General features: G+C 63.3%; 32 protein-coding genes (2 of these 32 cut by a window edge). 15 read left to right on the plus strand and 17 right to left on the minus strand.

Going from position 1 to position 57,671, the window contains the following annotated elements; all coding sequences use genetic code 11:
* From ggt to FJ425_RS06565, 6 genes are all read right to left on the minus strand, one after another.
* Positions 1 to 670, minus strand: partial view of a gamma-glutamyltransferase gene (ggt, locus tag FJ425_RS06540; protein ID WP_140722440.1) — the beginning only. 923 nt of this gene lie to the left of the window's left edge; 670 of the gene's 1,593 nt are visible here — the first part of the coding sequence; the start codon lies at positions 668 to 670; its stop codon lies off the left edge, out of view.
* 37 nt (positions 671 to 707) lie between these two features.
* Positions 708 to 1,400, minus strand: coding sequence for an ABC transporter permease (locus tag FJ425_RS06545; protein WP_140722443.1), 693 nt, complete (start codon positions 1,398 to 1,400; stop codon positions 708 to 710).
* Complete coding sequence (locus tag FJ425_RS06550; protein WP_140722446.1) at positions 1,397 to 2,110, minus strand: ABC transporter permease; 714 nt, start codon at positions 2,108 to 2,110, stop codon at positions 1,397 to 1,399. The genes FJ425_RS06545 and FJ425_RS06550 overlap by 4 nt, the downstream gene beginning before the upstream one ends.
* Before the next feature lie 73 nt (positions 2,111 to 2,183).
* On the minus strand, positions 2,184 to 3,035 hold the full coding sequence (locus tag FJ425_RS06555) for a transporter substrate-binding domain-containing protein (RefSeq protein WP_140630399.1): 852 nt from the start codon (positions 3,033 to 3,035) through the stop codon (positions 2,184 to 2,186).
* Between the two features lie 91 nt (positions 3,036 to 3,126).
* Complete coding sequence (locus tag FJ425_RS06560) at positions 3,127 to 3,798, minus strand: GntR family transcriptional regulator (RefSeq protein ID WP_140630978.1); 672 nt, start codon at positions 3,796 to 3,798, stop codon at positions 3,127 to 3,129.
* A gap of 315 nt (positions 3,799 to 4,113) precedes the next feature.
* Positions 4,114 to 4,914: a SapC family protein gene (locus FJ425_RS06565; RefSeq protein WP_140630401.1), complete on the minus strand. Its 801-nt coding sequence runs from the start codon at positions 4,912 to 4,914 to the stop codon at positions 4,114 to 4,116.
* A 291-nt stretch (positions 4,915 to 5,205) separates the two neighbouring features.
* On the opposite strand from FJ425_RS06565, the gene FJ425_RS06570 reads away from it, so the two are divergent.
* Positions 5,206 to 5,481, plus strand: coding sequence for a hypothetical protein (locus FJ425_RS06570; RefSeq protein WP_140630404.1), 276 nt, complete (start codon positions 5,206 to 5,208; stop codon positions 5,479 to 5,481).
* Here FJ425_RS06570 and FJ425_RS06575 read toward each other — a convergent pair.
* The 6 genes from FJ425_RS06575 to FJ425_RS06600 form a co-directional block, all read right to left on the minus strand.
* Complete coding sequence (locus FJ425_RS06575) at positions 5,460 to 6,002, minus strand: GNAT family N-acetyltransferase (RefSeq protein WP_140630407.1); 543 nt, start codon at positions 6,000 to 6,002, stop codon at positions 5,460 to 5,462. The genes FJ425_RS06570 and FJ425_RS06575 overlap by 22 nt on opposite strands.
* A gap of 15 nt (positions 6,003 to 6,017) precedes the next feature.
* Positions 6,018 to 7,343, minus strand: coding sequence for a hypothetical protein (locus tag FJ425_RS06580; RefSeq protein ID WP_140542698.1), 1,326 nt, complete (start codon positions 7,341 to 7,343; stop codon positions 6,018 to 6,020).
* Between the two features lie 30 nt (positions 7,344 to 7,373).
* Entirely contained in the window at positions 7,374 to 7,907 is a 534-nt protein-coding gene (locus tag FJ425_RS06585; RefSeq protein ID WP_140542699.1) for a tail fiber protein, read from the minus strand.
* Positions 7,908 to 7,917: 10 nt separating this feature from the next.
* Complete coding sequence (locus tag FJ425_RS06590; protein ID WP_140542700.1) at positions 7,918 to 8,427, minus strand: tail fiber protein; 510 nt, start codon at positions 8,425 to 8,427, stop codon at positions 7,918 to 7,920.
* A gap of 11 nt (positions 8,428 to 8,438) precedes the next feature.
* Positions 8,439 to 8,936 carry a tail fiber protein gene (locus FJ425_RS06595; protein ID WP_140542701.1) on the minus strand — a complete coding sequence of 166 codons (498 nt, stop codon included), beginning with the start codon at positions 8,934 to 8,936 and terminating at the stop codon, positions 8,439 to 8,441.
* Positions 8,937 to 9,132: 196 nt separating this feature from the next.
* A complete protein-coding gene (locus FJ425_RS06600; protein WP_140722449.1) occupies positions 9,133 to 20,718 on the minus strand; it encodes a hypothetical protein in 11,586 nt (3,861 codons plus the stop codon).
* Positions 20,719 to 21,111: 393 nt separating this feature from the next.
* Between FJ425_RS06600 and FJ425_RS06605 the strand changes: the two genes are divergently transcribed.
* The 3 genes from FJ425_RS06605 to FJ425_RS06615 all read left to right on the plus strand — a co-directional run bounded on the left by FJ425_RS06605 (position 21,112) and on the right by FJ425_RS06615 (position 23,662).
* Positions 21,112 to 21,570, plus strand: a complete 459-nt coding sequence (locus FJ425_RS06605) for an invasion associated locus B family protein (protein ID WP_140630432.1) — start codon at positions 21,112 to 21,114, stop codon at positions 21,568 to 21,570.
* Between the two features lie 531 nt (positions 21,571 to 22,101).
* Complete coding sequence (locus tag FJ425_RS06610) at positions 22,102 to 23,046, plus strand: alpha/beta hydrolase (RefSeq protein WP_140722452.1); 945 nt, start codon at positions 22,102 to 22,104, stop codon at positions 23,044 to 23,046.
* A gap of 76 nt (positions 23,047 to 23,122) precedes the next feature.
* Positions 23,123 to 23,662: a hypothetical protein gene (locus FJ425_RS06615; protein WP_140630438.1), complete on the plus strand. Its 540-nt coding sequence runs from the start codon at positions 23,123 to 23,125 to the stop codon at positions 23,660 to 23,662.
* A 12-nt stretch (positions 23,663 to 23,674) separates the two neighbouring features.
* On the opposite strand, the gene FJ425_RS06620 is transcribed toward FJ425_RS06615, so the two are convergent.
* Positions 23,675 to 25,756 (minus strand): N,N-dimethylformamidase beta subunit family domain-containing protein, encoded by a 2,082-nt coding sequence (locus tag FJ425_RS06620; protein ID WP_140630441.1) that lies wholly within the window; start codon positions 25,754 to 25,756, stop codon positions 23,675 to 23,677.
* 187 nt (positions 25,757 to 25,943) lie between these two features.
* Between FJ425_RS06620 and FJ425_RS06625 the strand changes: the two genes are divergently transcribed.
* The 11 genes from FJ425_RS06625 to FJ425_RS06675 all read left to right on the plus strand — a co-directional run bounded on the left by FJ425_RS06625 (position 25,944) and on the right by FJ425_RS06675 (position 55,234).
* The gene (locus FJ425_RS06625; protein WP_140722455.1) at positions 25,944 to 26,717 is read left to right on the plus strand and encodes a glucose 1-dehydrogenase; all 774 of its coding nucleotides are present in this window, start codon (positions 25,944 to 25,946) and stop codon (positions 26,715 to 26,717) included.
* A 189-nt stretch (positions 26,718 to 26,906) separates the two neighbouring features.
* Positions 26,907 to 28,229 (plus strand): histidinol dehydrogenase, encoded by a 1,323-nt coding sequence (gene hisD / locus FJ425_RS06630; RefSeq protein ID WP_140722458.1) that lies wholly within the window; start codon positions 26,907 to 26,909, stop codon positions 28,227 to 28,229.
* Positions 28,230 to 28,244: 15 nt separating this feature from the next.
* Positions 28,245 to 29,297, plus strand: coding sequence for an alcohol dehydrogenase catalytic domain-containing protein (locus tag FJ425_RS06635; RefSeq protein ID WP_140722461.1), 1,053 nt, complete (start codon positions 28,245 to 28,247; stop codon positions 29,295 to 29,297).
* The gene (gene hutC, locus FJ425_RS06640) at positions 29,294 to 30,025 is read left to right on the plus strand and encodes a histidine utilization repressor (protein WP_140722464.1); all 732 of its coding nucleotides are present in this window, start codon (positions 29,294 to 29,296) and stop codon (positions 30,023 to 30,025) included. The genes FJ425_RS06635 and hutC overlap by 4 nt, the downstream gene beginning before the upstream one ends.
* Before the next feature lie 314 nt (positions 30,026 to 30,339).
* Positions 30,340 to 31,341 (plus strand): ABC transporter substrate-binding protein, encoded by a 1,002-nt coding sequence (locus FJ425_RS06645; protein ID WP_140542715.1) that lies wholly within the window; start codon positions 30,340 to 30,342, stop codon positions 31,339 to 31,341.
* 151 nt (positions 31,342 to 31,492) lie between these two features.
* A complete protein-coding gene (locus FJ425_RS06650) occupies positions 31,493 to 32,233 on the plus strand; it encodes an ABC transporter permease (RefSeq protein WP_181170680.1) in 741 nt (246 codons plus the stop codon).
* 10 nt (positions 32,234 to 32,243) lie between these two features.
* Complete coding sequence (locus FJ425_RS06655; protein WP_140542710.1) at positions 32,244 to 33,026, plus strand: ABC transporter ATP-binding protein; 783 nt, start codon at positions 32,244 to 32,246, stop codon at positions 33,024 to 33,026.
* Positions 33,027 to 33,783: 757 nt separating this feature from the next.
* Complete coding sequence (locus FJ425_RS06660) at positions 33,784 to 39,498, plus strand: HAMP domain-containing protein (RefSeq protein WP_140722536.1); 5,715 nt, start codon at positions 33,784 to 33,786, stop codon at positions 39,496 to 39,498.
* Between the two features lie 11 nt (positions 39,499 to 39,509).
* Positions 39,510 to 41,597 (plus strand): response regulator, encoded by a 2,088-nt coding sequence (locus tag FJ425_RS06665; RefSeq protein ID WP_140630453.1) that lies wholly within the window; start codon positions 39,510 to 39,512, stop codon positions 41,595 to 41,597.
* Between the two features lie 219 nt (positions 41,598 to 41,816).
* Positions 41,817 to 43,583, plus strand: coding sequence for a hypothetical protein (locus FJ425_RS06670; protein WP_246673291.1), 1,767 nt, complete (start codon positions 41,817 to 41,819; stop codon positions 43,581 to 43,583).
* 200 nt (positions 43,584 to 43,783) lie between these two features.
* Complete coding sequence (locus FJ425_RS06675; protein WP_181175817.1) at positions 43,784 to 55,234, plus strand: autotransporter-associated beta strand repeat-containing protein; 11,451 nt, start codon at positions 43,784 to 43,786, stop codon at positions 55,232 to 55,234.
* A gap of 172 nt (positions 55,235 to 55,406) precedes the next feature.
* Here the strand turns inward: FJ425_RS06675 and FJ425_RS06680 are convergent, their stop codons facing one another.
* The 4 genes from FJ425_RS06680 to FJ425_RS06695 all read right to left on the minus strand — a co-directional run.
* On the minus strand, positions 55,407 to 56,006 hold the full coding sequence (locus FJ425_RS06680; protein ID WP_246677894.1) for an isochorismatase family cysteine hydrolase: 600 nt from the start codon (positions 56,004 to 56,006) through the stop codon (positions 55,407 to 55,409).
* Between the two features lie 17 nt (positions 56,007 to 56,023).
* Complete coding sequence (locus tag FJ425_RS06685) at positions 56,024 to 56,350, minus strand: DUF768 domain-containing protein (protein WP_140722469.1); 327 nt, start codon at positions 56,348 to 56,350, stop codon at positions 56,024 to 56,026.
* Between the two features lie 744 nt (positions 56,351 to 57,094).
* Positions 57,095 to 57,376 (minus strand): hypothetical protein, encoded by a 282-nt coding sequence (locus FJ425_RS06690; protein WP_140722472.1) that lies wholly within the window; start codon positions 57,374 to 57,376, stop codon positions 57,095 to 57,097.
* 90 nt (positions 57,377 to 57,466) lie between these two features.
* A protein-coding gene (locus FJ425_RS06695; protein WP_140722475.1) for an ATP-dependent DNA ligase crosses the window boundary here: on the minus strand, positions 57,467 to 57,671 show its 3' portion. 809 nt of this gene lie beyond the right edge of the window; 205 of the gene's 1,014 nt are visible here — the last part of the coding sequence; its start codon lies beyond the right edge, outside the window; it ends in the stop codon at positions 57,467 to 57,469.

Raw genomic sequence — 57,671 nt, forward strand, 5'->3', positions numbered from 1 at the left:
CCAGCGAATTTAAATAGGACACCATGTCCTCGGCGACCGGCCCGCCATAGAATGCGTCGCGTCCCCCTGCAGCAATGCGTTTCAGCGTATGTGCCAGCTCTGGCTGGCGGTGAACCTCCCCGATTCTTGGCGCCCTTCCGCCGGGAAGGAAGATTCGCGCAGCCGTTACGTCGGCTGCGAGAAGTTTTTGTTCGAGAAACCAATCGCGGTGAACGCGCGGAGTGATGGCATAACCCTCCTCGGCAAACCGTATGGCGGGCGCAAGCACGTCGGCAAAGGAGAGATCGCCGTAATCGGCGTGCAGGCGTGTCCATGCGTCGATGGCCCCTGGGATCGTCACCGATGCGGGCGACTGGCGTGGCACGTTTGTCAGTCCCCGCTCATCGAACCAGTCGGCCGTGAGGGCCGCCGGCGTGCGCCCGGAGCCGTTATAGGCGATGACCTTGTCGGAGCCGTTGGGCGCGTAGAGCGCGAAACAGTCGCCGCCGATGCCGGTCGAGCCCGGTTCCACAACGCATTGGACCGCGCAGACTGCAATGGCGGCATCCATCGCGTTGCCACCTGCGTCAATGACCTGCAGCGCCGTGAGCGTGGCGGATGGGTGCGAGGTCGCCGCCATCGCATGTCGCGACACGGCAACGGATCGCGTCGGCTTCTCGAAATTGCGCATTTCGTTAATTCTCTTCGTCATTGCCGGGTGGCACGTCTCAGGCCCGCGCCCGGTAGGGGGTGAGCCAGGTTTCCAGCGCGTTCAGTACCGAGATGAGCGTGAAATTGATGGTGAGATAGATCGCGCCGGCGGCCACGAAGACCTCGACCGCACGATAGGTTTGCGAAATAAGCCCCTGCGCGATGCCGGTGACCTCCATCAGCGTGATGATCGATGCAAGCGACGTGCCCTTGATCATGAGGATGATCTCGTTGCTGTAGCTCGGGATGGCTTGGCGGAGCGCCAAGGGCAGGATGACGAGACGCAATGTCAGCAGTCGTGACATGCCGAACGCGGAGGCTGCCTCGGCGAGGCCGCGCGGCACACCCTGTATCGCTCCGCGCAGGATCTCACTGCCATAAGCCGCGGTGTTGAGGCTGAGCGCGATGACGGCGCACCAGTAGGGCTCGCGGAACACCCACCAGAGCCCGGCCGCCTGCAGGGACGGACGAAACTGGCCCAGTCCGTAATAGATGAGGAAGATCTGCACGAGCAGCGGTGTGCCGCGAAAGATCGCCACGAAGGAGCGTATGGGCCAGACCAGTATCCTGTGGGTCCCCTGTTGGGCCAGTGCGAGCAACAGAGCCAAGACGAAGCCGATGCTGATCGACCAGCCCGCAAGCTGCAACGTCAGTGGCAAGCCGGAGAGTAGGGTAGGAATGATCTCGACAAAGAACGCGAAGTCGATCATGCGCGGGCCATGCCTCGCCAGGCCCGGGCCTCACTGTAGCGGAAGACCGAAGCGGTCGCGGCAGCGATGACGAAGTAGAGCGTGCCGGCCGCCACGTAGAAGACGAAGGGCTCTCGCATCGAGCCGGCACCGATCTGGGCTTGCCGCATCAATTCGACCAGGCCGATCACGGAGATCAAAGCTGAATCCTTGAGCACCAGCTGCCAGACATTGCCGAGCCCCGGCAGGGCATGGCGCATCAGTTGCGGGCCGATGACGAGACGCAGGGATTGAAGGCGGGACAGGCCAAGCGCCTTGCACGCGTCAAACTGGCCGTGATCGACGGCCAGGTATGCGCCGCGATAGACCTCAGCCTGGTAGGCGCCCGAAATGATGCCGATCGCCAGGACGCCCGTCGCAAATGCCGGCAGTCCGACGAAGCCGGCGCCGCCGAAGAATTTGCCGATCTGCGTCAGGGCAATGCTGCCGCCGTAGTACAGCAGGTAGATCGTCAGCAGATCGGGAACGCCCCGAAACACCGTTCCGTACCCTTTCGCGAGCCAGCACGAGAGACGTTTCGAGGAGAGCCGGCCTCCTGCTGCAACTGCGCCGAAGACAGCACCGAGGAGAAAGCCGAGGACGGACAGCGAGAGCGTCACGCCCGATGCCAGCAGCAGGGCGGCGCCCCAGCCGCCCTTGCCAAAGGAAAGAATATGCAATGCATCCATCATGTGAACCGAGGCTTTCAGCGCGCCGCCCGGCGGAGTCGATCGATGCCGATCCGCCGGACGGGTCAGCCAGCGCCTACTTGACCGGCGTCACATCCGTCTTCACCCATTTCTCCGAGATACGTTTGATGGTGCCGTCAGCGATCGCGGCGCTGATCGCGGCGTTCATCATCTCCTTGAGCTTGGTATCTTCCTTACGCAATCCCGCACCGGTTCCGGCGCCGAACAGGCCGCCGACGAAGCCCGGACCTGCAAGCGTGAAGCCGGAGAATTCAGGTTTTGCGAGCGTCGCGGCAAGCGCTGTCTTCTGAGCGAATATCGCATCGATGCGCCCCGCCGCCAAATCGAGATCGTGCTGCTCGGTGGTCTTGTATTCACGGATTTCCACCGTGTCGCCGAAGTATTTCTTCAGGAATTCGAGCATGGCCGTCGCCGCCTGGACGCCGACCACCTTGCCTTTCAGCAGCGGCTTCAACTTGTCGACGGCGGCCTTGGACGCGGCTTCGTCATCCAGCTTGAATTTTTCAGCCGAAGCACCGAGCTTGCCGAGCTCACTATCCTTGGCGACTGCAAACCCGCCCGGATCGATCGCGTAAGGCTGCGTGAAGTCGATGGTCTCGAGGCGTTTCGGCGTGATGAACATGCTGGCCATGATCACATCGAACTTGCCGACCTTCAATGATGGTATAAGGCCGTCCCAGTCCTGGGCAATGATGGTGCACTTGATTTTCATCCGTGCGCAAAGATCGTTGGCAAGCTCGATCTCCAGACCGTCGAGCTTGCCGTCTGCGTTGGTGAAATTCCAGGGGGCGTAGGCACCCTCGGTCGCGATTGTTATAGCCTTTGGCGCGTCCTGCGCGAATGCGGTCTGGACAAAGCCGAGCATGCCGAATACGGCCGCGACGGCGGCCAGTCGATGAATTTTCATATATGTTCCCCTTTCTTAGGCTGATCTAGCTGTTCCGCTGGCCAGTTCCGGTCTTTTGCCGGTTTGAGGCCATTTCTCCTGCCGGCGTTGATCACCGGCTCGCAGACACGAATTCGGCCAACATCGGCGCTGTGCCGAGAATATGATCCTGCATGACCTCTTCCGCATGGCGAGCGTCGCCCGATCGCAAGGCTGCGATCACCGCAGCGTGCTCCTCGCGTGCGGAGAGCGGCTTGTCGGCGTCATCGAACCAGATGCGCATGTAAGGCTCTATCACGACATGCAGTGCCGAAACCTGGTGGATGAGCTTGGGCCTCCGGCTGAGCGCACAGATGCGGCCATGGAATTCCTGATGGCGGATCACCCAGTCGCTGCTGCCGCTCTGGCCCGCGCGTTCCATGCGGTCGAGCAGGTTCTCGAACTCTTCGAGCGCCTCCTCATCGATCCGTGGCATTGCCAGCCTGACGGCCAGTCCTTCGAGAACCGAACGTATCTCGAAGATCTCGTAAAGCTCATCAACCGTGAGGCCGGCGACGACACATCCTCTATTGGGACGCAGAACCACCAGCCCGTCGGAAGCCAGGCGCCGAAAGGCTTCGCGCACCGGCATGCGGCTCATGCCGATCTCGGCCGCGATCTCTTCGGGAATTAGCCGGTCGCCCGGTTTGTAGCGACCGAGGCGAAGCGCCCGCTGAAGATGCCTGTACGCCTCCTCCTCTGCGGTGGCGGACAGGCGTGGCTCTACGGAGAAGGCTGCTGGCACTTGGCACCAAAAAGTATTTTTGTATCCACGTATCATAAAATCCGCATTTGGGTGCGGGGTCAATACCCCGTAAAGACCGTTTGCGAGCTGTTCGGTGTCAGCTAATCGGTGTCAGCTAACGTCAGCGGCCCGGCGCCGGGCGTTGGCTGACTTATGATCGGCAATCTCGTCCCTCGCTCCGTCCGAGCGGCGTGAGGGTCGTGCCGAGCTACGCGGCGTGTTGATGGGCATCCGCGAATTCGCAAGAGGCCATGGATATTCACTTTGCCGAGGTCTGACGGCGTTGGCTGCGTGCTTATTGTCGCCGCCTATTTTCTAAGCCCGCTTGCGAAGCGACGCCTGGTAGACCAGCGACGACCAGCTGTTGGACGAGGCGAGGTGGCAGTAGATCAACGCGAGCGCGCCGGATTTGCGGAGGTCGAGGAAGGCTTCATCGCCGAGCTTGTTGAGCGCCTGCTCGTCGATCACCTGGAAATCGGTGAGGTTCAGCACCTCGCCGCCTTCCAGCGTCACCTTGCTCTGGCGCGGCGCGAACAGCCCATGGGCGTCGATTTTCTCGACCATGGCGCGGGTGGCGTTGAAGTCGTTCTGGAACTGGCTGCAGAAGGCGAGCGCCTGCTTGGTCGCCTCGGCGGGTTCGGCGCCGTTGAAGAACAAAGCGAGCTTGCCGCCGTCGTCGCGGAATGGCGCCGCCAGCTGATCGACGACGCGATCGCTGGCGCGGTCGACGCAAAGCGTCAGCCGGCCGGAGGTGGCGGACTCGTCCGCCAGGATGAAGGGATAGCGGCGCACATAGGCGGGAATGTAATGGGGTTCGGTCCAGCGGCCGTCGGCGTCGACGAACAGGTTCTCGTTCTGGCGCAGTCCGGTGATGACTACCGGCGCCTTGGTCGGGCCGATGAAGACGATCGGATAGGAGCGCATGGCGCCGGGCATTTCCGACGCCACGACCGGAATGGCATGCGCCGTGCGGGCAAAGCCGAAATCGGCGCGGGCGGTCAGCCCGAGCGAGCCGTGGCGGATCGGGTTGAGCGCCTCGGGCTTGCCGTAGAACAATGGCAGCGCATTGCCGGGGGCACCTGCGGCCGGCGCATTGTCGGTCGTTGTTTCAGCCATGTTGTCGCATTCTCCCCGGAAACTTCGAAAGCTATGAAATAGCGCAGCCATAACGGGTTTAGGCCAGCACAAGGGCTGGCGCAACGGCCGTAGCGGCTCTCTTGCCGGATAGAATCCGCCGAACCGCTCCTGCTCCTTTCCAACGCAATTCCGGACGGAAGGCTACGGCGAAGTCGCCGAACCCAACCACCGCGCAGTTTTCCTGGAATTGCTCCGGTCGGCAGGCTATGGACAACATGGTGCCGGCCGATGACATCGGCGGGCCAGGCAAGCGATCGAGGGCGGACGAGTATGATTTCGGCGACGGATTTCGACCAGGCTGTCGGACAGACTTTCATCGTCGAGACGAGCGGAAAGATGGTCGCGCTTGAGTTGAACGCGGTGAAGCGGATTGGCCACAGCCTGCGCGACGGCGGCGGCTTCTCGCTGCTGTTCAAGGGGCCGCGCGAAATGCTTTTGCCGCAGGCGACCTACCGCTTCGTCGGAAGCGAGCATGCGCATGACATCTTCATCGTGCCGGTATCCCAGGATGCGACGGGCTATACTTACGAGGCCGTCTTCAACTGAGCGCCATCGCCGCCCTTGCCTGACAACGCGGCCGGCCGCGCCATCAGGTCGTAAACGCCCTTGTCTTCGCTCACAGCGAAGCCCAGCCGCAGATAGAGGCGGCGCGCCGGATTGTTCTTCTCGACATGGATCGACACCGCCTTGCCGACGGCGGCAGCCTCGTCGATCAGGTCGTTGAGCAGCGCCGTGCCGAAGCCCTTGCCGCAATGCTGCGGCAGGAAAGCAATGTCGATGATGCGGTGTTGGCTCGGCCAGCGCTCGAGATAAAGGCGGCCGATCCGCTCGCTGCCGTACTCGATCACGAACCAATCGGCGTCGGGATAATAGCGCCGGTAATGCGCGCGCTGTGCCTGGAATTGCATGTCGAGGAATGCATGCTTCTGCGGCTCGCTCCAGGAGGTCACCGCCAGTTCTTCCATTCGCGTCGAGGCATAGAGCGCGCCGAGGAACGGGACGTCCGCGTCCGTCTCTGGCCGCGTCGTCAGCCCGAGCGCGCCCCCGTAATTCTTGCCGGCTATCATTCTTGACCGGCTGCCTCAGACCGGCGGTGTCAGGTCACGCACCACGGCGATCTGCTTGAGATTGCCGGTGGCAAGCGCTGTCCAGTCCCACTCCCATTCGGAGCTGTCCATGGCCATCTGGTTGAGGGTCCACAGACCATTCGAGCCATCGCCAGTGATCATCATCGAGAACAAGGCGAGGCGGCCGTCGGCATTGTAGTCGAGCGACAGGCGCGTGTTGGCGTTGGACAGGCTGAAATCACGCCATCCCGACCAGTTCTGGGTGGCGGCGTCATACTGGGCGTTGAAGGAATGGACATGCTGCTGGTCGGACGCGGCCAGCATGATGTCGCCATCGCCCTGGATGCCGGCGCATAGCGTGGATTTGGGAACCCTGCTGTAGCCGGGGGACGCCCAAACCGTCCAGGTGTCGGAGCCCGCCGGCTGTTGCTTGGTGTGCAGAACCTGGCCTGGCTGCGTCATGGCAAAGAGATTGGTTGCGCCAAGCGGACCGACGATCGGCGCCATTTCCGTGAACCTGTATCCGTTGTCGATCTCCACCCATTGCGTCCAGTCGGCCGGCGTCAACGCCTGGGCCTTGGCTTGCTGGCAGCGGTAGAGTTGCAGGCCGGAATTGATGCCGAACAGCGCTATACGGCCGTCGGCCTGGCGCAGCGCGGTGATCGCCACCAGCTCGCCCGGAATCTGCTGCCAGGCGCTCCATGGCCGGGCGGGCGGCCTGAGCTCGTCGGCGGTGATGACGATCGGCGTTGAGGTGCCGGGCGGCGTGATGGTCTTCTGCACCTGAACGATGACGTCCGGGTTCTGGTAGATCCACCAGATGCGGCCGAGATTGTCGGTCGCGAATATCTCGACGCGGCCGTCGGCGTCGCGCGCCATCGACAGCTTTTGGTAGAGAACCGCGCCGGGCGGCGCGCCGATGTTGACCGGCGGGTTCCATTTCTCGATCGGGCCGACCTGATTTGGATCTTCGGCGATGAAGAAGAGATTGGGGCTTCCCGCCTGCTGTGCGGCGATCGCGACGCGGCCATCCTTGGTCAGGCCCGCCGTCATGATCACGAAGACGCCTGGCGCAATGGGAGACCAGTCCTGCGCCCACGGGCCGTTTGGCGAAGTCTGCGCCTTATGGATGAGCCGTCCGGCCGCGGAATCGATGCCGACGACCATGAGCCGCGACAGTTCGAAGAAGGACGCGCCGGCGGGCATGTGCTGATAGGCCGGCGGAACGCCGGGTTGCCGCGCGCGCGCCGGCTGCCGGACCTTGGAAGCCGCCCTTGGCGTTGGCGGCTTCTCTGCCTTCGGGGCCGCAGCTTTCGTTTTCGATTCTGCTTTCTTGGCCATCGTATCGGTCCTGACCTGTTGGCTCGGAATTCAGGTTCTCGGCGGGAAAACGCCTTGCAGCGCGATGCAGAAATAGCAGGTTAGATAGGGCTGCAGATTGTTGTGAGGCTGGTCGCCGCCGGCTGGCGCGAGCATGCTATCGCTCATCGGCGTCAGCGCAGGTATTGGCGTGCCTGGAACATAGGCGAAGACGTCCTTGGATTTGCCGAGGATTCGCGATGGGGAGGGAACCTGAACGTCGGCCACATCCTGGGTTCCGACCATCACACCGTGCGCGTGGAGCGGCATCTCGCTTTCAAGCAGCGATACTGTCCCTGAGCCCCCGGTCTCACCGAGATCATGCAGGGAGAGCCCCGGGCCCTGGCCTGGATGCATCGGCGAGCGACCCTGCAGATCGGGCAGGGCGAAATTGGACTTGCCGTTGCCGCCATAGGTGGTGCCGAGCAGCGAGAACAGCGCGGTGTTCTGCGACAGCGGCAACAATTGCCCGTCGCACCATGCCCACCCCTTGGGCGCGAAATTGAAGGGGAAGATGCGAATTTCGGCGACGAATGGATCGGCCATGACGGTCCTCTCAGGTCTGCGACGGGAAGATGCCGAACAGCGAGATGATGAAGTTGACGCACAGATACGGCTGGAAATTATCGTGCGGCTGGTTGCCGCCGACTGCCGACATCATGGTCGCGGCCATGGGGCCATCGGGCGCTTGCCCGTCGATATACATAGCGATCGTCCCGGTAACCTGATCCAGAACGTTGCCTCCCGGATTGTTACCTGTTCCGGTCTGCGTCGATGCCAGCATGGCATGCGAGTGCGCCGGAATCTGCTGGATCGTCAGCGTGATCTGCTCGGCGCCTCCGGTCTCGGCAAGGATGAAGCCGTTGCCCTGATGGAGCGGCAGGCGGCCGCGCAGGTCGGGCAGTGCGAATGTGCTCTGACCATCGCCGCCATAGGTCGTGCCGATCAGGTTGAACAACGTTTCGTTCTCGGAGATCGGCAGAAGCTGTCCTTCGCAGAACATCCAGCCGGCCGGCGCGAAATTGCCGGCAAACATGCGGATTTCGCCAACATAGGGTTGTGCCATGATCGCGTTCCTCAGGTCGGCGACGGGAAGATGCCCTGCAGGGCAATGCAGAAGGTCAGCGTCAGGAAAGGCTGCATGTTCAGATGCGCCTGTGATCCGCCGATATTGGCAATGCTGGCCGGGTGCAACGACGTGAGGTTGTCCGGCTGCCTGTAACCGTTGTTGAACGCGCCGAGAAAACTGCCGGAACTGGTCGGCACGCTGCCGTTGCTGTTCGTCGCTTGCGCCTGGTGGGCATGGGTCGGCAACTCTCCAATGGACAGCGTGTGGGACTGCTCGCCGCCGCGCTCGCCGAGTGTGTGTCCGTCTCCAACGTGGTTCGGTATCCGTCCCCGGTAATCAGGCAGCGCGAAATTCACCCTGCCGTCGCCACCGAAAGTGGTGCCGAGCAGCGAGAAAAGCGCCTGATTCTGATTGATGGGCAAAAGCTGCCCGTTGCAGAGTGCCCACCCTTTGGGCGCGAAGCCGAACGACATGATGCGGATTTCGGACAGAAACGGTTCTGACATTCAAACACCCCTTCGCTGCCGTCCCGATTATGCGCACACTAAACTTTGAAGTACAACAGAAATAATAAACAAAAAAATAATTTTGAATACTATTTTACTGTCGATTAATACATCTTATCCGAAAGATGCATAACATCGCTATTGCGTTCATCGGGTTGCAAATCGGCCGTAGTCCAGTCCGCCCTACGTTTGCGGATTAAGGTGCAGAGAAATACCCACCGGAAGTCCCGGTGCCGACGCTCACAGTTCCTGTATTGAACGACTGGATAAAACTTATGACCGCCGCCGTGTCCGTCGGCCCACCACTATAGTTGTTGCCTGCCCCTGCATGCAGCCCGATCGTCGTGTCGAAGCGCTGACGAACACGGATGTCCGTCGCTCCGCCGCCGCCATTGGAGCCGGCAACATTGTTGGCTAATGCTCCAGGCCCGCCTAGCGTAAGAGCAAGTGTCTGAGCATCGCCGCTAATCGTGCCGGCAACGACCAAGATGCCATTCTGTCCAAAAGCAGTGGCTGGATTACTGACGGTGTTGCCCTGAATCACTGCTGTGAGTTGCGCGTTGCCTCCGTCGACGTGGTCTCCCGTCTGCACCATAATTCCGGCTGAGGCACCACCATACTGGAAGACGGCGTTGTTGGTGATTGTCACGCTAGAATTGGCGCCGCCATCGGTAACGAAGCCGATACCGCTGCCTTGTGCCGAACCGCTGTTCGCCACGCCGGCGACGCCGATCGTGTTCGAATCGATCGTGCCGTTGAACGAGCCGGCGCCTGAGCCGGTGCTTATGCCCAGAGCGGCACCCAGCGCATCGCGCATCGTGTTGTGGGCGATGTTGAAGGTCAGGTTCGCCGCGTCGCCGGTGCCGCCGGAGCTGATCGTGACGCCGCCGCCGCCGGAAACGATGTTCTGGTTGTTGTTCGACAGCGTGTTGCCGAGCCCGGCCGTCGCGCCGCCAAACACCAGATCCGACTGGACGTTGCCGTGCAGATCGAGCTGGAACAGGTCGCCGCGCGCGGAGGTGAAGGTCGAGCTCTGGACCGTCGCGTTGAAGACGCCGTTCGTCGCCTGGAAGACCAGCGCGTCGCCTGATTGATTTCCCGCGGCGGCGTCGGTCGCGAAGGTCGAGCCGGTGATGGTGATGCGGTTGAGGGTTTCGCCATTGTTGTTGAAGACGTGGAAAGCGTCCAGCGCCGCGCCGGTGAAGGTCGAGTTCGAAACCGTGGCGGAGCCCTTGAGGCCTGTGAAATAGACATCGCCCTCGCCGACGCCGCTGACGTTCGTGCCGTTGCTGCCGTTGATGACGACGTGATCGAGCGAGAAGCCGGTCACGTTGTTGCCCAGGATGCCGTAGTTCTGGAAGTCGTTCATCTGCATCCAGGCGAACTGGGCGCCGGATGTGTTGTTCAGATAGATGCCGGTGCCCTGCGTCGTGCTGCCGTCGGCGCCGGTCTTGTTGGCGATCGTGCCGCCCGATCCGGCCGAGCCGGTGCCCGTAACGTGCAGGCCGCCGCTGGAGCCGGTTGTGTCGAGAATGATGCCGTTGGCCGAGCCGCCATTCGAGCTGATGCTCTGGAAGATCAGATTGCCGGATCCGATGTTGGTATTGGCAACGTTGAGCGCCGTTGCCTGGCCCGAATTGATCGTGCTGCCCAAGCCGGTCGCGCTGATCGTGCCGCCACCCGTCGCGGTGAAGCCGGTGCCGTTGCTGCTCGAGGTGTTGATGGTCAGCGTGTTGGTGAAATTGATGGTTGCGCCGGTGTTGTTGCTGAGCGCTATGCCGCCGCTCGAAACTGTCGCCGAAATGGTTCCGCCGAAGGTCGCCGTGCCACCGGTGTGAGACGATATGCTGACGACGTTGCCGGCGCTCGTCTTGGCTATGGTGCCGCTGTAGCTGATGGTGTTCGAGCCGCCCGAGACCAGGAACGCCGTGCCCGAGGCGCCGCTCAGCGTGCCCGCGCCAAGATTGACCGCGCCGGCGCCGGTGACGTTGGTGAGCGAAACATTGTTGGAGCCGCCGGTCGATGTCGTCGAGGTGAAGTTGATGCCCGTCGTGGTGGCGACGCCATTGAGGTTGATTGCCTGCGCGCCGGTGGAGCTGACCGTGCCGGTGGCGACATTGACTGTGCCGCCATTGGCGGCGCTGAAGCCGGTCGTGCCGCTGCTGGCGATGTCGATGTTGGCGAAATTGATCGTCGAGGACTGGCCGTTGTTGTTGATCGACACCGCGGTGCCGGTCATCGGCGTGCCGGTGCCGAGATCGACCGTGCCGTTGAAGCTGACATTGCTTGCCGCCGTCGCGCCGGAGATGACGATGCCGCTCGCCGCTCCGTTTGCCGTGACCGCGCCCGCAAAGGTGAAGCTGCCGCCGGCACGGTTGGTGATGCTTGCCGCTGTGCCCGAGCCCCCGGCAGCAATGGAGCTGGCGTTGTCGAAGACGATCGCCGCGTTGCCGCCCGTGACCGTGATCCCACTGCCGCCCGATATGTCGACGTTGGTGCCGTTGATCGTGCCACCCGGACCGGAGGCGCCGCCGAAGGCTATGCCGGTGCCGGTCGCTGCCGTGGTGATGTTGAGGTTGGTCAGCGTCGTCGTGCCGGTGGTGTTGCGCAGGTCGAAGGCAATGCCGGTAGCGCCCGTGCTGGTGACGTTGGTGATGGTGGAGTTCAGTGCGTTGAGGACGACGTCCGTCGCATTGCCGGAGAACGCCACATTGTCGATCGTGGTGCTGGTGGACGGCGTGATCTCAATGCCGGCTATGGTGAAGTTTCGGATCGTCATATGGCTGATCGTGGTGCCGGAGGCGCCCGCGCCATTGTCCTTGATGCCGCGTCCGCCGCCATCGAGGATGAAGCCGTCGATGATGTTGCCGCTGGCCCCAAGCGTGATCGTATTGTTGCCGGCGCTGGTGGTCAGCGTCGCTGCGCCATTGGGCGTCTGGTCGATGATCGAGATGTTGTTGCTGGCGAGTTGGATGGTCGACGGCACCGTCAGCGCCAGGTCGATGTTGCCGTTGGCGAAGCCGCGCAGCTGTTCGCCCGCGGCAAGGTTCAGCGTGTTGTCGGCATTGGTGCTGGCGGCGGTGATGGTGCCGCCGTCGTTGACAAGGACGATGACGTCATTGGCAACCGCCGCCGCCTCGGCTGTCGAAAGCGTCGCCAGATTGCTCTGGTCCTTGCCGCTGCCGTCGCCGGTGGCGCTGGCGCCGACAAAGTAGATCCTGCCGATGCCAAAGCCGAGGCCGGGGCTGGCCTGGAAGTTCACGTCCTGGAAATTGTAATTGCCGGCAACCGGCGCGCTGGACGAGTCGATGCCGACATTGGCGCTGATGGTCGACGACTGGTCGGTCGCCGACTCGCCGTCGCCATAGGTGAAATTGAGGTTGGTCGTCGAGTTGAGGAAGACGCCGGTGTTGACGCCGGTAATGCTGGAGCTGTTTCCGGCCGCATTGGCGTCGCCGAGACGCACCGTCTGGCCGCCGGTGGCGCCACGCAGATCCACGCCGATGGAAGTGCCGGCGCCGGTGGCGTTGGTGACGTCGAAATCGTTGGCCGTGATGGCGGCATTGATCGTCGCGCCGTTGAGGCTGAAGCCAACGGCGTTGTTGTTGCTCAGGCTGATGTCGAGATCGTTGAAGGAAAGCGCCGCGCCGAGCGTGCCGGTGACATCGACGCCGCGCGTGGTGACGTTCTGCAAATTGGCCGTGCCGATGGCGATGGCACCGCCGCCGGACGAGCCGACGCTAGCCAGGGAGATGCCGGCCACGGGCCCATTCGCCGACACGGTCGAGAAATTCAAGCCGAGACTGCCGACGGTGACGTTGCTGAGATCGATGCCTCTGCCGGCCGACGTCGTCGTGATGGTATTGCCGCTTCCGGCCACATTGACCGTTCCGCCCGTGAAGGCCCTGAAGCCGTTACCGGAGGTCGTCGTGATGGCCAAGCCGCCATTGGTGAAATTGACGGTGCCGTTGCTAAGGCCGGCCAGGGAGACAGCTGTGTTGGTGCCGGACCTGATCTGCTTGCTGGCGCCCGAGAAGGTGACGGTCGCCGCGGTGCCGTTGTTGATGCCGAAAATGGCAATATGGCCGCCGCCCGCGGCGAAACCATCGGTCAGATTGCCCGAAAGCGTCACCGAACCGCCGGTCAGCTCCTGGATCGAGACCGCCGCGCCGCTGCCGTTGCTGGCGATGGCGCCGGCATAGGAGACCGTGGCGCTGCCGCCGCTCTGGTCGGTGACCGAGCCGATGTTGAAGGCAGCGCCCGAGCCGGTGTTGGTCAGCGTGCCGGTGCCCAAGTCGAGCGAGCCGGCCACCTGCTGCAGGTTGATGCCGTTGGCCGTACCCGAGAAGCTGGCGCTGACCGAGGTGAAGCCGCCATTGAGGGTGGCCGAAGCGATGTCGACGGCGGTTCCGTTCGAGGTGCTGACGCTGCGCGTGCCGGCGCCTGTCACGTTGACAATGGTGGCGGCTGGCGCAGCGCTGCTGGAGACGCGCAAGCCAGTGCCCGTGGACGTGGTGATGCCCAGCGCGCCGTCGAAGGTGACGGTGGTGGTGCTGGCGGCGTTCTCGATGTTCACGCCGCGGCCGGCCGAGGCCGAATTGTCGATCGTGGTGTTGCCGAAGGTGTAAGTGCCGTTCGAATTGAGAACTTCGATGCCGGCGCCGCCGGACGCGGTGACGTTGACCGCGTCGAGATCGACACTGCCGCCGCTGGCGCCGCTGATCAACACGCCCTGGCCGGCCGCGTTGGTGGAGGTGATGCTGTCGAAATGGACGCCGCCGGCGCCGATTGCGCCCTGTAGCGACAGCGCCGTCTGGCCCGTCGCGTTGATCGTGGTCGAGCCGGCAGCGGCAACCGTGAGCAAGTTCAGGCCAGAGAAATCGAGACCGGTATCGGCCGAGGTGGCGATGTCGAGGCCGCCGTTGAAGTTGACCGCGCCGCCGGCGGTGCCGCCCGAGATCGACACGCCATTGCCGCCGGCGATCGTCACCTGGTCGGTGAAGGTCACCGCCCCGCCGGTGCGGTTGGCGATGTTGATGCCGCCACCGACCAGCGTGCCGGACGTCGCGCTGTTCGGCAGGATGCCGCGCGAAACCTGGATGGCGCCGGAGCCGCCGTTCACGTCGAGCAGTGTGCCGGCAACGCCGATGTCGTTGTTGATGACCGAGAGATTTCCGGTCAATCCCGCGACCTTAATGGCGGTCTGGCCGGCCGCCACATTGCTGATCGTGACGCCTTCGATGATGATGCCGCTGGCGTTGCTGAAGCCCGACGCGCTCTGGTCGATGAGGAAAGCGGAGCCGCTGGCGCCGCTGAAATCGAAGGTCGTGTGGCGGACCGCGTTGTCGCCAAGCAAATGCATGAAGTCGCCGGTGCCGGTGACCACGGTCTCGTCGCCGGTGATGTTGCCGCCGGTGGCGCCTAGGCTGCCATGCACGTTCACCGGCTGGATGGTGCCGATCGAGACGACGTTGCCGTTGCCGAAACCAGTGATCGTCTGGCCCGAATCGAGCGTGAAGGCGCTGGCGCCGAGATCGATCGGACCGACGAAGGCGAAGTTCTGGGTGCCGGTCAGCGCATCGGCGGCGGCAAGCGAAATGGTGCTGACGCCCATGCTGAGGTTGCCGGTCGTGCCGGCGTTGATAAAGCCGCCTGACTGCGAAACCAGCGTGACCGCGCCCGCCGCCGACCCCAGGTTGGCGTTGCCGGTGAAGAACACGTCGTCGAAATCATAGTCGCCGAGCGTCGGATCGAGGCCGACCGTGTTGACGGTGTAGCCGTTGGTGGCCACGGAGATCGAGGATTCCAGCCCGTCGGTCGAGTCGCCGTCACCGAAGGTGAAGGTGGCGTCGGCCGAGGTCGCCGTGGTCTGGCCGGACGACAGATCGACGCCGATGCCGACATCGGCGATCGAGGATCCTTGCAAGAAGGTGATGACCTTGTTGCCGGTCGTCGAGGACAGATCGATGCCGCGCGAGGTGAGGTCGCCGGTGCCCGTGATGGAGGTAACGCCGAAACCGGCGGCAGTGGACGAGCCGCTGAAGTCGATGCCGGTCTGGTTGGCGCCGACATTGCTGATAGTCGTGGTGCCGAGCAGGACGTTGGCATTGGTGCCGCTGAAATCGATGCCGGCCGTGTTGGTGGCCGAGCCCATCGCCACCGTGGTGGTGCCGGAGAACGTCACCAGGCCGGCATTTGAGCCGATCTCGATGCCGTTGCCGCCGGCACCCGAGACCGTGACATTGCCGAAGCCTGCAATGGCGCCGCTTGCGACGTTCGAGACCGAAAGACCGCTACCGGCCGCGTTGGTGATCGACAACGCCGTCATGGCGTGGAACGTCGCGGTTCCGCCAAGACCGCCGATCACCGCTCCGCCGCCGCCCGTCGCGCTCAGCGTCGAACCGCTGAAGCTGATCGCGCCGCCGGTTGGCGCCGTCGTCGAGCCGATGTCGAAGAGATTGCCGGTTCCGGTCGAGGTGACGCTGCCTGTGAACGCGACCGAGCCGCCGGTGGTGCCGTCGATCTTGACCGCCGTGCCCGGCGCGCCTGCCGAGCTGGAGACGTTGGCCGAAACGGTGATCGCCGCGCTGCCGCCGGACACCACGACACCGTTGCCGGTGCCGGAATTGGTGATGGTGCCGCCGATCGAGATGGTGCCGGTGTTGCCAGTCAGGTTGACGTCGTCGCCGTTGACGCCGGTCGTGACCAGGTTGTCGACGCTGACGGTGGCGCCGCTGTTCTGCACCGCGAATCCGGGGACCGTGCCGCCAGCGGTCGCCACCGTCGTAGTGCCGTTGAAGGTGTAGGTGCCGCTGGCCACATTGGTGAGGCGGATGGCATCGGTGCTGGCGCGGCTGATATCGACGGCGCCGAAGCTGACATTGCCGCCGCTGGTGTTCGAAATGACGATGCCGCTGACATCGGTAGCCCCTGAGCCGTCCACCTTGACGCTGTCGAAGGTGACGCCGCTGCTGCCGATGACGAGTCCGCTCGCGCCGCCGAGCTGGATGCCCTTCTCGGTCACGCCGCCGCCCGTCGCGATTGTGTTGGTGCCGGTGACGTTGAGCGTGCCGCCGTTGACGGCGCTGAAGGCAAAGCTGCCATCGGTGGTGAGGTCGAGACCGCCGGTAAAGTTGATCGTGCCGCCGGCATTGCCGCCCAGATCGATGGCATTGCCCGAACCGGTGACGTTGGCGGTGATCTTGCCGGCGAAAGTGACCGAGCCGCTTGTCAAGCCGCTGATCGTGACGGCCCTTCCGGAGCCTGTCTTGTTGATGGTGCCGTTGTAGGTGACGTTCGGCGTCGACGCGGAGACGACGAAGGCGTCGCCCGCCGTGCCGGCGATTGAGCTCAGATTGTCGAAGATCAGCGTGCCGGCGGTGCCGCCGCCGATGTTGATGCCGGTGGCCGCCCCGGTGATGTCGAAATTGTTGAAGGTGGCGGTGCCGCTGTAGGCGCTGATCGCGAGCGCCGTGCCGGCAACGCCGCCGATCGTGGTGTTGGTGAAGGAGGTCGTGGCGCCTGAGCTGTTCAGCTTGATGCCGGTCTGCGCGGACTGGACGATCAGATTGGTGACGCCGATGGCGCCCGAGGCGCCGGTCAGGTCGAAAGCGGTGACGGCGCTGGTGACGGTGACGCCGTTGACCGTCAGGCTGCTGATGCCCGCGCCGTCGATCGTCGAGCCGGAGCCGGCGTTGCTGACGCTGAGGTTCTGGACGAGGTTGCCGTTGGCAAGGTCGATGGCGCTGCCGCCCGAATTGATGAGCGTGGCGCCGCCATTGCCGAACGGATCGGCCTGTGTTGCACCGCTGACGACATTGGTGCCGGTGACGTTGGCCGGGGGCGCGCCGAGATCCACCGTCGCGCCATTGGCGAAGGAGACGAGCGACTGGCCGGCGGCGAGCGTGAAGCCGTCGGCATCGGTGTTGATGACGGAGCCGTTGTTGACCAGGACGAAGATCGTGTTGGACGGCGCCCCGAGATCGTCCGCCAAGGCGGCGCTGATCAGGTCGTTGACGCTCGAACCGTTGCCGGCGCCGGTGTTGCTGTCGCCGACGAAGACGATGTTGGCGGTGTCGAACAGCTGCGGCCCGATGAGCGCCGTATCGTCGAAGGCGTAGCTGCCGCTGCCTGCCATCAGGCCGCGCATGTCGAGCGAGGCGTCCGTGCCGGTGATCGAGGCGCCACCAGCGGTGCCGAAGGAGAAGGCGGTTTTGGCGGAGACGCCGGCCGCGCCATTCGTGCCCATCTGCACGCCGGTGCCGGCCGAGATGACGCCGCTGCCGATGATGACAGACCCGCCGGTGGTGCCGGAGAGGTCGATGCCCGTCGAGGTACCGCCACCGGAAATGTCGAGCGTCGCAGCGGTGAAGGTGGATGTGCCGGACATGCTGAGGCCGGTCTTGCCGGTCTGCAGGTTGGTGATGTCGATATTGCCGAAGGCGATGGTGCCGTTCGCGCCGATGACGTTGATGCCGTTTTGGCTTGGATTGTCTATCGCGACATCGCCGAAGGTGACGGCGCCAGAGTTGCCAATGAGCCCGATCGCCTGGGTGGTCGCATTGTTGACGGTGACCTTGCCGCCGAAGCCGACCGTGGCAGAGCTGCCGCCCACCACAATGCCGCTCGCAACATTGGAGATGGTCGTCGTGCCGGTGACGTTGAAGCTGCCTGTTACCGCCCCAAGGCTGAGACCGGTCGAGCCCGGGTCGGTGCCGGTGTGGCTGAGGCTGGACAGCGTGACATCAAGCCCGATATTGGCCGCCCGCAGGCCGTTGATCATGTTGCCGGACACTGTCCCGTCGGCGATGGAAAGCGTGCTCGTTCCAGGGCTCGAGACAACATCGACCCCGATGCGATTGTTCTGCGCATTGACCGTATCGAACGCGTAGGCGCCGGTGCCGACAATTGACAGGCCGGTGCCGCCATTGTTCGCAACCGTTGTCGTGCCGGTGAAGGTGAAATTGCCATTGGCCAGCGCCAGGCCGGCGCCGGTGTTGCCTGTCGAGCCGATATTGGAGGCGCTGATGCCGCTCGTGCCGTCAAATCGCACGCCTGCCAAACTCGCGCCGCTGACCGACATGCCCGCCAGCGTGACGCCGGTGACATTGGTGCCGTGGATGCCGTTGCCATTGGCGACGCCGGCGATGTTGAAATCGAGCAGCGAAGTGTTGCTGGCGACCGTAACGGCATCGCCGGCGCCCGTATTGGTCAGCGTCGCCGCGCCGTTCGCGTCAGAGACGACCTGGTCGTGCTGGACATTGTCGCCGGTGACGTTGACCGGGACGCCGCCGAGCGAGAAGGTGCGGCCGTTGCCGAAGGAGGCCATCGTCTGGCCGGCATCGAGCGTGAAGCCGCCAGCGGCGTCGATCGGCGTGTTGGCGGCGTCGTTGACCAGCACGAAGATGGCCTGGCCGTCATGGTTGTTGTCGGCGTCGGTGATGGATGCCAGGTTCGAAATCGAAGAGCCGTCGCCGGAGCCGTTCGCGCCGACGAAGAACAGATGCTGTTGGTCGAAGAGCTGACCGCCGCTGAAGGTTGTCGTGCCGAAGGCATAGGTGCCGAGCGTCTGGTTCAGGCCGCGCGCGTCGAGCGAGGCGGCTTGTCCCGCGATCGAGCCGCCGCCGAAAGTGAAGTTGGCGTTGGCCGAATTGGCCAGCGAGCCGGAAATGCCGAGGCGAACGCCGGTATCGACGCCCGAGATGCTGCCGCCATTGGTGAAGGTGATCGTTCCACCGGTCGTGCCGGCGAGATCGATGCCGATGGTGTTGGCGGCGTTGGTGCCGGTGAGCTTGAGCGACTGCGCGGTGAAATTGGTCTGGCTGTAGGAGAAGTCGATGCCGGTGCCGATGCCGAGTCCGGAAATTACGATGTTGCCGGCGACCACCGCGGCATTGACACCATTGAACCTTATGGCGTCGTCGTGGACATTGGTGATGTCGATGTCGCCGAAGCGGATCGTCGCCGGCGAATCGGCGATCACGATGCCCGCCGAGGCCGTGTTCGAGATGGTCGTGGCGCCATTGACCGTGAAGCTGCCCGACAGGTTGTAGAGCACGACGCCGGACGTGCCGCCGTCCTGGGTGATGGAATCCAGCACGACATGGGCAGTGATCGGGTCGATGAAGACGGCGGTGCCGCCATTGCCCGAAATGGTGCCGCCGGTGGTGGTGAAGCTGCCGCCGCTCGACGTGCCTTGCACGGTTATGCCGCGATCGGTGTTGTCCAACGCATTGACGGTGGCGAAGGTGTAGGTGCCATGCCCCGTGACATCGAGGCCGTCGTCGCCATTGTTCTGAAGCAGCGTCGTGCCGGTGAAATTATAGGTGCCGTCGCCTTCTATATGCAGGCCGTCGAGGCCGTTGTTCCGCGACGTGAAGTTCGAGGCGCTGACATTGGTCGAGTCACCGGTGAAGTCGGCACCGCTGCCGCCGGCGCCGTCTACCGTGACGTCAGTCAGCTTCGTGCCGGTGACGTTGTTGCCGAAGATGCCGTCGTCGCCGCCGGTGATGGTGATGCCGCTCAATGTGTTGTTGTTGGCAAGCGAGATGACCGGGTTGGCGGCGTTGGTGCCCTGGATCGTGCCGTTGCTGCCGCCGAAATTGTAAGTGCCGACGCTGCCGTTGGCGAGTTTGGCCTGGACGCTGCCGCCACCGCTGATGACGATCTGGCCATCGGTAAGCGTTACGCCGGCGGTGGTGATGTTGCCTTTGCCGCCTAGGGCTACGACGATGCCATTCGCCCCGGCGCCCGCAACCGCGTTGTCGAGCGTCGTCGGGTCGCCGATCGTGCCAAGGCCGAGGGAATCGTTATCGCCGTTGGCGAAGAAGAATTTGCCGAAGGCGGCGTTGGTGGCGGCGTTGATCGCCACGCGCGTCGTCGTGCCGGCGACCTTGTCCTGGTTCTCCAGCCTAACGCCGATGTCGCCGCGCACGCGCTCGTTGAGCCGCTTGCGCAAGCCGGGGCTCACCATCGAGACGAGGTCCGCCGCATCGTCGGCGGAAGCGCTCTTGCCGGGCACGTTGAAAGGCACCGTCAGCCGGATGCTGCCGGCGAACTGGGTATTGTCGCGATTGTCGTTGCGCACCTCACCGGCGAAGGTCAGCGACGTGGCGGTGCCGATGACATCGCCGATCGTGTATTCGATGCCCGCCTTGGCGCCGGTGATCGAGTGGTCGTCGCCGTCCGGATCGGCGAAATGATAGGCGCCGATATCGAAGCGCAGCGACTGGTTTTCCGGCAGGTCGATCGGCGCCTGGACGCCGACCTCGCCCTCGATGCCCCAGGCGGCATAGGTGCGACGGTCGATCGCCGAGATTTCTTCCAGCAGCTGGTTGCCGACCAGCGACAGCGTCGAATCGATGCCGTTCGAGCCGCGATCCTTGCTGGTCGGCAGATAGACATTGACATGCGCGTCGTATTTCGAGGTGATCGCCTCGAGCCCGAGCGTGGTGGCGACGAACTGGTGGCTGTTGTCGTTCTGGATGTTGAGATAGGCGTAGCCGCCGATCATCAGATCGGGATTGACGATGCGGCGAATGCCAAGGCCCACGTCCTGGCCGAAACCATCGTCGAAATCATATTTCGAGCGGACATCCAGGAACAGGACGGATTCGAGGTTCTGCTTGACCGGAAGGAAGCCTTCGAGCGCGGAGTAGCCACTGTTACTGTCGGCGCCGATGATGGCGCGGATCTGCGGTTGCCACAGGCCGGCATCCTGGGCATGCGCGGCAAGGCCCGACAGGGCGAGGGCGACGGTCGTCAGCGCGGAGCTGCGCAGCAAAATACCCGACCGACGGGATGCAGCCAACGCTCCGCCGTGCTGCTTGTGGCGCCCTGCAGTCTCCCCCCGACGTTCAGTCAGCCCTTTGCGCGAACGCATATACCCGTCCCGGCCGCCGCCATGCTCTTCCGCTGGAATACCAGATACTATTGTATTGCATGGTATTGCACCGCAATTAACGGTTGAGGTACCGTATTAACATAGAATTTGGAGTCCTGTGGTAGTAGAGCAACACCGATTTTTTCTCCAACGACTCGGACTCACTAAGCCGGCTACAGGCGCCGAAGTTGTAATGCGAGAATTGGAGCTATATTAGTGAATTTTAATGTACAGAGGCGATCAGGATATTTGGCCGCCGGCCTCAGCGCGGTTTTGTTGCTGACAGGTCCTGCCATGGCTGAAGATGCCAAGCCCGCCGAGCCGACGCCGGCCGACGCCAATCCCTGGGTGGTCAACTGCTCCTCAGGGTCGACCGGAACGGAGCTGCAATGCCAGGTCTCGCAGAATCTTACCGAAGCCAAGACCGGCCAGCGGGTGCTGACCGTGACCGTGCGCGGTCAGCAGAACGCCGCCGGGTTTGCCATGCTGCTTGCCCTGCCGCACGGGCTGTTCCTGCCTTCGGGCGCCTCGTACCAGATCGACAGCGGCAAGAAGGCAACCGTGGCCATCCAGACCAGTGACCAGAACGGCGCCTATGCCGCGGTGCCGCTGGCGCCCGAGCTGGTCAAGGCGATGCGTTCTGGGACGACCCTGAACATCGGCATGGAATCGGTGACGCGCAAACCGGTGACCATTCCGGTTTCGCTGAAAGGCTTCGGCGCAGCGATCGACAAGCTCGAAGCGACCAAATAGGGCACTGTAAATTGCTCAGTCGCAAGATCGAACCCGGCTGGAAGCTATACGAAAACAGCCCCGCACCTCGCTGTCATCAATATGCTGGCAGATAGCTTTGCGAACAGGCCAGCAGCTTAGTCGGTCCAGACACCAAATCGCGGTCGCAGAGCCGAATTCGACCGGCAGATCGTCAGGGCCGGATGCAAAGCCGGCTCCTCATCACGCCGCCTGACTGTGAAGTTCCGCTTCATAGCCCATTGACGTTATCGCCAATAGTCGATCGCGGGCAGCGGCCTTAGATCTGGCGGGCAAGTCTGGACGCACGCCGCAATTCGGCAGTGCGGCGCCATCGAGGCCCAGATACGCGATGTTCAGGAGAGCGACACCATGCGAGATGCGACATTTTCCCGACGCGACGTCCTTTGGACCGGTGCGCTCACCATCGGGGCCGCTTTCGCCGGGCCCCTTGGACTCGCCGCCGCGGAACGCGGCCGAGGCCCGGAGCCGGCGTCCTGGGTGGATTCGGCGACACCCGAGGTGACGCATCGCATGATCGAGACGAACGGCATCCGCTTGCATGTAGCAGAACAGGGTGAAGGTCCGCTCGTCATCCTCTGTCATGGCTTTCCCGAATGCTGGTATTCCTGGCGCCATCAGCTTGGCGCGCTGGCGAAGGCCGGGTTTCGCGCCGTGGCGCCCGACTTGCGCGGCTATGGGCGGAGCGATCGTCCGGAGGAGCTCGAGAAATATACGATCCTCCATGACATCGGCGACATGGTGGGCCTCGTCGACGCTCTGGATGCCAAACAAGCCGTGATCGCCGGCCATGACATCGGCGCCGCGATCGCCTGGCAAACGGCGCTTCTGCGTCCCGACCGCTTCCGCGCCGTGATCGCGTTCAGCCCGCCGTTCCGCTCGCGGGGATTCGGCGACGCCGGGCCGCCGACGACGCTGATGCCGCGAACCGAGGATGCCCTGTTTTACCAGCTCTACTTCCAGAGCCCGGAGGCCGAGGCGGCACTCGGTCGCGATCTTCGTCGCACCTTCTGCTCCATGTTCTACTCGCTTTCGGGCGACAGCCCGCCATCGGCCAACGCCGGGGGATTCGCCGCGGGGATGGTTCCTCGGAACGGGGACTTCCTCACCAATCCGGCGTCCCTGCCTTCCTGGATCGGCGAATCCGACATCGACGTTTATGTCGAGACGTTCGCGCGGAGCGGATTCCGCGGCGCCCTGAACTGGTGGCGCAACATCGACCGCAGCTGGGAACTCATGGCCGCCTTCGGCAAGGCCGAGGTCGCCGTTCCAGCGCTCTACATCGCGGGCGACCGCGATATCATCCTTGACGTGTTTCGACCAATCATCGCCAAGCAATCGGCGCTGGTTCCCAAGATACGGCCGGCGATCATCCTGCCGGGTTGCGGCCATTGGACCCAGCAGGAACGTGCACCGGAGGTGAACTCGGCGATGATCGACTTTCTTCGCAGCCTATAGCCGAGGAAAGGTCGGCTCGGCATGCCGCGGTGTTCGGGCCGCGGTCTCGTGAACGAAACCCAACGAGGGAGCTCGCATGTCGCCGCAAATCGTGTTCCTGACCCATCTCATCTTGGGTTATATCCCGTGGCTGCTTTGCTTCGGCGCATATATATGGCCGAGGCTCAGGGCGATGGATCATTTCGATGCGCAACGGGCCATCGCGGCCCTGCACAGCTTGCGCCTCTTCGGGCTCGCCTTCCTCCTTCCTGGCGTGGTTGGCCCCAATCTGCCTGACGGCTTCGCCACCTTCGCAGCCTATGGCAACTTCGCAACCGGGGCGCTGGCCTTGCTGGCGCTGCTCACGATCAGGGTGCGACCGTTGTTTTGGCTGCTCGTCATCGCCTTCAATCTCGTCGGGGTGGCGGACATCGCCGTCGATTTTTATGACGCGGTCCGGGTCGATCTTCCTGCAGTCGCTGGCGAACTCGGCGCCATGTACGCATTCCCGGTCATCTACATGCCGTTGCAGATGATCACGCACTTGGCCGCTTTCTACCTGCTTGTGCGTTCTCGGTCGAACGCCGTTTCCTCTTTCGTCGGCGATGCGCCCGCATCACCGGCCCGGAGGAACTAAAAGGCCATGGCGTCACGACGGAGGGCGATCGCTCGGCGTCGGAGTTGGCCTCCTGCTTTGCAATGCCGAGAGACGGTTGAGAAGGTTCAGGGTGATCCTCCCCACGTCGTTCATTGCTTTGCCGGCAGGCAGCGCGCCGCACCAGGCGACCGAACTTGCCGAAAAGATCAGGCCACCCGCAGCAAGATTTCGTAAGGTCATTTCGGCGCAGCGACGCCCGGCGCGCTCTTCGTCCCCGCCCGCGTACCAGCGCGAGGGATCCTGGAAGAAGCCGGCCGGAAAGTCCGTCGCGCGGGCGATCACGACGGTGTCTGCCGACGTGCCCAGGGCCGGGTTCGTCGCATCCACCTCGTAACCCGCGGCGGCACCCAATACGATGCCTTCCGAACCGAAGGTTTCGTCCTCGATGCCTTCAAACAGCCATGCGCATTCCGGCGCGTGGCTTTCGGACGTTCGCGTGAACGGACGCGCGCCCTCGAAACCCATCAGCGAAATCGCGCCGCCGACCAGTGAAAACTCGCCCCGGCCCCGGGAGCGAAGGTGGCCGCCAGGCTCGTTGGTTATCGACAGATATTGTTCGCTGACCGGGCCGTCCCATGTGCGGCCAGGTTCCAGGGGCGAGCGGCGCAGTTCCATCAGGTCGTCCTTGAAGGCGACCGTTCCGGCAAAGCCGTTTCCGCCGAGATAGGCGATGCTGCCGCCCTCGGCCGCGAATTGCCGCAGTGCCCCTTCCATCTCGGTCGACATGTATTCCGGATGGCTTCCGGTCACGACGGCACGATGCCCGCGGAGAGCTTCGATCCCCTGCCGATGCAGCTCGTGATCGGTGACGATGTCGAGCGCGATGCCGTTCTCGTTGCAGAATCTGAGGAAGTGCAGATCGACCGGCAGGTTGTGAGGGCAGCCGCATAGCGGGTAGTTGTAGTCGTCCCGCAATGTCACCTTGGGTTTGCGATAGGAGCAGATCGACACGCCGCTGAGATCGGAGTGATAGTCGTAGAGCGACTTGAGGCTGTTTGCGATGGCAAAGCGGTGTCCGCGGTCGTCGCACTTCCATTCATAGAGGTGGTCTGGAAGTTGCTCGTCCGCGTAAGCGAGATAGGTCGCGGTCGGCAGCAGATAAAGCAGCGGTGAGGAGGCACGCGCGGAGATGACGAAGAACACGACGCGCTCGTAGCCGCCGTCCCATTCCACCTGGAAAGCGTATACGCCCGGCTTCGCATTCTCGGGCACCGCGGCGCGGTGGGAAGCGGGCCAGTCGAGCGGTCCCATGTCATCGTCATGGCAATGGACGGCATCGTAGTGCGAAGGCACGAGCCGGGGGTCGAAGCTCGATCCGTCCCAGCGCGCCGATGTCACGCAGAATGTAGGCTGATTGATCGCATCGAGCGCCAGCGCAACCGGTCCGCCTGACGACAGGATCGGTCCCGTCGGCAGCAGGGTCGGGAAATCCCAGGCGATTGGCCCTTGGGAAGTCTCCAGCCGAATAGCCGCAAATCTCGCATTGAGAGTGAGCTCGCTTCGAGAGCTGCTCACGCCGAAGAGGATGTCGCGCCCTTGTGGATGCCATTCGGCGTCGCGCAGGCGCCGCTTGAATTCGTAAGGGGCGAGGAGGTCGTGAGATTTCAGCGTGAAGAACGGCTCCTCCTCATGCATGCCGAGCTCGACTGTCAGCCAAACCCCTTGCGGAACCGGCGCAGACAACAGACGATCGTTCCGCGTTTCCAAGGCGATCGCCCCATCGCGAAGGCCCAGCAGAAAGGAGCCCGCTTCCAGGATCGTGCGCGGCCCCGTATTGCGGGTGAGAAACAGCTCAAAGCGGATGCCCTTGACGGCAGGCGCTTTTGCAAGCTCCTCGGCGCGCAGGCGAAGGTACGATCCATGATCGAAGCTGCGATGGGCGTCCGGCTCGGATGTCGCCTCGATTGGCCAATCCACAAGGTCCGCGGCTTGTGTGTCCAGCCGGCATATCCGCACTCTTTCCACCGGCCGGCTGCAGGAGAGGGCAAGTTCCACCCGCTGGCCGGGCCTTACGCTCCAGGGCGTGGCATAACCGGCAGCGCTCATCGCTCCATGGTCAACCAAGCGGCGCATCGATCGTGCCTCTCAAATCCATGAATGACGGAGCGACTTCGCGGTCTTGGTTCCAGATCGACCGGTTGTCGCGCATGCCCCTCAACCACTACCGCAACCCAGTTGATTTGTATATGCTTGTATAGGTAAGTTCGATCCATTAGGCTCAAGGCGAGATCGCCAAGCCGGCCGTGCCAAGGAGGATCGCATGCGCAACGCTCTGCTCTTCGACCTGTCGGGCCGGAAAGCGCTTGTCACCGGCGCAAGCCGTGGCATCGGGCGTTCCATTGCCGCGGCGCTGAGCGCGGCCGGCGCCGATGTCGCCGTCACGGCACGCAGCCTTGCCTCGCTTGAGGAGACGACGGCAGCCATCCGCGCCGCCGGCGGGGTGGCGCATGCCATCGCCCTGGATGTCACCGATGTCGGCCGCTGCAGGGCGGCGACGGCCGAGGCCGCCGGCCTGCTCGGCGGTCTCGATATTCTCGTCAACAATGCCGGGATGGAGGAAGTCCGCCCCTCGCTCGATGTCGACGAGGCACTTTGGGACCGTATCGTCGACACGAATCTCAAAGGCGCATTCTTCTGCGCCCAGGCCGCCGCGCAGCACATGAAGGACGCCGGCCGGCCGGGCGTCATCATCAATCTTTGCTCGCTCACCTCCGAAGTCGGGATTCCGACGGCTGTGCCCTATGGCTCGTCGAAGTCGGGCCTGCTCGGCATGACGCGCGCGCTGGCGGCCGAGTGGGCGGATCTGGGGATCAGGGTCAACGCCATCGCCCCCGGCTATTTCAGGACGGCAATGACGGAAGTGTTCTACGGCAGCGAGGCCTGGCGGCAATCGATGCTCGCCAAGATCCCGCAGCATCGTTTCGGCGACCTGTCGGACCTGCACGGGATCGCGGTATTCCTCGCCTCCGATGCCTCGGCCTATATCACCGGTCAATCCATTCCGGTCGATGGCGGCTTTCTCGTGTCGATCTGAGTGGCCTCCGATCAGCTATGCTCGCGTTGGCAGGATCCAGAAAATGCTGGCAGCTATTATACGTACATGTATATACTTTTACAGGCTGGCATTACCTGCGGTCCTTGCCCGTGTTGCCGGTCTCACGGTCTTCCAGGCGTGTGACTGGCCATCGCCAACCGCCACCGCGTTCCAGGAGAAGGAGCAGCCATGTCCGATATCAGCTTCCACGACCTGTCGACCCTCGATGCCGACGGGCGGGCCAGCCTGTTGAGGCGCGCCGAAGCCGATCTTTCGGCCTTCGTCGAAAAAGCCCGTCCGATCATCGAGGCGGTCAGGACCGAAGGTGACGCCGCCCTGCTTCGGTTCGCGCGCGAGTTCGACAAGGCCGATGTGGCCGATGGCGGGCTCAAAGTCTCGGAAGCGGAGGTCGACGCGGCATTCGACAAGGTCGAGAAGGATGTCGTGGAGAGCATCCGGTTCGGTATCGAGAACATCAGGCATTTCCACGAGGAGCAGCGTCCGGAAACGATGTGGCTGAAGGAAATCCGGCCGGGCGCCTATGCGGGCGACAGATACACCCCGATCGCCTCCGTGGCGCTTTACGTTCCGCGCGGCAAGGGTGCGTTCCCGTCGGTGACGATGATGACCTCGGTTCCGGCTGTGATTGCCGGCGTGCCCCAGATCGCGATCGTGACGCCGCCGACTTCCGATGGGTCCGTCGATGCCGCGACCCTGGTCGCCGCACGCCTCGCCGGCGTCGAGACCGTATACAAATGCGGTGGCGCCCAGGCGGTCGCAGCCGTCGCCTACGGCACCGAGACGGTGAAGCCCGCCGTCAAGATCGTCGGGCCGGGCAGTCCCTGGGTGGTGGCGGCAAAGAGCCTGCTGTCCTCGGTCATCAACACCGGCCTTCCGGCCGGCCCGTCCGAAGCCATCATCTTTGCCGATGACAGCGTCGATGGCGGCCTTGCCGCGCTGGACCTTTTGATCGAAGCCGAGCACGGGCCGGATTCCTCGGCCTATCTGGTGACGCACAGCCGCAAGGTCGCCGAGGCCGCGCTTGCCGCGCTGCCGCAGCATTGGTCCCGCATGAGCGAACAGCGCGTCGAATTCTCGCGCGCGGTGCTGACCGGAATGCGCGGCGGCATCGTGCTGACCGCGTCCCTGGAAGACAGCTATCGCTTCATCAACGACTACGCTCCGGAGCATCTCGAGATCCTGTCGAAGGAACCGTTCGCGCATCTGGGGCACATCACCGAAGCGGCCGAGATCCTCATGGGTCCGCATACGCCGGTGACGCTCGCCAACTTTGTCCTCGGGCCCAATGCCGTGTTGCCGACCAGCCGGTGGGCGCGCACCTATGGGCCGCTGTCGGTCACGGATTTCGTCAAGCGCTCGTCGGTTGGCTATGTGACGTCGGCGGCCTATCCGGAACTCGCCCAGCATGCGCGCAGGCTCGCCCGCTACGAAGGCTTCAGCTCGCATGAAAACGCGGTGTCGGAAATCCGCAGCCGCTATCTCTCGGTCTGAGACAAAGCGAAGACGATGAAGGCCGCGCGACTTTACGGACCCGGCGACTTGCGCGTTGAGGATATCGCTGCCCCGGACGTCCCCGATGCGGGCTGGGTGAAGCTCAAGGTGGACGCCGCGGGCATCTGCGGGTCCGACCTGCACAATTTTCGCACGGGCCAATGGATAAGCCGCTCGCCTTCGACGGCCGGCCATGAATTGACGGGCACGGTGGTCGCCGTCGGTGAGGGCGTCGACACCATCGCCGTTGGCGACCGGGTGGTCGCCGATTCCCGCTTCTGGTGTGGAGAGTGCACACAATGCCGTGCCGACAGGCGCCATCTCTGCACGTCGCTCGGCTTCGTCGGCGAAATATGCGACGGCGGATTTGCCGAACAGGTCGTGCTTCCCGCGCGGCTGTTGCATAGCGTCGATGCCGCGCTTGATGCACGGGTGGCGGCGATGGCCGAGCCGCTCGCCGTCGCGCTGCACGCGGTGCGACGCCTGCCGAAAGCGGCGGCCTCGGTGCTTGTCCTCGGCTGCGGGACCATCGGCGGTCTTGCCGCATTGCTGCTCTCGCGGGCGTTCGCGGGCACCGTGCTGATCGCCGACCGCAACCAAGGCCGCTGCGCCCGCGTTGCGCGCGTGACCGGCGCCACGATCGTCGACCTGGACGCGGACGCCATTGCTTCAGCGACCGCGAATGCCCCGTTGCTTGCGGCCGTCGAGGCGACAGGCAGCATCGCCGCGCTCAGTCGGTTGCTGGGTGTCCTCGGCCCGGGCGGCACCATTGCGATGGTCGGCATCTTCCACGGCCGGCTCGACATCGACCCCAACATGCTGGTCGAGCGGGAGATTGCGTTGCTGGGCTGCCACGCCTTCGCCGACGAGCTTCCCGATGCCATCCGGATGCTGGGTGACCTGAGCGAGCCGCTGATCGGCCTGATCGACCGCGAGATCGGACTGGATGAGGTTCCCGCGGCCTATCGGCGGCTGCTGGCAGGCCAGGGGGACGGCTTGAAAACAATCATCCGGATGCGGCAACCGCTCGAGCATTCCGATGCTTGCCGGAAAGGACTTCTGAAATGAACACTTTGCCCGATACGGCCAGCCCTCTCTACGAGAAGGTCAAGGACTACATCCTGACGAACATCGGAACCGGCCGGTGGAGCAAGGACCGCAAGCTGCCGTCCGAAAACGAATTCGTGGCAGCGCTTGGTGTGTCCAGGATGACGATCCACCGCGCCTTGCGGGAACTGACCTCGGCGGGATTTCTGATCCGGCTGCAGGGCGTGGGAACATTCATCGCGCCGCCGCGGCCGCAATCGGCCCTGATCGAGATCAACAATATCGCGGCCGAGATCCTGGCACGCGGCAACAAGCATCGTTCCGAGGTTCTCGTCCTCGAAAAAATCATGCCGGCAAAGGAGCTTGCGCTATCCTTCGAATTCGCCAGGCGTTCGTCGGTCTACCATTCCGTCGTCGTCAATTTCGAGAACGATCTGCCCGTGCAGTTGGAAGAGCGCTTCGTCAATCCGAGCCTGATCCCCGACTATGACAAGCAGGATTTTTCCAAGACCGCGACCTACGACTATCTGATGAAGAAAACACCGGTGACCGAGGTCGAGCATATCATCTCGGCCATTCCGGCCGATGCCGAGACGGCGCGGCATCTGGGCATCGATGCCGGCAGCTGCTGCCTGCTTCTGCACCGCCGGACGTGGACGGGAGCGATCGTCGCCACCATCAGCAAGCTGACCTATGTCGGCAGCCGCTATTCGCTCGGCAGCCGGTACTCTCCTTCCAAAAACGGCTGATCGCGGCAAGGCGAGCCTTGTTCCGGCGCAAATCGCGTGACGGATTTCCTGGATGCGATCGACCCCAATGCCATGCGGCAAACGGATGCGGCCCGATGCCCTGGAAGCCGCGGATTTCGAGCGCTCCAGCTTGTATATGCATGTATGTATTTTCGCCTTGACATTCACCGCCGCTGACGTTGAGTATCCTTGCGCTTCCATTGAAGCGGCAGGTAAGACGCCGAGCCACAGTGCCGCAAGAGCATAAGCCCGCATTCATCCAGGCCGGATATGCAGTTCAAAGAGCGGCGCGATCATAAAGGGGAACAGAGATGATGCGTGACCTAGCAGGACAATTTCGTGCACTCGCCGTGGCCGCCGCCATCGTGTTCGCCCCGGCGGCCTATGCCGCCGACACGGCCATTCCCGCGACGCCTGAAGCGGGAACCTTCAAGATCGGCATCGAGCCATGGCTCGGCTATGGCCAGTGGCACGTTGCCGAGGCCAAGGGCCTGTTCAAGGCAAGCGGGTTGTCGGACGTCCAAATCGTCAACTTCGCGGAAGACAAGGACATCAACGCCGCGCTCGCGAGCGGCCAGCTCGATGCCGCCAACATCGCGACCCATACCGCGATGGGTATGGTTGCGGCGGGCCTGCCGGTGAAAATCGTGCTCCTGCTCGATGTCAGCATGACGGCCGACGCCATGATCGCCGGCAAGGATATTTCCTCCGTCGCCGATCTCAAGGGCAAGCAGGTCGCCTTCGAGGAGGGCACGACCAGCGACATCCTACTCAAATACGCCCTTGCCAAGAACGGCCTGTCTATCGCCGATGTGCAGCCGGTGCCGATGCCGGCGGCCGACGCCGGCAGCGCGCTGATTGCCGGACAGGTCCCGGTCGCGGTCACCTACGAACCTTATCTCACCGCGGCGAGGGCGCAGAACAAGGACGTCAAGCTGCTCTTCACCGCCGGCGAGGATCCCGGCCTGATCAGCGACGTGCTTGTGGTGCGTGACGAGGTGATCAAGTCGCGGCCCGGCCAGGTGCTTGCCATGATTAAGACCTGGGATGCGGCCCTGAAGGACTATAACGGCGATACCGCTGGCGGCCGCGCTATCATTTCCAAGGCCGTCGGTTCCAGTGTCGAGGACCTCAACACCGCCTTCGACGGCGTGCGCTATTATTCTCTCGCCGAGAACAAGAGCGCTCTGACCGGCGAGTTCTCCACCAAGACGTTCGCCGATGTCGAAGCCGCCGCCAAGAATGCCGGGCTGCTCCAGGCCGACGTGACACCGGAGCAGATGATTGACCCGTCATTCGTCAAGGCCGCGGAATGACGAAGGCTGCGTCGCGGTGGTAGCGCGGATGTCCGAGCAGCGTGCCGCCAAAACGAGCCAATCCGGCCCCGCGCAAGGGCCGGCTGCGCGACCGGTGCCGCGCCGCCGATCCTCCGGAATCGGCGCGCCCATCACACGGTCGCGCTTCCTGATGATCGCCGTGGTCGTTTTTGCCGGCCTCGGCCTCGCCTGGTGGGCGGCAACAGGCTTGGAGCTGGTGAAGCCCATCTTCCTGCCCTCGCCGGAAAGCGTGGCGGGGCAGCTCGGCAAGCTCTGGAGCGACGGCACGCTGTGGCTGGACCTCAAGGCCTCGATATACCGCATCTCCATCGGCTTCCTGATCGCCTCGGCGCTGGCGATTCCGATCGGCGTGCTGATCGGCAGCTTCAGGGTCTGGGAAGCTGCCGTCGAGCCGCTGGTGGATTTCATCCGCTATATGCCGGTGGTCGCCTTCGTGCCGCTTTCCATCCTCTGGTCGGGCACCGGCGACGCCCAGAAGTTCCTGATCATCTTCATCGGCACCTTCTTCCAGCAGGTCTTGATGATCATGGACAATGTGAAGCGGGTGCCGACGGATTTCGTCGGCCTCGGCAGGACGCTCGGTCTGCCAGACCGCAAGATCCTGACACGCATCGTGGTACCCAGCGCCCTGCCAGGCATCTGGGATACGCTGCGCATCAGCCTGGGCTGGGCGTGGACCTGGCTCGTGCTGGCTGAGCTCGTCGCGGCGACGTCCGGCCTCGGCTACCGCATCACCGTGTCCCAGCGTTATTTCCAGACGAACACCATCATCGGCTACATCCTGCTCTTGGGCGTGCTCGGTCTCATCACCGACCAGGTGATGAAGGCGCTGGGAAAGGTGCTGTTCCGGCAGGAAGGGCACGCGCAATGAGGTTCGGCCGATGAGCTTGCCCAAACTGCGCATCGAAGGCCTGCACAAGAGCTTTGGCACCGGGGAGCGGCGCACCCAGGTGCTGCGCGACATCAATCTCGATCTTGCCGACAACGAGTTCGTCTCGCTGGTGGGCACGTCGGGTTGCGGCAAGAGCACGCTGCTGTCGATCGTTGCCGGGCTGCAGGATTTCGACGCGGGCGAGCTCGACATCGACGGCTCGCCGATCCTCAAGCCCGGCCTCGACCGCGGCGTCGTCTTCCAATCCTACACGCTGCTGCCTTGGCTGACGGCGCAGCAGAACATAGAATTTGCCCTCAAGGCCGCCGGCTATGATCGCTCGACCTGCCGCAGGATCGCGCGCGAGCATCTCGACCTCGTCAAGCTTCCGCATTGCGCCGATCTCTATCCGTCTGAACTGTCGGGCGGCATGAAGCAGCGCGTCGCCATCGCGCGCGCGCTGTCCTATCGGCCCAAGATGCTGCTCATGGACGAGCCCTTCGGCGCGCTCGACGCCTTGACCAGGCACCAGATGCAGGAGCTGCTGACGCAGATATGGGAGGAGCACCGGCTGACCGTGCTCTTCGTCACCCACGACGTGGAGGAGGCCGTCTACCTGTCCGACCGCATCGTCGTGATGGGGATCGGCCCGGGACGCATCATGCGAACCTTCAACGTCGACATAGAGCGGCCGCGCCGGGAAGAGATCATGGAAAGCGCCGAGTTCATGGACCTGCAGCGCAATGTCCACAAGGCGATCCGCGAAGCTTCAAGACGTCCAGAGATGGCATGAGGCGAGCCAGCCTTGCCGGGCCGCCTGCGGAGTTGCCCCTCTGCGAGTAGTGGCACTGCAAGGGGATTTTGACCGATCGGCTCTGTTTGCGTTGGCAGGTGGCCTGCGTTGGAGATTGGCCGAAACGCCGACCCCGTCGTCATTCCAGGGCGGAGCAGGAGCGAAGCTCCGTCGCGAAGACCCTGGAATCCATGCCGTCACCTTCGCCAAGGCGTGCGGCGGAGCAAAATTCTGCGCCGTGGCGGCGCTCCCAAGTCACGGAATGGATTCTATGGTCTGCGCGCGTCGCTTCGCTCCTTGCTCCGCCATAGAATGACGAGGTTGGGGCGGCTTCAACCAATCTCCGGCGTTTGCGCTGATTTCACGGAAGTGAATGGGGAATCTTGCACCTAGACAAACCGAAACCTTTCAAAATCCCTGTGTCGGGGAACTAACATAATCCTTGTCCGCCAATAGCTTACGAAGCCGTCCGCCAAGGTTGACAAGAGCCCGCGAGCGGCGGTGTCGCAGCTTCCGATTGGGCGGAATACACCAAGCAATTTCCAAGAGCGAAGCAAGCCAAATGACGGGGCGAGCCTTTGCGCGTTCTTAAGCGCTTGCTGGCGTGCGGATAAGATTCGATCTGCACATCGGAACAAATTGGCGCCTACCACGTTTTGGAGCTTGCGGTGAATTGTATACCTAGCCGCGAGGGCGGGACTTCATCTGATCATCAGTTTCTTCACAAACAGGTGGACTGGGGAGTGGCACTGTGAGCGTGCAGGCATCAAGGGCGCAATTAGATCGTCATCAGATTCTCAATTCCTTAAAGGCCTTCAGGCGAGGCGACTTTTCCATCCGGATCGACAACATCTATGAGGGGATAGATTCCGATATTGCCGATGCCTTCAACCAGATCGTCGAACTCAACGATCAGGTGACGAAAGAGTTTGAGCGGCTGAGCAGGGTCGTCGGCAAGGACGGCAGAATTGGCGAGCGGGGTCATGTCCGCAATGCTACCGGCAGCTGGGAATCAAGCGTCAGGTCGGTCAACGACCTGATCGAAGACATGGTTCAACCGACCGCCGAAGTGGCCCGCGTCATCGGGGCAGTGGCGAAAGGCGACCTATCCCAGACAATGATGGTCGAAATCGACGGCCGCCCGCTGCGCGGGGAGTTCCTGCGCATAGGCAAGATCGTCAACACGATGGTGGGGCAACTGGCTTCCTTTGCCTCCGAAGTGACACGTGTCGCTCGTGAGGTTGGAACGGAGGGAAAGCTCGGCGGACAAGCGCGGGTGAAGGGCGTGGCCGGCACGTGGAAGGACCTGACCGACAACGTCAACGCCATGGCCACCAACCTTACCGGCCAGGTGCGCAACATCGCCGAGGTGACCACTGCGGTGGCGTCAGGCGATTTGTCAAAGAAGATCACCGTCGACGTGAAAGGCGAGATCCTCGAGCTCAAGAACACCATCAACACGATGGTCGATCAGTTGAACTCGTTCGCATCGGAGGTGACGCGCGTCGCGCGTGAGGTCGGCACGGAAGGCAAGCTCGGGGGCCAGGCGCGGGTCGAAGGCGTCGGCGGCACGTGGAAGGACCTCACCGACAATGTGAACTCCATGGCCGAAAATCTGACCGGCCAGGTTCGCAACATCGCCGAGGTCACGACGGCGGTCGCGCTGGGCGATCTCTCCAAGAAGATCACCGTCGACGTGAAGGGGGAGATCCTCGAGCTCAAGAACACCATCAACACGATGGTCGATCAGTTGAACTCGTTCGCATCGGAAGTGACGCGCGTCGCGCGCGAGGTCGGCACCGAGGGCAAGCTCGGCGGCCAGGCCCAGGTTCGCGGCGTCGCCGGCACATGGAAAGACCTGACCGACAACGTCAATTCCATGGCCGAGAACCTCACCGGCCAGGTGCGCAACATTGCCGAGGTCACGACGGCGGTTGCTTCGGGCGACCTGTCGAAAAAGATCACGGTGGCCGTGCAGGGGGAGATACTCGAGCTCAAGGATACCATCAACACGATGGTCGATCAGCTGAACTCCTTCGCTTCCGAAGTCACGCGCGTTGCGCGCGAAGTGGGCACGGAAGGCAAGCTCGGCGGGCAGGCAGAGGTGAGGGGCGTCGGGGGCACCTGGAAAGACCTGACTGACAACGTCAACCTGATGGCGGCCAACCTGACGGGTCAGGTCCGAAACATCGCCGAGGTGACGACAGCCGTCGCCCGCGGCGACCTTTCCAAGAAGATCACCGTGGACGTCAAAGGCGAGATCCTCGAGCTCAAGGACACCGTCAATACGATGGTCGACCAGCTGAACTCTTTCGCCTCCGAAGTCACGCGCGTGGCGCGCGAGGTCGGTTCGGAAGGCAAGCTCGGCGGCCAGGCCCATGTGGAAGGCGTCGGCGGCACGTGGAAAGACCTGACCGACAATGTCAACGCCATGGCCGGCAATCTGACCGTGCAGTTGCGCGACGTGTCCAAAGTCGCAACCGCGATCGCGACCGGCGACCTGACGCAGAAGATCACCGTCGATGCCTTGGGAGAGATCCTGCAGATCAAGGACGTGATCAACACGATGGTTGATCAGCTGAATTCCTTTGCCTCGGAGGTGACGCGCGTGGCGCGCGAGGTCGGTTCGGACGGCAAGCTCGGCGGCCAAGCGCAGGTCAGAGGCGTGGGCGGCACCTGGAAGGACCTGACCGACAATGTGAACGCGATGGCGGCCAACCTGACGGGCCAGGTGCGTAACATCGCGGAAGTGACCACGGCCGTGGCACTCGGCGACCTTTCCAAGAAGATCACCGTGGACGTCAAGGGCGAGATCCTTGAGCTCAAGTCGACCATCAACACCATGGTCGATCAGCTGAACTCGTTCGCCGGCGAGGTGACGCGTGTGGCGCGCGAAGTCGGCACCGAAGGAAAGCTTGGCGGCCAAGCCCAGGTGCGAGGCGTGGCCGGCACATGGAAGGATTTGACCGACAACGTGAACTCCATGGCCGAGAATCTGACCGGCCAGGTTCGCAACATCGCCGAAGTGACGACCGCCGTCGCGCGAGGCGATCTCTCGAAGAAGATCACCGTCGACGTGAAGGGCGAAATCCTCGAGCTCAAGTCGACCATCAACACCATGGTCGACCAGCTGAACTCCTTCGCCGGCGAGGTGACACGCGTCGCACGTGAAGTCGGCACGGAAGGAAAGCTTGGCGGTCAGGCCGAAGTGCGCGGCGTGGCCGGCACCTGGAAGGATCTGACCGACAACGTCAACCTGATGGCCACCAATCTGACCAACCAGGTGCGCGGCATCGCCGACGTCGTGACTGCGGTTGCGCAAGGCAATCTCAGACGCAAGCTGACTGTGGACGCGAAGGGCGAAATCGCCTCCCTCGCGGACACCATCAACGGGATGATCGAAACGCTGGCCACCTTTGCCGACCAGGTGACCAATGTCGCGCGCGAAGTCGGCATCGAAGGCAAGCTTGGAGGCCAGGCACGCGTGCCTGGCGCCGCCGGTCTGTGGCGCGATCTTACGGACAACGTCAATCAGTTGGCGGCCAATCTGACCACGCAGGTCCGCGCAATCGCCGAGGTCTCGACGGCGGTGACGAAGGGCGATCTGACGCGCTCGATCAGCGTCGAGGCTTCCGGCGAGGTCGCCGCGCTCAAGGACAACATCAACGAGATGATCCGCAATCTCAAGGATCAGACGTTGAAAAACGCCGAGCAAGATTGGCTGAAGACAAATCTCGCGCGTTTCTCCCGCATGCTGCAGGGAGAGCGCGATCTCGCCACGGTGTCGCGTCTCATCATGTCCGAGCTCGCTCCGCTCGTGAACGCGCAATACGGCGTCTTCTACGTGACCAATCGGGACGAGGAGGAGTCCTATCTGGAGCTGGCGGCGTCCTATGGCGCCGAGAGCAAGGCGGCAATCAAGCAACGCCTCGATCTGCGTGAGGGCCTTGTCGGACAAAGCGCTGCCGACAAGCGAGCCATTATGCTCGACAATGTTCCGCCGGACTTCTTGCGCGTCACATCGGGCCTTGGCAGCGCCTCGCCGGCCAACGTCATCATTCTACCTGCCTTGTTCGAAGATGAGGTCAAGGCCGTCATCGAGCTCGCGTCCTTCGGCGAGTTCCGCGATACGCACCAATCGTTTCTCAATCAGCTGATGGAATCGGTCGGCATCGTCCTCAACACGATCGCCGCGACGATGCGCACCGAGGGCCTGCTCAAGCAATCGCAACTGCTGACGTCCGAGCTGCAGGCGCGTCAGACCGAACTGACGAAAAAGCAGGAGGAACTGCACGCCACTAATGAGGAACTCCAGGAGAAGGCTCAACTTCTGGAGAATGAGAAGAAACAGGTCGAAAACAAAAATCTCGAAATCGAGATGGCGCGCCGGGCGCTTGAGGAGAAAGCCGAGCAGCTGGCGCTTACCTCCAAGTACAAATCCGAGTTCCTCGCCAACATGAGCCATGAGCTCAGAACTCCGCTCAACTCGCTCCTCATCCTTTCAAATCTGCTTGCTACGAACCAGCAGGGCAACCTCAACGAAAAGCAGGTCGAGTTTGCTCGCACCATCAATTCGGCCGGTACGGACCTTCTCAGCCTGATCAACGACATCCTCGATTTGTCGAAGATCGAGTCCGGCACGGTCTCGATCGACATCAACGATATGCCGGTCGCCCATTTGCGCCAGCATATGGAGCGCACGTTCCGCCAGCTTGCAGCCGACAAGGGTCTGGGCTTTACCATCAATGTCGATCCCGCTCTTCCGGAAACCGTGCGTACGGACGAGAAGCGGTTGCAGCAGATCGTGCTCAACCTGCTGTCGAACGCCTTCAAGTTTACCTCCGAAGGCAAGGTCAGCCTGAATTTCAAGATGGAAAAGGCGGGACGCCGCAACGGCGCCAAGCTGCCCAGGAAAGCGCTTGCGATAGCGGTGACCGACACCGGTATCGGCATCCCGGAAGACAAACAGAAACTGATTTTCGAGGCGTTCCAGCAGGCCGACGGCACGACCAGCCGCAAATATGGAGGAACCGGTCTTGGGCTCTCGATCAGCCGTGAGATCGCCCGTTTGCTCGGCGGTGAGCTAAGAGTTGAAAGCATTCCCGGCAAAGGATCGACGTTTACGCTGGTCATTCCGATCGATGGTCCCAGGGTTGCCGCCGCCAGCCAGCCGGAACTGCTTCCGGCCACCGAGGCAATCGCGACGACAGCGGCGCCCAGCGGTTTGCCGTCGGCGGAATTGATGGACGATCGCGACGCCATATCGGCGCAAGACAGGGTCGTTTTGATCGTCGAGGACGACCCAACCTTTGGCGGTCTGCTGCTGGGCTTGGCACGGTCTGCCGGGTTGAAAGGCGTCCTGTCGACCGCGGGCTCCGGAACCTTGGCACTGGCGCGCAAGCTGGTGCCGGACGCGATCACGCTGGACCTCGGCCTGGCGGACATCGATGGATGGGTGCTCTTCGACCTGCTGCGCCATGATCCGAAGACCGCCGGCATTCCCATTCATGTGATTTCCGGAGCGGAAGACATCGATAGCCTGGCTCGCAAGGGGGCATCGAGCATCTCGACCAAGCCGGTGTCATCCGAGGAACTGGTGAAGGTGTTCCAGGAAATTCATTCGAGGAACCTGCGCGTCCAGCGCCGGGTGCTCGTGGCTGACTCCGATCCCGAGCGCCGCCTTTCCCTTGTCGAGACGATCCGCGACGGCGTCACCTCGGTCACCGCAATCAGCCGCGCGGCAACGGCAGAGGACATCGATCTCGCCTCATACGATGCGGTTGTCCTTGGGCTTGGAAAGTCTGCCAGGGACAATGCGCGGGCCCTCGACGAACTCACCAATCAGTTTTCAGACGGCCTTCCCCCACTTCTGTTTTTTGCCCCTCATTCGGAGGCAGTTGAACAGGTGCTGGCGTTGAATCCCGCTTTGTCCGCAGTACCGCGAGCTGAGAATTTTGCTCAATTGGCTCTCCATGTATCTGCGACGCTTCCGGGAGGACTGCGCGAGGAAAGCGGGGCAGGTGTCGAACGAGCTGACAACAGGTCGAATCTTGCGGGCGCGAAAGTCCTGATCGTCGATGACGATATTCGAAACATCTATTCGCTGACGAGCGTCCTTGAGACCTACGATATCGAAGTCCTTCACGCTGAGCGCGGCCGCGATGGGATAGCGTTGCTGGAGGAGAATGCCGACGTCGACGCAGCCTTGATCGACATCATGATGCCGGAGATGGACGGCTACGAGACGATGAGGAGTATCCGCAACACACCCTCCATCGCGCATATTCCATTGATATCGGTGACAGCAAAGGCGATGAAAGGCGACCGGCAGAAATGCCTGGAAGCCGGGGCTTCCGACTATATTGCCAAGCCTGTCGACCTCGACCTGCTGTTGGCACTGCTGCGGGTCTGGATCGGCCGCTCTCGGGATCGGGTCGAGACATCCCAAAATCTGCTTAGGTCAGTCAACTGACGGGATGCCCGATGCAAAGGCTGTCGCGGATCCGTTCGAAGAAACTGGAGATTGTGCAGTTGGCGGACAATCAGTCAAAGGCACGCATCCTGGCAGTCGATGATGACGAACGAAACCTGTTGGCGATCGAAGAAGTTCTCACTCCACTCGCGGAAGTCGTCGCTGTGCAATCCGGCGAGGAGGCGCTGCGCTGCCTCCTAAAGGAGGACTTCGCCGTTATCTTGCTGGATGTTTTGATGCCGGGCCTCGACGGCTACGAAACAGCCTCGTTGATCCGCCAGCGCGAACAGTCCAGACGAACCCCTCTCATCTTCCTCACGGCCATCAACAAGGAAGATGCGCATATGCTGCGCGGCTACGACGCCGGCGCAGTGGACTATATGTTCAAGCCCTTCGACCCCGCCATGCTGCGATCCAAAGTGGCTGTATTCGTCGAGCTTCACGAAAAGACGCTCGAGATCCAGCGCAATGCGGTCGCAGAACAGGCACTGCTGGCGAAAGCCTTGCAGGCCGAAAAACAAAAGCTCGAGGCCGAACGATCGCTGCGCGGCGCCGAAGAACGGCAGGAGGCCATACTTGGATCCTTGCCCGTCTGTTTTCACGCCAGGGTCGCCGAGCCGCCCTTTGCAGCCCGTTTTGTTTCAAAAGGCGTCGAACGTCTGACGGGATTCCCACCTGAGCGACTGACGTCCGAGCCGTGGTTTGGGCTGAGCCGGGTGCATCCGGAAGATCTATCCAGGGTGCGGGAAGCTTTGCTGGCGGCAAAGGTGACAGGCTCCTACACATGCGAGTTCCGCTGGCAGTGCGCCGATGGCAAATACCGTATCTTTCTCGACCAAGGGATCCTGTCGAAAGGTGTCGACGGACGCCGACCCGAAATCCTCGGCACGTTGCTTGACGTGACCGAGCGGCGTGAACTCGAAAATCAACTTCTTCAGTCACAGCGCCTCGAAGCGGTCGGGAAACTCACCGGAGGGCTGGCACACGATTTCAACAATCTGCTTGCCGCGGTTCTGAGCGGACTGGGATTGCTCGAGAGGCAGCTTACGCTTGACGAGCAAGCAAAGAAGATCGTTGAACTCACTCGCCGCTCCGCGAAGCAAGGCGCCGAACTTGTCAACCGCATGCTTGCCTTTTCGCGGCGTCAGAATCTGAAGCCGACGGCAGTGCGGCTGGCTGCGCTGGAAGATACGATGAATGGCTTGGTGGCTCCCGTGCTCGGCGGCCTGATCCGCTTTGAGTGGGAGGTCGACGACTCCGTTTGGCCCGCGCATGTCGACGTCGTTCAATTGGAGTTGGCGTTGATGAATCTGGTGTTCAACGCGCGTGACGCGATGCCCTCCGGCGGGACAATTGCCGTGCAGGCGCAAAATCGGGTCATCAAAATACCTTCCGAAGACCTGGCAGCCGGAGAGTATGCAGTCCTCACCGTCAAGGACACCGGTGCCGGCATCCCGAAGGAGATTCTGACCAAGGTCGTCGAACCGTTTTTCACGACGAAGCCCGTCGGGAAAGGCACCGGGCTGGGTCTCAGCACGGTATACGGTTTCATGAAGCAATCGGGCGGGGCGCTTCGCATAGACAGCCTCGTCGGGCGCGGAACATCCATGGAGCTGTGGCTGCCGCGTTCAGCGGAGCAGCCATCCGATAATGTGGCAGATCCGGATGGAGAGAGAGTCCTGGTCGAGGCCGCAGGGAAGGCTTTCCCTTCGCTTCTGTTGATTGACGACAGCAGCGGATTGCGGCAGCTAACCGCGGAATCGCTTCGGCAACACGGGTTTACAGTGACATGCGCAGCAGGCGGTGCCGAGGCGCTGGCAATTATTGAAGGGACACCGCATGAGTTCGACGTCATTGTCACCGATTTCGCAATGCCGCTCGTGTCCGGAGTCGAGGTAATCCGCTTCGCGCGCAACCTCCGCTCCGATTGGCCAGCGGTCATGATAACCGGCTATGCCGATGCTGAGGCAATTTCAAACCGCCCATCGGACGTGCCATTGGTCAACAAGCCGTTCCGGGAAAAAGATCTCATCGAGAGCATCTTGCGGGTCAGCGCCTTGAAGGCAGTCGGCGGCCGGCCGACAGCCGGCTCCGGTTAGATCAAGACTTGGCAGTGGCCAACCGGTCTTTCGCGCCAACGGATTGAATCCGAGAACAGCCGCTGACCACCATGCTGCCCGGCGTTGTTGCAACGTTCATTGCAGCCGGACCCTCCTTGTGCCGCAACGTATGGATCGGGAGGGGGAAGCGAACGGCAACCCGCGGAAGACGCCGCTACGAAGGTACGCGCAAGCACCATTGCGGGCACATGAGCCGGAATGTACCAACAGACGCCTGCGCCGTCGCGCGGACGACTCGGCGGTATGAAAATAGACGACGGATCGATTGACGCGAAATTGAACGTACATCAACAGGCAGATCTCTCCACCGATGACTGCAGAGCCCAGCTGGCGCGTATTCTGAGCAGCGCGGACTTTCAGGCAACCGATCGCGAGCGTCGGTTCCTCAGCTATGTCGTGGACGAAACCTTGGCGGGGCGCAGCGATCGCATCAAGGCCTATTCAATAGCGGTGGAGGTATTCGATCGCGGCCCTTCGTTCGACCCGCAGACCGATCCGATCGTGCGCATCGCAGCCAGCCACCTTCGCAGGTCGCTTGAACGCTATTACCTGACAGCCGGTCTGGCCGATCCCATTCTCATTGGCCTTCCCAAGGGAGGATATGTTGCCGCATTCTCATCGCGCGCCAACGTAGCTCCCGGCGCAGATGAACCTGAGCCCGCGATTGTAGGCGAGCCCCCGCAACAACCGCGCCGACTGGACAAGCCTGTTCCCATCGCGGCGATGGCCGTGCTGGCTGCTGCCGCCTTGGCCCTCGTCTTGTGGCTCGGTTCTTCCCGGCTGTCTCCAAGCGAGCCGGAAATCCCGCATTTGCTGGTTGAGTGGTTCGACGACATGAACGGCTCGAGCGCGACTACGGCTTTGGCCCGCGGGCTTACGCAGGAGGTCATAAGTCAGCTCTCCAAATTCAGCGACATCGTCGTGGTCCAGTCGCTCGGCCAGGTGGGTCCGGATGTACGGTACGCGCTGGCGGGAAGCGTGGACATGTCCGCCGGGACCTTTCGGGTTCGGGTTCGCATGCTCAACCGTGCAGATGGATCGGTTCTCTGGGCGCACAGCTACGATGGCTCGACGACAGTTCCCGAACTTCTGAAAATCCAAGCCGATATCGCCGCCAATGTCGCCACGAGCCTGGCACAACCATATGGCGCTCTATTCGAGGCGGATGCCAAGCGTGCCGTTCCCGATGCTCCCGACGACCAGGCTGCCTATTTCTGCACGCTTTCCTATTACTCGTATCGAGCCGGTTTCAACCCTGAGAGCCGCCCCGCTGTCCGTTCCTGTCTCGAAAGCGCCGTGGAGCGATTTCCTCGATACGCGACGGCCTGGGCGCTTCTGTCGTTGATCTACATCGATGAATTCCGGTTCTATTATCCGTTCGAATCCCAGAAATCGGCACCATTGATCGATCGCGCCCTTGCCGCGGCGGATCGCGCCGTGCAGCTGGAGCCAAACAACGTCCGGGCCCTTCAGGCACAGATGATGGCACTTTATTTCAGGGGGGAGACCGAGGCGGCCATCAGAGTGGGGCGCCGCGGCATCATCATCAATCCCAATGACACGGTATTCGTAGGTGAGTACGGGTATCGGCTGGCGTTGTCCGGAAATTGGAAAGAGGGATGCCCGCTGGTCGCGGAAGCGCGAAATCGCAATCCGGGGCCACTCGCCTATTACGAGGTGGCGTTGGCTATCTGCGCTTATTTCAACCGCGACATCGAGCAGGCGGTCATGTGGATCAGAAAAGCGAATGTTCCCGACAATGCGCTCTATCGTGTGATTGCCGCCGCGATTTTTGCCGAAGGGGGCTACGCTGCCGATGCCGAGCGCGAGCGTTCCTGGCTGATGCTCCATGAGCCCGGACTGGTAGCAAATGTTCGACAGGAGGCATTACTGCGGTTCGGCAATTCCGATGATGCCGAAACGTTTCTCGGCTCCCTCAGGAAGGCAGGCCTGATGCCCAACTAACGGCCTTTGCAAGGCCTTTCGCCGATGTTCGATACCGTAAGTTACGTTCCATTGCCGTTGCCCATCCTCAAAGTCGGCTTGGCGGTATGGTTTTGATAAATTTTCCCCGACTACCATCGCGCCAAGGCACGGTGCGAGGCAGCATGCGGCAGGACTCGGCTACCCAATCTTGTGGCTCGCGAGCGTTTCGCGGCGGACGCATGACCAAATGGAAGGGCCAAGCGGCCAGCTACGCCCCACAAGTCGTCGGTTTGTCGGCATTCGTCGTCCATACGATGAAGGGCACGCTTCTGCCGTTGGCGCTCCTTGCAGGGCTTGCGGCGACAACACCGGCTGCGGCAGCCAACCTCTACTGGGACGTCAACAACACATCGCTCAACCGCGGCGGCACCGGCATCTGGGATCTGAGCACGTCAGTCTGGAGCGCCAGCAATGACGGTGTGAGCGGCCCCTACAGTGCCTGGAACAACGGCGCGCTCGACGACGCCTTCTTTGGCGGCACGGCGGGCACCGTCACCCTCGGCGTGCCGATCACCGTCCACAACATGACGTTCGAGGTCAGTGGCTACACCGTAACGGGCAGCACACTCACTCTCGGCGGGGTCAACCCCACGCTTTCGGTCACGACCGGCACCGCGACGATCAGCTCGACGATCAACGGCACGGGCGCAGTGGTCAAGGCCGGCGCGGGAACGCTGACACTGACGGGCAACAACAGCTTCACCGGCGGCCTGACCGTGAACGCCGGCACCTTGTCCCTCACCGGCAACAACAGCTTCGGCAGCAGCCCGGTGATCACCGGCGGGGCCGCGCTCTCGCTGACGGGCACCAACAGCTTCGTGGGCGATATCAACGTCAACGGTTCGTTGACCGCCAGCGGCGCTGCGGCTCTAGGCGATGTCGGCAACAACATCATCATCTCGGGTGGGGCGCTGAACATCGGCACGACCGGCGGAAGCCTGACCGGACGCACCGTCACACTCAGCGGCACGGCGGTCAGCCTCTTTGGGGCGGGTATCGGCGGCGCCCATTTCACCGGCACCGGCGGTCTTTCCGTCAATCCCGGAGTGAACCTGACCGACGATACCAACAACTACACCGGTGCAACCAGCTTCGTTGGCGCTGGCACCTCCACCTTCACCTCGATCGGCAATCTGGGTCAGGCCAGTTCCCTAGGAGCGCCCACCACAGTTGCGAACGGCACCATCAGTATATCGAATCCGAGTGGAACTGCCGGAACTCGCATCGCCATCTATGCCGGCGATGGCGATGTATCGAACCGCAATTGGGGTCTATTCTCCAACGGTTATCGTGGCACGGGCCTCAGCAATAGCGGCACTGGCACCCTGACGCTGACAGGCTCAATCTCGGTGGGCAATGCCGGTACCGCCCAGGCGCCTTCCTTCACCGCGGCAACTGCCGACCTGGAACTGCTCGGTGTCATCAGCGGCGGCAGCGCTACATTTAGCGCGAACGCCGGGCAGGTTTTAAGGCTTGGCGATGCCAACACCCTAACGGGCACCGGCATCGTCGGCGCGGGCAAGGTTGTCGCGGCGACCCTGGCGAATACCGGCGTCGCCAGCTCGCTGGGCGCGGGAACTACAACCAGCATTAGCGGCACCTTGAGCTATGTCGGGGCGGGCGCCAGCACCAACCGCAACTGGGTAATCAGCGGCACGCTCAGCAACGACGGCAGCGGCGCGCTGGCGTTGAGCGGAAGCACGACCCTCAGCGGCACCGGCACGCTGGGCGGCAGCTTCACCGGCGCCGACAATGTGGCTTCGGGCGTGATCTCGGGCGCCGGCAACCTGCGCGGCGCAGGTGCTGGAACCTGGGTCGTCTCGGGCGCGAACACCTATACCGGCCAGACCATCGTCGACAGCGGCACGCTGCGCGCGGGATCGGCCACGGCCTTCGCCGGCTCGAAGACGTTCCAGGTCAATGGCGGCACGCTGGATCTCAACGGTTTCGACCAGACGCTGACCACCCTGACCGGCACCGGCGGTACGCTCAACCTTGGCAGCGCGAAGCTGACGATAGACGGGCCGACCGGCACCACCGCAAGCTTCGGTGGCAGCATCTCCGGCAGCGGCGGGCTCAGCAAAACGGGCAACAGCATCCAGACGCTGACCGGCGCCAGCACCTATACCGGCGACACGACCATCGGCGGAGGCACGCTTGCCCTCGACTTCAGCGCGGCCGGCGGTCCGACGAGCAATATCGTCGGCAGCGATTCTACCCTGGTCATGACCGGCGGCACGCTGAAGGTGACCGGTGCCGCGAATGAGGGCGACACGCAGACCTTCGACGGCCTGACGATCACCGCCGGCAACAACACGATCAATGCGGTATCCGGCACCGGCGGCGGCAGCCTGACCGTCAATCTCGGCGCCATCACCCGCACCGGCGGGCTGATGAACTTCAACCTGCCGACCAGCGGCAACATCACCACCAGCAACACGTCGCTCGGCGGCTGGGCCACCGTCAACGGCACCGACTATGCCAAGGTCGTGGGCGGCAACATCCTCGCCTTCACCGACGCCGACTACACCGACAAGGACAATGCCGCCAACTGGCTGGACAACGAGTTCATCACCGATGTGACCGGCTTCTTCGGCACGGTGAGCGGTACCAAGCAGCTTGGCGGCCTGCGCTATACCCAGGCGGTTTCCACCACCGTGACCGTCAGCCCCGGCGAGACGCTGGGCGTGGACGGCACGATCATCGTCGCCCCGACAGTGCTGGGCAACAACCAGCTGATCACCGGCGGCAAGATGACCGGCGCCAATGGCGGCGTGCTGGGGGTCCAGCAGAACAGCACCGGCAATTTCACCATCGCTTCGCAGATCGTCGACAACGGTCCGGGCATGGGGTTCACCAAGGCGGGCACGGGACTGGTCACGCTCACCAACACGGCCAACAGCTATACCGGCGCCACCCGCGTCGTGCAGGGCACGCTGGCGGTGGCCAGCATCGGCAATGGCGGCGCGGCGAGCAGCATCGGCGCGTCCTCGGCGAATTCGTCCAATCTGGTGCTGGAAGGCAGCACGCTGCGCTATACCGGCACGGGCGATACCAGCGACCGCGGTTTTACCTTCGGCAAGTCGGGCGCCATCCTGGGTGCCGGGGTCGAGGTCACCAACGCGAACGCCAATCTCGTCTTTTCAGGTCTCGTCACCAGCGCCGATGGAGCCGACTTCACCAAGAGCGGTGCCGGCACGCTGACGCTCGCCAACTCCAATAACGACTTTACCGGCGCCGTCGCCGTCACCGGCGGCCTGTTGGCGGTAAGCACGCTGCCCAATGGCGGACAGGTCAGCCCGATCGGCCAGAGCAGCAGCGCTCCGGCCAACCTGACGCTGAGCGGCGGCGGCGGATTACGCTATACCGGCGTCACGACCACCACCAATCGCGGCTTCACCCTGGGGACCGGCGGCGGCGTCGTCGATGTCAGTGCGGGCGGCACGACGCTGACGGTCGGCGGCCAGGTGGTGGGCGGCGGCGCCCTGACGAAGAACGGTGCGGGCACTCTGGTCCTGACCGCGGCCAATACCTATACCGGCGGCAATACGGTCAATGCCGGCATCCTGCGCGCGGGCGCCGCGAATGCCCTGGGGAGTGGACCGATGACGCTCGCCAATGTGGCCGGCGCGCAGCTCGATCTCAACAATTTCAACACTGTCATCGGCGCTCTCAATGGCGGCGGTGCCAATGGCGGCAATGTCGCGCTGGGTTCGGCCACGCTGCAGATCAATGGCGGCAACGGCAGCTATTCGGGCACGATCAGCGGCACCGGTGGCATCCTGCGCACGGGCGGCGGCACCCAGACCTTCACCGGCTGCAACAACAGCTATACCGGTGCGACCAACTTGCAAGGCGCGAACATCAGCACCGATTGCATCCGCAACGGAGGCGTGGCCAGCGGCATCGGCGCCTCGAGCAGCGCTGCGACCAATCTGGTCTTCAACAATGCCTCGCTGATCTACACCGGCGGCAGCGTCACCACCGACCGCGGTTTCCAGCTGTCGGCGAATATCGGCGCCATCAATGTGTCCAACGCCGCCACCACCCTGACCTTCACCGGCAATGTCGTCGGCGCCGGCAGCTTCCGCAAGGACGGCCCGGGCACGCTGATCCTGTCCGGCACGAACACATCGACCGGCAACACCCAGGTTTCGGGCGGCGTGCTGCGCGCGGGGGCGACCAACGCCTTTGGTCCGCAGGGACACATGACGCTCGACAACACCGCCGGCGTCGTGCTCGACCTCGCGGGCTTCGACACGGTGGTGACCTCCCTGATCGGCGGCGGCGCCAATGGCGGGAACATCAGCCTGGGCAATGCGACGCTGACGATCAATGGCGTCGACACCCGTTCCTATGCGGGCGCCATCAGCGGCACCGGCGGGCTGATCAAGAACGGCGCCAACATCCAGGCGCTCACCGGCTGCAACAGCAGCTATACCGGCAGCACGGTTATCAATGCCGGGACGCTCCAGGTCACCTGCCTGGCGAACGGCGGCATCAACAGTTCGATCGGCGCCTCGTCTTCCAATCCGGCGAATCTGGTGATCGGCAACGGCGCTACCCTGCAATATGTCGGCGCGGCCACCACGACCGACCGGCAGTTCACGCTGGGCGCGGGCGGCGCCACGCTCGATTCTTCCGGCACCGGCCCCATACAGTTCACCTATGGCGGCCCGGTAACGCTGGCCGGCAACGGCCCGCGCACCTTGACGTTGGCCGGCACCAATACCGGCACCAATATCCTGGCCGCCCGACTGGACGACAATGTCGCCGGCGTCACTTCGCTCGCCAAGACCGGCACCGGCACCTGGCGCCTGACCAATCAGGCCAGCAGCTATACCGGCGCGACCACCATCGGCGGCGGGATACTGATCGTCGACAAGCTGGCTGATGGCGGCATGGCCAGCAGCGTCGGTGCGTCCTCCAACGCGGCCGGCAACCTGGTGATCGGCAAGGATTCGACGCTGCGTTACGTCGGCGCGGGAGACACGACTAACCGTCAGTTCACGCTCGATACCGGTGTAACCTATATCCAGTCTTCGGGAACCGGCGCGCTCGTCTTCGCCAACACCGGGACGGTCGGCCTGACCGGCACCAACGCGACGCGAACGATTGCCCTGGGCGGCACCAACACCGGTCTTAACACGATGGGCGGTGCCATCGGCGACAACGGCACCGGCGCCACGACGCTCGCCAAGAACGACGGCGGCACCTGGGTTCTCACCGGCAACAACACCTATTCGGGCAACACCGTCATCAATGACGGCAATCTGATGATCGGCAATGGCGGCACCACCGGCAATGCCGGTGTCGGCAACGTCATCGTCAATTCGCCAACGTCCACCCTGTCCCTCAATCGCAGCGACACTTTTACGTTCGGCGGCACGCTGAGCGGGCCCGGCACCCTGGCGCAGATCAGTACGGGCACAAGCGTGCTGACATCGCTGAACAATGCGATTGCCAAGACCACCATCAGCGCCGGCACATTGCAGGTGAATGGCCGCCTGGAAACGCCGACCATTGCCATGACAGGCAGTTCAACCCTGGCCGTCGGCGGCACGGTTCAGGCCGCCGGCCCCACCCAGACCGCCATCACCGGCGATACCGGCAACAACACCATCAACATCAACGCCGGCGGCGTTCTCCGGGCGACGGGCGATCTGGGCGGCGGCAGCGACACCGTCAATCTGGCCGGAACGCTGAATACAGGCGCCGGGGCGCTCGACCTCGGCGCCGGCAACGACACGCTGGCGCTCCAGGACGGCGGGGCCGTCATTGGAGCAATCAATGCCGGCACCGGCGGCGAAACCGGCGCCGGCGACACGCTGCAGGTGAATACCGTCGCGGGCCGCACCCTCGATGGCAGTAACGTGGCGAGCTTCGAAACCCTGGACAAACAGGGCTCCGGTACGCTGGTCCTGACCGGCAATCACAGCTACAGCGCCGGCACGACGATCGAGACGGGGGTGCTGCAGGTCGGCTTCGGCACCACCGCCGGTGCGCTCGACACGCCGAGCGTGCTCAACAACGGCAGGCTCGCCTTCAATCTGAACAACAATTACACATTCGGCGGCACGATCTCCGGCACGGGCGGCCTGACCAAGTCCGGCCTCGGCACAACGACGCTAACCGGCAACAACAGCTATGCCGGATCCACCGTCATCACTGCCGGCACGCTGCTCGTCAACGGCGATCAGTCCGCCGCGACGGGCCAGACCACCGCCGGAAATGCCACGACGCTCGGCGGTATCGGCATCATCGGCGGCAACGTCACGATCCAGGCAGGCGGTACGCTCAGCCCTGGCGACGCCGGCAATGCACCTGGCGCGCTCACCATCGGCGGCAACCTCACGCTCAACAACACGTCGGCCGTCAACGTCAATTTCGGCCAGGCGAACGTGCCGGGCGGACCGCTCAACGATCTCATCAATGTCGGCGGCAACCTGACGCTCGACGGCACGCTCAACATCACGCAGACGCCGGGCGGCACCTTCGGGCCGGGCGTCTATCGCATCCTCAACTATGGCGGTTCGCTGACGAATAACGGACTGAACGTCACGTCACCTGATTATTTCGTCCAGACCGCGGTCGCCAACCAGGTCAACCTCGTCAATTCCGCGGGGCTGACGCTCAGCTTTTGGGACGGCAATGCCGGCCCCCATTCCAACGGTGCGGTGGATGGCGGCAGCGGCACCTGGCGGGCGGCCAGCGACCAGAACTGGACCGATGCCAGCGGCACCTTCGCCGCGCCCTTCGCCAACGCCAGCTTCGCCATCTTCCAGGGTGCCGCCGGGACGGTCACGGTCGACAACACCAACGGGCAGGTGCAGGCGGCGGGCATGCAGTTCGCCACCGGCGGCTATCTCATCCAGGGCGGCGACGTCGCTTTGGTCGGGCCGCAATCGACCATCCGCGTCGGCGACGGCACCGCAGCCGGTGCGGCCTATGTGGCGACAATCGCCTCGAACCTCACCGGCAGCAGTCAGCTACTGAAGACGGAGCTCGGCACGCTGGTGCTGTCCGGCACCAACAGCTACAGCGGCGGCACCGCGATCAATGGCGGCACGGTTCAGGTCGCCTCGGACGCCAATCTCGGCGACGCGTCCGGCGGCCTTTCGCTGAACGGCGGCACGCTGCACACGACGGCCGATATCACTTCTGCCCGCGCCGTGACGCTCAATGCCGGCGGCGGCATCTTCGAAACCGACAGCGCGACCAGCCTGGCGCTGACCAACGCTGTGAGCGGCGCCGGGACTTTGACCAAGGAAGGCGGCGGCACGCTCGTGCTCAGCGGCGCCAACAGCTATCAGGGCGGCACCGTCATCAATGGCGGCACCGTCGAAATCACGGCCGACAACAATCTCGGCGATGCTGCCGGCAAGGTGACCTTTGACGGCGGCACGCTGCATCAGAGCCTGTCGAGCATCGTAACCGGACGCGATGCCACGCTTCAGGCGGGCGGCGGAACATTCCAGGTCGACAGCGCCCTTCAGTGGGAGGGCACTGTCAACGGAGCAGGGGCGCTCACCAAGACGGGCACCGGGGCGCTGTTCCTCGGCGCCGACAACACCTACGCCGGCGGCACGACGATTGCGAGCGGCACCTTGTTGCTAGGGACCGGAGGCACCACGGGCTCCATCTTGGGCGATGTGGTCGATAACGGCACCCTCAGCTTTAACCGCTCCGACCTCTACACCTTTGGCGGCACGATCTCCGGCAGCGGCGGCGTCAGCGAGGACGGCACGGGCAACACCGTGCTCACGGCCGACAACAGCTATGCCGGCACCGCGCTGATCGCCGGGGGTGGCGGGCTCTACATCAATGGCAACCAGACGGCTGCGATCGGACTGACCGACGTCAATTTCGGCACGCTTGGCGGCAACGGCACCATCGGCGGCGATGTTTTCGTCGACGCGGCCGGGAGGCTGGCCCCCGGTGGCCTGGACTCAACGCCCGGCACGCTCACCATCAACGGCAACCTCGAACTAGCCGACGGCTCGAACCTCGATTACTCGTTCGGCCAGGCCGGCGTGGTCGGCGGCGCCTACAATGACCTCACGGTCGTGCACGGCAATCTGGCGCTCGACGGCACGATCAACGTGACGGAGGCGCCTGGCGGCAATTTCGGACCGGGCATCTATCGCGTCATCAGCTTTGACGGAACGCTCAACGACCAGGGTCTCGACTCGACATCGAGCGACTACAGCGTGCAGACCTCGATCGCGCATCAGGTCAATCTCGTAAACACTTCCGGCGTGCTGCTCAACTTCTGGGATGGCGCAGCCGGACCGAAAGGCGACGGAGCGATCAACGGGGGCGACGGCGTTTGGCAGAACTCCGCCGGCAACGACAACTGGACCAACAATGACGGGACGCTCAACGCTCCCTACCAGGATGGCGTCTTCGCCATCTTCGCCGGCGCTGCCGGTACGGTCGATGTCGACGACAGCCTGGGTGACATTCACTCCGCCGGCATGCAGTTTGCGACCGGCGGCTACACGATCCAGGGCGACGGCATCGCGCTCGACGGACCGCAGGCGACTATCCGCGTCGGTGACGGCACGCTGGTCGGCGCCGCCTACACGGCAACCATCGCTTCGAACCTCACCGGCGCCAGCCAACTGGCGAAGACCGACCTCGGCACGCTCGTGCTCGGCGGTGCCAACAGCTACACCGGCGGCACCGCCATCCATGGCGGCACGCTGCAGGTTTCGGCTGACGCCAACCTTGGCGACGCATCCGGCGGCTTGAGCCTGGACGACGGTACGACGCTGAGGACCACTGCGGTATTCAGCTCGACGCGCGGTATTGACCTTACCGCGGGCACCGGCACCTTCCAGACCGATGCGGATCTCACTTTGTCGGGCGTGATCACGGGCGCCGGCGGCCTCAACAAGACCGGCGCCGGCGCGCTGACCCTCACCGGTGCGAACAGCTATGCAGGGTCAACCACGGTCACGGCCGGCGGCCTCTATGTCGATGGCGACAACAGCGCGGTCGCCGGTTCGGTCTCTGTCGGAAGCGGCGCGACCATCGGCGGCAAGGGCTCGATCGGCGGCGATGTCACGGTTGCCGACGGCGCAACCCTGTCGCCGGGTTCGGCCGACGGCACGCCAGGCACGCTGGCGATCGCCGGCAATCTCAATTTGTCTAGCGGCTCGGTCCTCAACTACTCCCTCGGGCAGGCCGACGTCGTCGGCGGGGCGCTCAACGACCTGACCACGATCGGCGGCAATCTGGTGCTCGACGGCATTTTGAACGTCAGCGTCAGCGCTGGCGGCACCTTCGGGCCAGGCGTCTACCGCATCTTCAGCTACAGCGGCACGCTGACCAACAATGGCCTGGTGGTCGGCTCGATCCCGTCATCGGGCTATATCCAGACCTCGATCGATCACCAGGTCAACATCGTCAACACGCAAGGGCTCACCTTCAACTATTGGGACGGCAAGGTCGGCCCCAAGAACAATGGCGCAGTCAATGGCGGCGACGGCGTCTGGGAGGCAGCGGCCGGCAACGACAACTGGACCGATGAGGCAGGAACGGCCAATGCCGGCTTCGCCGACGCATCCTTCGCGATCTTCGCGGGCCAAGCGGGAACGGTGACGGTGGACAACGGTCTCGGCCAGGTGACCGCATCGGGCATGCAGTTCATGACCGACGGCTACGTTGTCCAGGGCGACGGGATCGAGCTCACCGGACCGTCGAGCAGCATCGTCGTCGGCGACGGCACGGCGGCGGGCGCGGGGATGACCGCAACGATCGCCTCGGCTCTCTCGGGCGACGCGCAATTGGTGAAGTCGGATCGCGGCACACTGGTCCTGACCGGCATCAACAGCTACACCGGCGGCACCGCGATCAATGGCGGCACGCTCAGGGTCTCGCAGGACGCCAATCTGGGCGATGCCGCCGGCGCGCTCTCGTTCGACGGCGGCACGCTCGACACGACCGGCAGCTTCGCCACCTCGCGTTCGGTCAGCGTGATGAGCTCCGGCACCATCTCGACAGCGGCCGCCACGACCTTGACCCTGAACGGGGCTGTGACCGGGTCGGGTGCGTTCACCAAGGCAGGACAGGGAACGCTTGTTCTGACGGCGGCAGGCTCGACCTTCACCGGACCGACCTCTATCCAGCAGGGCACGCTCGCGGCGGGCGCGGCGGACGCGCTGGGCTCCGGCTCTGCATTCACCGTCGCTTCCGGCGCGACGCTCGATCTCGGCGGCTTCAACCAGGCCGTCGCCTCGCTCAACAACAGCGGCTCGGTGCGTCTCGGCGTCGCGCCCGGCACGACGCTGACCATCAACGGCGACTACACCGGCGCCGGCGGCACCATCTTCCTCAATGCTGCGCTCGATGGCGATACTTCGACCACCGACAAGCTGGTGGTGCACGGCAGCACCTCAGGCAGCTCCGTGCTTTCCGTCACCAATGTCGGAGGGGCAGGGGTTCAGACTGTGGAAGGGATCAAGATCGTGGACGTCGACGGCAGCTCGGCGGGCACGTTCACGCTTGCCGGCGATTATGTCTTCCAGGGCGACCAGGCCGTGGTCAGCGGCGCCTATGCCTATCGGCTCTATCAGAATGGCGTGAGCACGCCGGCCGACGGCGACTGGTATCTCCGCTCGGCGCTGATCAACAATCCGCTCTATTCGCCGGCCGTGCCGATCTACGAGGCCTATCCCGGCGTGCTGCAGAGCCTGAACGAGCTCGGCACCCTGCAGCAGCGCGTCGGCAACCGCTCGTGGACTGGCGCAGGCCAGGGCGCCGACGAGATCGGCAGCGTCCCGACCCAGAGCGCCATCTGGGCCCGTATCGAGGCGACGCATACAAGGCAGAGCCCGGACAGCGCCACCACCGTCTCGGACTACGACGTGACCACCTTGAAGCTGCAGTCCGGCATCGACGGGCTGCTTTACGAGGATGCCACCGGCATTCTTCTCGGCGGCCTCACCTTCCACTACGGGACGGCATCGTCGGACATATCATCGATCTACGGCGTCGGCTCCATCCGGGCCACCGGTTATGGCTTCGGCGGCACGCTGACCTGGTATGGCGACAACGGCTTCTACACCGACGCTCAGGGCGAGGTGACGTGGTATGACAGCAACTTGAGATCGGCCACGCTGGGCAGCGAGCTTGCCAAGGGCAACAACGGATTTGGCTATGCGCTGAGCATGGAGGCCGGCCAGAAGCTTGCGCTGCAGGGCAAGTGGACGCTGACGCCGCAGGCTCAGCTCGCCTATTCCTCGGTGCGCTTCAGCAGCTTCACCGACCCGTTCGACGCGGCGGTATCGCTGAGCGGCAGCGATGTTCTGATCGGCCGCGCCGGCCTGTCGCTGGACTATGAGGATGCCTGGACGGGCGAGCAAGGAAAGGTCAGTCGTTCGCATCTCTACGGCATCGCCAACCTCTATTACGATTTCCTGGACGGCAACGACGTGGATGTGTCGGGCACGGCGCTGCATGAGCACGACCAGCCGCTCTGGGGCGGTGTGGGTGTCGGCGGATCGCTCTCCTGGGTCGACGACCGCTACACGGTCTACGGCGAAGCCTTCGCCAAATCGAGCCTGAGAAACTTCGGCGACAGCCGGGCAATCGGGGCAAAGCTCGGTTTCAGCGTGCGCTGGTAGGAACTGGGCATCGGCAACCGGCCTGAGAATTCAGTGAGTGTCTACTGCAGATCGTGCCGGGATGCCGATCCGATGACCGCACCCACTGATGCGACTGGGCATTCGAGGGGCGGCTGCTCGTCCGTTGCCGGCAGCACTTGGCCGGCATGTGCCGGGCAAGATGAGCGATGGGTCAGCGCCAGAAATCCAGAATCTCCTCCGCAGCGGCGACTTCGACATGATGCGAATATCGCGTCGTGAACAGCTTGAGTATATTTTCGTAGGCTTCGTCCGATGTGCTGCAGATCGCATCCTCGACCAGGATCGTTCTGTAACCGAAGTCGATCGCTCCGAGCAGCGTCGCCAAGACGCACATGTCGGCCTCGCCTCCGCTGACGATGAGCTCGGTCACACCTTCCGCCTGAAGGCTCCGGTGGAGCTCGCCCGTCAGCCAGGGTGAGTAAACGGGCTTATCGAAAACGCGAGCCGGCGGCACGAAATCGCGCAGTTCGGGCAGCAGTTCGAGGCTGCCTGGGCCGGCACATTCGATAGTCATCTGCGACCAGTGCTCATAGTATTGACGCCAATGGCCCTGGCCTTCGCCAGGTCTTCTCGCCGTTATGAACCTGGTGAAAATCGTTCGCTCCGGTCTGCCATCGACAAGCGAAAGCACCTTCGGCAGGATGGCGGGCAGCCACTCAACAGCCCATGGCCCAGGCGGTAAGAACATCATCTGCATGTCGACGCAAACGTGGACGGCTCGTGTTGAGATTGGCGTCATCGCGATCCACAACTTCCCTGCCGTGAAAGCTAAGCCTTTGTGTCACCCAATGCTTGCGCCGTCGGAGCGGTGTCGACGCTCGTTTCGCGGCCGGCCTCGGCGAGGACCGTGTCAGCGAGGTACTCTTTCAAATCGCCGACCTCATCGCTGATTTCTTCCGCGAGGATGCCTTCCCGCTCCGCGTCCGCGATGCAAGCTCTCGCCAGTCTTTCTGCCGCGGCTTCCGGGGATGCTTCGGCGGCCGGTCTAACCGCATGCCCCTCGATCCACTCCTCGACGAAGTGTCCCGGTTTGTTGACGAGGATATCGACCTGGGCTGGGTTGGCCGTAGGCGCAGGAAGAGTGTCGACCTTCATGACTTGAACTCCGGATTTGTGAATCACAAACGCGGACGCTCAAGCAAGGATGCATAGTCTCTGCCCCTCCCGAAGGGCTGTGATCGTAATGTGAAGGAGTAGCTGATGGCGCGTTCGTCTGAACGGCAAGAGCGTGGTCCGCGCCTTTTGTTGGATTGAGCCTAAGCGTAGCGCGGTTGGTTTCACTTACGCTTGCGGTCGAGACGCTTGAGCGATTCGCGCAGTTTGTCAGGAAGCCAGCGGTTTACGTGAAACAAGGGCAAGCTGCGTAGATATCGGCGTATGGTTTCATTCGAGAATTGCCGCCTAAGAAGAGCGGCTGTGGATTTATTGTCGCGTTTCTCGGCCATGGTTGCAGGTCAAACATAAAGCGGCTTGCTTAATCAAAAACTTGTCCCACAGTCCGTTGTTCCCCCAGTCACAAACAGTGAAGGGTCCACTGCCGATTTGTGCCCCCCGATTTTGGACGGGCCATGTGTAGTGATCCCACGGCCTTCTGATGTGGCGCCGAGACCGCCTTGCTCTGCGGCAATGCCTTCTCGCGCAGCCCGCGGAGCGTTGCAGGCAGTTGCAGGCAATAGAAGGCGGGAAAATTCCATCGCTGCTCTTACCGATGTGGCGATGCCGAAATGTCAGGACGCGAACTGGCCGACAAAAGTGAAGCTGGTCCAGCCTTCCTCAAGGTGCTCTACACCACCGGTCATACGCGCAACGCGGCCGTCAACAACGGCACGCTAGCTTTCGCTATGCTTCGTCAAAACGACTGCCTTCCTTGGAAGGATCCCGCGACAGCACACGTTCTTCCTCATCGTCGGGCAGGGCTTCGTCGCTCTCCTGATAGGGGTTGTCGTCATCCTCTTCGGGGGGGACGCCTTGTGCTTCGGCATCGTCCTCCGGATCGCCGTTTATGGCGACGCTGCCAGGCGGCACCCGACCATTATCAAGAGCGTCCCAGTCCTGTTGTTCGATGCCGGGAGCTTCGGTTTCATCCCGCCTTGCGGCTCGCTGCTTGTCGCGCGGATCCATTTTCCTGTCTCCAAGATAGGTGCGTTCGTGACGCGGGGCTGTTCTAAAGACAAACCGTTTGAGGGGGTCGGTTGTTCCGGATGGGCGCTGCTACGAGATCTGCTCGAACGTGCATTGTCGCGGCGCTTTTTCGGGCCGCCAGCGAATGAATCGAGTGCCATGCCGGAAGCGCTCGCCGGTGACGTGGTCGAAGCGGACTTCCACGACCAGTTCCGGCCGCAACGGCTCCCATTCGCCGCTGCGCTCCGTGCTCCACCGGCTCGGCCCACCCGGCGCCTTGCCGGTGAAGCCGGGC

The sequence above is a fragment of the Mesorhizobium sp. B2-7-2 genome (assembly GCF_006440775.1).
Taxonomy (GTDB): Bacteria; Pseudomonadota; Alphaproteobacteria; order Rhizobiales; family Rhizobiaceae; genus Mesorhizobium.

Bases quoted from the DNA above. Each gene is read 5' to 3' on its own strand.
- FJ425_RS06545 (WP_140722443.1), bottom strand. From the start codon at position 1,400: ATGATCGACTTCGCGTTCTTTGTCGAGATCATTCCTACCCTACTCTCC.
- FJ425_RS06550 (WP_140722446.1), bottom strand. From the start codon at position 2,110: ATGATGGATGCATTGCATATTCTTTCCTTTGGCAAGGGCGGCTGGGGC.
- FJ425_RS06555 (WP_140630399.1), bottom strand. From the start codon at position 3,035: ATGAAAATTCATCGACTGGCCGCCGTCGCGGCCGTATTCGGCATGCTC.
- FJ425_RS06565 (WP_140630401.1), bottom strand. From the start codon at position 4,914: ATGGCTGAAACAACGACCGACAATGCGCCGGCCGCAGGTGCCCCCGGC.
- FJ425_RS06570 (WP_140630404.1), top strand. From the start codon at position 5,206: ATGATTTCGGCGACGGATTTCGACCAGGCTGTCGGACAGACTTTCATC.
- FJ425_RS06575 (WP_140630407.1), bottom strand. From the start codon at position 6,002: ATGATAGCCGGCAAGAATTACGGGGGCGCGCTCGGGCTGACGACGCGG.
- FJ425_RS06580 (WP_140542698.1), bottom strand. From the start codon at position 7,343: ATGGCCAAGAAAGCAGAATCGAAAACGAAAGCTGCGGCCCCGAAGGCA.
- FJ425_RS06585 (WP_140542699.1), bottom strand. From the start codon at position 7,907: ATGGCCGATCCATTCGTCGCCGAAATTCGCATCTTCCCCTTCAATTTC.
- FJ425_RS06590 (WP_140542700.1), bottom strand. From the start codon at position 8,427: ATGGCACAACCCTATGTTGGCGAAATCCGCATGTTTGCCGGCAATTTC.
- FJ425_RS06595 (WP_140542701.1), bottom strand. From the start codon at position 8,936: ATGTCAGAACCGTTTCTGTCCGAAATCCGCATCATGTCGTTCGGCTTC.
- FJ425_RS06605 (WP_140630432.1), top strand. From the start codon at position 21,112: ATGGCTGAAGATGCCAAGCCCGCCGAGCCGACGCCGGCCGACGCCAAT.
- FJ425_RS06610 (WP_140722452.1), top strand. From the start codon at position 22,102: ATGATCGAGACGAACGGCATCCGCTTGCATGTAGCAGAACAGGGTGAA.
- FJ425_RS06615 (WP_140630438.1), top strand. From the start codon at position 23,123: ATGTCGCCGCAAATCGTGTTCCTGACCCATCTCATCTTGGGTTATATC.
- FJ425_RS06620 (WP_140630441.1), bottom strand. From the start codon at position 25,756: ATGCGCCGCTTGGTTGACCATGGAGCGATGAGCGCTGCCGGTTATGCC.
- FJ425_RS06625 (WP_140722455.1), top strand. From the start codon at position 25,944: ATGCGCAACGCTCTGCTCTTCGACCTGTCGGGCCGGAAAGCGCTTGTC.
- hisD (WP_140722458.1), top strand. From the start codon at position 26,907: ATGTCCGATATCAGCTTCCACGACCTGTCGACCCTCGATGCCGACGGG.
- FJ425_RS06635 (WP_140722461.1), top strand. From the start codon at position 28,245: ATGAAGGCCGCGCGACTTTACGGACCCGGCGACTTGCGCGTTGAGGAT.
- hutC (WP_140722464.1), top strand. From the start codon at position 29,294: ATGAACACTTTGCCCGATACGGCCAGCCCTCTCTACGAGAAGGTCAAG.
- FJ425_RS06645 (WP_140542715.1), top strand. From the start codon at position 30,340: ATGCGTGACCTAGCAGGACAATTTCGTGCACTCGCCGTGGCCGCCGCC.
- FJ425_RS06650 (WP_181170680.1), top strand. From the start codon at position 31,493: ATGATCGCCGTGGTCGTTTTTGCCGGCCTCGGCCTCGCCTGGTGGGCG.
- FJ425_RS06655 (WP_140542710.1), top strand. From the start codon at position 32,244: ATGAGCTTGCCCAAACTGCGCATCGAAGGCCTGCACAAGAGCTTTGGC.
- FJ425_RS06665 (WP_140630453.1), top strand. From the start codon at position 39,510: ATGCAAAGGCTGTCGCGGATCCGTTCGAAGAAACTGGAGATTGTGCAG.
- FJ425_RS06670 (WP_246673291.1), top strand. From the start codon at position 41,817: ATGTACCAACAGACGCCTGCGCCGTCGCGCGGACGACTCGGCGGTATG.
- FJ425_RS06675 (WP_181175817.1), top strand. From the start codon at position 43,784: ATGACCAAATGGAAGGGCCAAGCGGCCAGCTACGCCCCACAAGTCGTC.
- FJ425_RS06685 (WP_140722469.1), bottom strand. From the start codon at position 56,350: ATGAAGGTCGACACTCTTCCTGCGCCTACGGCCAACCCAGCCCAGGTC.
- FJ425_RS06690 (WP_140722472.1), bottom strand. From the start codon at position 57,376: ATGGATCCGCGCGACAAGCAGCGAGCCGCAAGGCGGGATGAAACCGAA.